Origin of the sequence: Sphingomonas sp., assembly GCF_048595155.1 — a bacterium.
In the GTDB taxonomy this organism is placed as follows: domain Bacteria; phylum Pseudomonadota; class Alphaproteobacteria; order Sphingomonadales; family Sphingomonadaceae; genus Sphingomonas_I.
Genome location: NZ_JBMDXN010000093.1, coordinates 1 through 49,084, shown reverse-complemented (window position 1 = coordinate 49,084; position 49,084 = coordinate 1). Strand labels below are relative to the sequence as shown.

Genomic DNA, 49,084 nt, shown 5'->3' with positions numbered 1-49,084 from the left:
TTTGGGTAGCTTGGGTGGACGCGGGGGCCGCGGTTGCACAGCGGGGGGCCGCGTCGCTCGACGTGGTGGGGGGCGCGGCGGGCCGCGCCGGCACCAAGGCGGCGGGCGTCGTCATCGACGATACTGCCGTCACGCCGCGCTACGTCACCGGCCTGTCGCCCGATCGCGAACTGCCCATCATCGGCAAGATCGCGCTCGGTTCCTTGCGCAACAAGCTCTTGTTCCTGCTTCCCGCTGCGCTTGCGCTCAGCGCTTTGGCACCCTGGGCGATCACGCCTTTGCTGATGATCGGTGGCGCCTACCTATGTTTTGAAGGCACCGAAAAGGTGATCGAAGCCATTACCGGCGCGCATCATGCCGACGAGGTCGCGCAGATTACAGATCCCAAGGCGCTGGAGGATCGCCAGGTCAGCGGCGCCATCCGTACCGATTTCATCCTCTCGGCAGAAATCATGGCGATCGCGCTGGCCGAGCTGCCAAACCTGTCCCTGCCGGTTCAGGCGGTGGTGCTCGCCTTGGTCGGTATCGCCATCACGGTCGGGGTCTATGGCGTCGTCGCGCTGATCGTGAAGATGGACGATGTCGGGCTTCATCTTGCCAAGCGGCAGGCCGCGGCGGCGCGCAGCGTCGGCCGCGCCATGGTCGCCGCCATGCCGGTGCTGCTCCGCGCGCTCGCGACGATCGGTACCGCGGCGATGATCTGGGTCGGCGGCGGCATCCTGGTGCATGGCCTGGAGGTGCTCGGCTGGGGCACGATCGCCCATTGGCTGCATGATGCGGCGGAACGCGTGCACCATGCATTGCCCACCGGCGGCGGCATCCTCGCCTGGGCGACGGGCGCGTTCGGCTCGGCCGTGGTCGGGCTGGTCGTTGGCGGCGTCATCGCCGGCATCGTTCACCTCATTCCGCGCAAGACCGAGCATCAGCATTAGGCGCCACGGCCCGCGCGCGCCTAAAAGGTCCGGATCACCGCCAGGAAGGCCGCGCCATAGGTCTCCAGCTTGCGCGCGCCGACGCCACTCACTTCACCCAGGGCGCGCAGGCTGGCCGGTTTCACTTCCGCCATCTCCCGCAACGTCGCATCATGGAAGATCACGTAGGGTGGTACGCCCTGCGCCTTGGCGAGTTCGCGCCGCACGTTGCGCAAAGCATCGAACAGCGGATCGGCCGGTCCGCTGTCCCGATCGCGGCGGCGGCCGGCGGCACGTTTGGGTGGCAGCACGATCGCTACCTTTTCCTCCCCTTTCAGGATCGGCTTTGCGGCCGGGCCGAACGACAGGCCGCCAAAATCATCCGCGCGCAAGGCATCGCGCGCCAGCAGGGCGCGGGCGACCGGCTTGATCATGCGCACCTCGTCTTCGTTGGCGATCCCGAACACGGACAGGCGATGATGGCCCTGGCCCAATATCTTGTCGGTCTCCTTGCCGGCCAGAACGTCGGTCAGGTGGGTCACGCCAAAGCGCATTTCGGTCCGGAAGGCGGCCGACAGGAATTTGCGCGCAATCTCGGTCGCGTCCACCGCCGACGGCGGGTTGAGGCAATTGTCGCAATTGCCGCAGGTCTCGGGCGGGTGCTCGCCGAAATGGCGTAGCAGGATGGCGCGGCGGCAACCGGTTGCCTCCACCAGCCCGGCCAGCGCGTTCAGCCGCTGGCGCTCGCCGCCGCGTCGGGCATCCTCCACCTCGGTCTCGATCCGGCGGCGGGCGCGGGCAAAATCCTCCGCGCCCCAGAAAAGGTGGGCGATCGCGGGATCGCCGTCGCGCCCGGCACGGCCCGTTTCCTGATAATAAGCCTCGATCGATTTGGGGATGCCGGCATGCGCCACGAAGCGCACGTCGGGTTTGTCGATGCCCATGCCGAAGGCGATGGTCGCGACCATCACCATGTCTTCCGACGAGACGAAGGCGCGCGCATTGGCCTGGCGTTGGGCGGCCTCCAGCCCGGCATGATAGGCGCGGGTCGGCCGCCCGGTGGACGCCAGCGCCGCCGCCAGCTTTTCGGTTTCCGCCCGGCTTTGCGCATAGATGATGCCCGGCCCCGGCGTTTCCGCCACAAGCGCCGCCAATTGCCGCGACAGGCCGTCGCGCGGGCTGATCGCATAACGGATATTGGGCCGATCGAAGCCCGCCAGGATCAGCCCGTCCTCCGGAATACCGAGCTGGGCCAGGATGTCGGCGCGGGTATGCTTGTCGGCCGTCGCCGTCAGCGCCAGCCGCGGCACATCGGCATGCGCGTCGAGCAGGCTGCGCAGCTGGCGGTAATCGGGCCGGAAATCATGCCCCCATTCGGAGACGCAATGCGCCTCGTCGATCGCGATCAGCGCCACCTGGCTGCGATCGAGCAGACGCCGAAAGCCATCGGTATTGGCCCGTTCCGGCGCGGCATAGAGCAGGTCGAGCTCGCCATCGCGCAGCCGCCGCATCGTCTCGTCGCGGTCGCTGTCGGCCGACGTCAGCGCCGCTGCGCGGATGCCCGCCGCCTCGGCCGCACGGACCTGATCGTGCATCAGCGCGATCAGCGGCGAAATGACGATGCCCGTGCCCGCACGGCACAGGCTCGGGATCTGATAGGTCAGCGATTTGCCCGCGCCGGTCGGCATCACCGCCAGCGTATTCTGCCCGGCCATCACCCGGTCGATCACCTCGGCCTGACGGCCGCGGAAATCATGGTAACCGAACGTATCGTGCAGAGCCTGGCGGGGAGTCATGATCGCGTCCCGCTTGTACGGGCGACGGCCATATGTCTACGCTATTGACGCCAATCCGGCTTAGCTTCCGGACTTGCGCACCCAGGCGCGCACGCCGCCGATCCACGTTTCCAGCACCTTGGTCTCGCGCAAGGCACGGCTGTCGACCTGGAAGGGGTCGCGATCCAGCAGGATGAAGTCGGCGAAATGGCCGGCTTCCAGGCTGCCGATCCGGTCTTCCGCCTTGGCGGCATAGGCGCCACCGGTGGTGAAGGCTGCCAGCGCCTGCGTCAGGCTGATCTTCTGTTCGGGCAGGAAACCGCCGGGCGGATCGCCTGCCGCATCCTCGCGCGTCACAGCATCGGCCATGCCCGGGAAGGGGTTCGGGTCCTCCACCGGATAATCCGATCCGAAGGCGAGCGGCACATGATTGTCCAGCATCGTCTTCCAGGCATAGGCACCCTTCAGCCGATCCGGGCCCAGCCGTTTGACCGCCATCAAATGGTCGGATGTCGCATGGCTCGGCTGCATAGATGCCACCACCTTATATTTGGCGAAGCGCGGCATATCGGCCGGATCGATAATCTGGGCATGTTCGATCCGCCAGCGGCGGTCGCCCTCATAGGTTGCCGACAATTCCTCGATCGAATCCAGTACCTGCGCATTGGCGGCATCGCCTATGGCGTGGACCGCCACCTGGAAGCCGTCCATCGCCGCCCGGCTCATTAGATTCTTGATCTTCGCGTCGTCCAGGAACTGCAGCCCGCGCGTGCTGGGCATGTCGCTGTAAGGCTGCTTCAGCCATGCACCCCGCGATCCCAGCGCGCCATCGGCATAGAGTTTGACGCCGATCATCCGCAGGCGGCCGCCGTAAAGCCAGCCGGTCGGCTGCGATCCTGCAACGGTCAGCAGCGTATCGATGCCCATCGCATAACTGGTAATGCGCATGCGCAGCCGGTCGGTGTCGCCCAGCCGCCGCATCGATTCCCAATCGTCCACCGTCGTGCCCATATCGCTGGTCGCGGTAATGCCGTCGGCAATCAGGATCTCCTGCGCCTTGGCGATCGCGGCGTCGCGTTCCCGCGGCAAAGGCGCCGGCGCGGCTTTTTCGATCAGATTGCGCGCCGCGTCGACGAACAGGCCGGTCGGGTTGCCCTTCGCGTCGCGCTCGATCCGGCCCCCGGCGGGATCGGGCGTGCGCGCGGTGATGCCCGCCGCCGCCATTGCCGCGCTATTAGCCAGGATGGCGTGCCCGTCGACCCGCTCCAGCAGGGTCGGGCGGCTCTTGGTGAAGGGATCCAGGTCGGCGGCCGTAGGGAAGCGGCCGAGCTGCCATTTCTCTTGATTCCAGCCGCCGCCGCGAATCCACGCCGGCGTCTCATGCTCGGCGGCATAGCGTTCCAGTTGGCGCTGGGCATCGGCCAGGCTGGTGGTGCTCGTCAGATCGAGGCCAAGTGCCTGGAAGCCAAGGCCGGAAATATGGCCATGGGCATCATTCAGGCCAGGGAGCAATGTGCGATGCTGGCCGTCGAGACGGAAGTCGGGCCGTTCGGGGCGCGCGTCGCCGTCGTGCAGCAGCTTCACGACCCGGCCGTCGCGGCCGATCAGCAGCCCGGTGAAGCGCTCCAGATTGCCCTGGGCATCGATCGTATAACCGTTGACGTTATCGACCAGCCCCTGCGGCGTGACGGGAATTTCCGGCGCGGGCAGCCGCTTGCGCGCGGTTGCGGGCACGATAGCGAGCAGTGCGATCGCGGCAATGGCCAGGCGCCGCTTCATCGGCCCAGCCTCCGCACGATCGACGATGTATCCTGACGCCCGCCACCCATCTGCTGAACCTCTGCGTAAAATTGATCGACCAGCGCCGCCACGGGCAGCGTGGCACCATTGATGCGCGCTTCCTCTAGCGCCAGGCCCAGATCCTTGCGCATCCAATTTACCGCGAAGCCGAAATCGAACTGATCCTGGGCCATGGTCGCCCAGCGATTCTGCATCTGCCAGCTTCCGGCCGCGCCGGCGGAGATCGCCTCGAACACCTTGTCCGTGTCCAACCCGGCGGCCTGCGCGAAGCGCAGTGATTCGGCCACGCCCTGGATGACGCCGGCAATCGCAATCTGGTTGCACATCTTGGCGGTCTGGCCGGCGCCGGGCTCGCCGACATGGACGATACGTGCGGCATAGGCCTGCATCAGCGGCTGCGCGCGGCCAAATGCTTCATGGGTCGCGCCGCACATGATGGACAGCGTGCCGTTCTCGGCACCGGCCTGGCCGCCAGACACCGGCGCATCCACCACCAGCAGCCCGCGCTCCTGCCCTTCGGCGGCCAGCCGTCGCGCAATTCGCGCGGATACCGTTGTGTGGTCGACGAACAGCGCGCCCGGCCGCATGGTGGCAAAGGCCCCGTCTGGGCCCAACAGAACTTCTTCCAGATCAGCGTCGGCGCCAACGCAGGTGAAGACGGCGTCCGCGCCCTCTGCGGCCAAGGCCGGGGTCGCGCCGCTCTTGCCGGCGTGACGCTGCAGCCACTCGGCCATCTTGTCGCCGCTGCGATTATAGACAGTCACGTCATGTCCGGCGGCGGCGAGATGCCCCGCCATCGGGCCGCCCATCACGCCCAACCCGATGAAGCTCACTTTCGCCATGTTGTCTCCCGTCCTCGGGGCGTCCTAAGACCCCGTCTCGGGACACGCCAGCGCCGGGGTTCAAAAAGCGGTGGGATAGGCTTAGGGCGGGCCAATCATGGCCACCCTCACGAAATCCGCCGCAGCCGACGATGTGCTGCCCGTCTCCCTCGATGACGTCCGCGCCGCCCATGGCCGCATCGCGGGCTCGATCGTGCGGACGCCAACGCTGATCAGCCGTACGCTTGGCCAGCTGACCGGGGCCACCGTCTACCTCAAGTTCGAAAATCTGCAGTTCACCGCCGCCTACAAGGAACGCGGGGCGCTCAATAAATTGTGCCAGCTGGATGCAGGCGCACAGGCGCGCGGCGTGATCGCCGCCTCGGCTGGCAATCACGCCCAGGGTTTGGCCTATCATGGCGCGCGCCTGGGTATCCCCGTGACGATCGTCATGCCGCGTACGACGCCCAACGTGAAGGTCAGCCAGACGGAAGGCCATGGCGCCAGCGTGATCCTGCATGGTGAGAATGTCGACGAATCACTGGCGCATGCCCGCCAGCTGGCGTCCGAACGCGGCCTTACCATCGTCCATCCCTTCAACGACGAACAGGTGATCGCCGGCCAGGGCACCGTCGCGATCGAGATGTTCGAGGATGCGCCCGACATCGATACGCTGATCGTGCCGATTGGCGGTGGCGGCCTGATCTCCGGCTGTGCCACGGTCGCGAAGGCCCGCGAGGGCGTCGAGGTGATCGGCGTCGAAGCCGAACTTTATCCGTCCATGTACAACCGGATCAAGGGCGCCAGCCTGCCTTGCCACGGCGATACCTTGGCGGAAGGCATCGCGGTCAAGGAGCCGGGATCCATCACCGCGGGCATCATTGCGGAGCGCGTGGACGACATTCTGCTCGTGCCCGAACGGGACCTGGAACGGGCGGTGTCGATGCTGCTCCAGATCGAAAAGACGGTGGTGGAAGGGGCCGGCGCGGCCGGCTTGGCCGCATTGCTGGGCAATCCCGGCCGATTCGCCGGCAAGACGGTCGGCATCATCCTGTGCGGCGGCAACATCGATCCCCGCCTGCTCGCCAATGTCTTGTTGCGCGATCTGGCCCGGTCCGGCCGCCTCGCCCGGCTGCGGATCAAGCTGCAGGATCGCCCGGGCGCCCTCTATCATGTCGCGCGCATCTTCGACCAGGAACAGGTCAACATCATCGAAGTCTATCATCAGCGCGTTTTCTCGACGCTGCCGGCCAAGGGCCTGATCACGGACATCGAATGCGAAACCCGCGATGCGGTGCATCTGGCACGCCTGATGAGCGCGCTGGAGCATGAAGGCTATGAGGCGAGCCCGGTCGAGCTGGCCTGATAACGGCCGCGCCTTCGCGGGTTCAAGCCGCTCGCGCGCATTTCCGGTGGGGAATCGGGCTTTCCATCCGATCCTAGGAACGGCATACTCGCACCGGGGGCCACCAGGGCGAGGCGCGTGTAAGCGGTGAGTGCGCAATTTAAATTTCCGAGGTTCTTCGTAACCTCGCCCGCGCCATGTCCCTATTTGCCGGGGCGGACGGAGCGCAAGGTCTTTACCGAGCTTGCCGGCACCCATGCGGCCGAGCTGAACGAAGCGCTTGGCCGGATCGGCTTTCGCCGCAGCCAGGGCGTTGCGTATCGCCCCAGCTGCACCGATTGCCAGGCCTGCGTGTCGGTGCGGGTGGTCGCGGGGGAGTTCAAGCCTAATGCTACCCAGCGCAAGCAATTGCGCCGGCATGCCGATCTGGTCGTCAACGCCTGCGAACCCTGGACGACGGAGGAGCAATTCTCCCTGCTGCGCCGCTATCTGTCGGCCCGCCATCCCGGTGGCGGCATGGCAGAGATGGACGAGCTCGATTTCGCCGACATGGTCGAACAGACGCCGGTAACGACCTTCATGGTCGAATATCGCGAACCGTCGACCAATGGCCGCCCCGGAACGCTCGTGGGCGCCTGCCTGACCGATCAGCAGTCCGACGGCCTTTCGATGGTCTATAGTTTCTTCGATCCCGCGCTGGAATCCCGGCCGGGGCTTGGTACCTTCATCATCCTCGATCACATCCAGCGTGCCCGCGCCGCGCGCTTGCCCTTCGTCTATCTCGGCTATTGGGTGAAAGGCTCGGCACGGATGCAATATAAAGTCCGTTTCCAGCCTATCGAACGGCTCGGCCCCAATGGATGGCGCCGGTTCGATGCCGCGGATCTCGAGCCGGGGCTGCCACCCGCCACCGGCGGCATGAAATTCCCGAAGATCTGATCGGCCGCCTGCCGCACAGCGCAGGCTAGGTTTTCGAGTGGGGCACCGGACAAGCTGAAGCGTCGCCGAGCAGCCCTGCGACTCAATCGATTACGAAGGGTCGGTCGCTCGGGCCAGATCTGAAGAGATTTCAGGTGCGGGAACCTTAAACCGGTGCCGTCTGGCTCGTGTGAAAGCATGTTTTCTCTTCAATCATGATCAGGTTCACCAGGTCGCGCATAGCTTGCCGATCGCGCTGGCGCTGGCAGATGCGGCGCCGCACGTCGAAGTTATCCTGGCGACGACCAATGCCCGCATTCAGGCGGAAGTGACCCGCCTGGCCGGCGCGCGCATCGGACGCACCATCACGCTCCGGCCGCTGACGCTGCAACGGCGGCGTTCGCAATGTGTGGCGGCGTTGGCGGAGCCGTTCGCGCCCGCGTCCAAGCTGCTGGTCTATGGCGATAATCTGGATTTCTTTCGCTCGATCGATGTGCTGGTCGTCGCCGAAAAGACCTCGCTGATCCTGAAAACCCGCTACGGCCTTGATCGGCTCAAGATTATCCACACCCGTCACGGCGCGGGGGATCGGGCGATCGGCTTCGATCCGGCCAGCGCCCTGTTCGATCATGTGCTCGTGTCCGGGGACAAGATCCGGCGCCGGCTGATCGCGGATGCCGGTGTCGATCCAAGCCGGATCAGCGTGGTCGGATATCCCAAGTTCGACCTGCCGATGGAGACGCGGACGCATGCGCTACTGAACGACGGCCGTCCCGTCGTGCTCTACAACCCGCATGTCTCGCCCCATCTCTCTTCCTGGTTCCGCATGGGGCGCCAGGTGCTCGACTGGTTTGTCGAGCATGACGAATATCAGCTGATCTTCGCGCCGCACGTGATGCTGTTCGAACGCGCCTTCGCGCTGACGATCGACAAGCTGCGTATCGATCGCCCCGGGCGGATCGAGGCCCGCTATCTGCGCGCGCCCAATATCCATATCGATCTCGGCAGCCGCGCGTCGAGCAACATGACCTATACCAGGCGGGCCGACATCTATCTGGGCGACGTATCCAGCCAGGTCTACGAATTCCTGTTCGAGCCTCGGCCCTGCGTCTTCCTCAATGCGCGTCGCGTGCAATGGGCGAACGATCCCAATTACATGCATTGGCGGGCTGGCCCGGTGATCGACACGCCCCATCAGTTGGATGAGGCACTCAAGCTGGCCCGGCGCGATGCCAACGGGCGCTATGCCGCCGCGCAGCGCAACCTGTTCGACGCCAGCTTCGATCTGACCGACATTCCGTCGTCGGTACGGGCTGCCCAAGCCGTCGCCTCCGTCATGGGCCTGCAACTCCCCGCATCTCCAGCCGCTGAAGAGCGTCGTGCCGCGCAGGGCTGAGCGCGCGGGGCAGGGGTTGGTCGGTCGGATTTACGCTAATCTGATGCGGCTCCTCGGCGGCAAGGCGGCCGCGGCCTTGCTTGGCCTCGGCTATATGGTCGTGGCGACACGTACGCTCGGCCCGACCGATTATGGCGTGCTGGTCCTCGTCCACACCTTCGCCATGACGATCGGTGGTATCGTCGAATTCCCGGGTTGGCATGCGATCGTGCGCTACGGCGCCCAGGCGTTGGCGCAGGATGATCATCCCCGGCTGGTCCGCCTGCTGCGGTTCGCGGCGCTGGTCGAGGGCGCGGGCGGCGTGGCCTCGATCGTGGTGGCGGCAGTGCTCGCACCGATCCTCGGACCGCATCTCGGCTGGTCATCCACCGCGATCGCGCTCGCGCTACCTTATAGTTTCGCGGTCCTCGCGACGATCCGCGCCACACCGGCGGGATATCTGCAATTGCTCGGCCGCTTCGGCTGGCTCGGGTTGCACAATCTGGTCGCGCCGTCGGTGCGTCTGGTGGGTGCCCTGCTGGCCGCCTGGGCCGGATGGGGACTCACCGGTTTCCTGCTGGTCTGGTTGATCGCCGCACTGGCAGAATGGGCCGCCATGTGGCTGCTGGGGCTCGTCGCCATGCGGCAGACGCTGCGGGAGACGCGCTTGCTCGGCAGCATGCAAGGCACCCTGCGGGAAAATCCCGGCATCTGGCGCTTCATGGTCGCCGCCAATGCAGACGTGACGCTGACCGAGCTTGCGGCCCGGATCCCGCCTCTGTTCGTCGGCTGGACGCTCGGGCCGGCGGCGGCGGGGCTATACGCCGTCGCGCAACGCGCTGCCGTCTTGATCCAGCAACCGGCGCAGATGATGGGCCAGGCAGCCTATGCCGAACTGGCGCGTCTGGTCGCCCATCATGGTGGCGGCGCCGCATTGCGGGCGGCGCTGTTGCGGTGTGCCGGCGTGGCGCTGGCGGCGGCTAGCCCGATCGTGCTGATCCTGGCTTTTGCGGGCGAGCATGTCGTCGTCCTGCTTGGCGGCCGGTCCTTCGCCGGTGCCGCCGGCTTGATGCTGTTGCTTGCGATCGGACGCGCGCTCTGGCTGATGGCGCCGGCCGCGAGCGCCGCGCTCACCGCGCTCGGCCGGCCTTCGCTCTCCGTTGGGATCAACATCCTAGTCGGGCTGGGGCTGCTGCCTTTGTTGCCGCTGATGATGGAGCAATATGGCCTGGCCGGTGCCGGCTGGCATGCGATCCTGCAAGGGCTGGCGGCGTCGGTGCTGCTGCTTCTGCTCGTCTTGTACCAAACCCGCGCGCCGCGCGCTGATGAGGCGATGGCCTGATGCGGATCGCTTATGTCATCAATTCGCTCGAAGGCGGCGGCGCGTCGGCGCCCATCCCCGCCGTGGTCCGGGTGCTTCAGAACCAGGGTTGCCAGGTCGAGGTGCTGGCGTTGACCCCGCGCGACCTGCGCGGCCTGCCCCCGCTGCGCGATGCCGGCGTTGCGGTGACTGTGCGCGACGGCGGCCGGCGCGACCACGCCGCTGCGTTGCGCTGGCTCGACCACCAGATGTTGCGCATGCAGCCTGACCTGCTCTGGACCTCGCTGACGCGCGCCACGCTGATCGGCCAGATCGTCGGCCAATTGCACGATATCGATGTCGTCAGCTGGCAGCATGCCGCCTATCTGAAGCCGGCCAATCTCCTCCTGCTCAAGGCGCGGCAGCGTCGTTCGCTTTTGTGGCTGGCGGATTCCAACAATGTCGCGGCGCTGACGCATCGCCGGCTTGGGGTTGCGCATGAGCGTATCGCGACCTGGCCCCTGTTTGAGGCTGACGATAACGCGCCTTACGCCGCGCCGTGGCAAGCCGGCGAACCGATCCGCATCGGATCGCTTGGTCGACTGCACCATGTGAAGGGCTATGACGTCCTGATCGCTGCCTTGGCGCGGCTGCGCAATGCCGGCTGGGTGCCGCCCGCACGGGTTGAAGTCTCGATCGCCGGCGATGGCGAACTGCATGGGCGGCTGACCGCGATGGCCGCGCGCGAGCGGTTGGACAATCTGCGCTTCGTGGGTTTCTGCGAGCCGCGCTCCTTCCTCGCAAACCAGCATCTCTATCTGCAGCCGTCGCGCTCCGAAGGCCTGTGCATCGCCGCGCATGAGGCAATGCAGGCCGGGCTGCCCGTCGTCGCTTCTGCCGTAGGAGAGCTCCCTTACAGCATCTGCGACGGGCTGACCGGCCGCATCGTGCCACCTGGTAACGCGCAAGCGCTCGCCTCGGCGCTGGCGGACCTGCTCGCCCGCCCGGATCAGCTGGCACCGATGGGCCGTACGGCGCGCTGTAATGCGCTGAAGACGTTCGGCGGCGGTGCGTTCGGGCGGTCGGGGGTGCGCGCGCTCGATCGGATCAAGGCGTTGCGCGCCGCGCGATCGCGCGGCGCAGGTCGATCAACCAGCCCCGCCCCGAACGGTCGACCCGCTTGACGTCGATCAGGCTGATCGGGCCACAGCCCGCCAGCGTGTGGAAGCCTTCGTCATAACCGATCCCGCGCGGGACGGGCATGGCCGGTCCAACCAGGCTTTCCACGCCGTCTGGGTCGAGCCGCGGAAAGCGCAGGATGCGAATGCCGCCGCCGTAGGTACGCCGGCAATCCTGCACGGGGAGCGCCAACGCCCCATCGAGCAGGAAGGGCGTTCCGCCCGGCCGCCCCCCGCCGATATCCCGGCGGATCGGGTTGGCGGGGTGGGGGTGCCACGGCCCGTCCAGCCGATCCGCCCACGCGCAATGCAACGCTCCCATTCGCGCGGCGCGATCCGGCCCACCCGTGTAGAAGAGCCACCAGCGGCCCTCATGACGGACAGGGGTCGCGTCGATCGGAACCACGTCGAGCTCGATGACGACGTGGGGCTGCCATCCTCGTGGGAAATCGTGCGCGCGATACAGTGTCAGCCGGCCCGATTTATGCGCTTCCGGCAGCATCCAGATCGCTCCTTCATGCTCGAACACATAAGGGTAGGACAGATGCCAGGGCGCGCGCAGCACCGTTTCCCGAGCGATCGGGCGCAGATCGGCATTCAGCGCGATATGATCGATCACGCCGTGCCGGGTGCGATAATCATAGGCTTCCGCGAACAGATGCAGCGCCCCGTCGCGCCATAGGCCGAAGGGATCGGCCAGAAAGCGGAAAGACGGCTCTTCCGGCAGCCAACTGATCGCCGCGGGATCGACGCTGCCGCGTGCCGCGATCGCCTCGATCGGTGCAAGCGCGATGCCGACGCGCCAGATGTCGCAGCGGCGCGGCATCAGACGAGGCGCTTAGAAATGGACATCCATGCCGATCCGGATCGTGCGCGGCCGCGGCGGAATGCTCTGGCGGCCGGCGGTAACACCGAACGGATTGCCGAGTGCGAACATGGTGCCGCGGCTGTTTAGCAGATTGTCCGCATCGAGCGACAAACCCCAGCGGCCGTCGCTCACGCGGACGGAGCTGCCGGCGAGAACATAATTGCCCTGCAGCAGATCCAGCTGCGGCCCGACGCCTAGGCGGCTATGGCCGACATAGGAGGCGCGTACGTCCGCGTCCAACCGCCAGGGACCGCGCAAGGCATGGCTGAAGGCGGCGCGGCCGCTGGCGCCGATGTGGGCGACGTTGGGCAGCTCATATTTCCGTTCCGCAGTCCCGACCGTATCGGCGGGATGGGTCAGGCGGCTGTCATTGGCGAACAACGCGGCGCTGAGCTTGAAGGCTGGAATCGGCCGCCAGCCCACCGTCGCCTCCGCGCCCCAGATCCGCCCCGAGCCGATATTCTGGGTGAACGGCAGCCCCGCCATATTGACCAGATCGGCCTGGATATTGTCCCATTGCGCATGGCTGAACGTGATCGCGGCATCGAAATGATGTCCTTCGTCCGGCCGCCACTTGGCGCCAATTTCGGATGACGCCAGATTGTCGCCATGGAAGCGCTGGATGACCGGGCCGGCGGATGAGGGGGTGACGGACAAGCCACCGGGCCGAAACCCCTCCTGATAGCGAGCATAGAGCAGCCAGTCGCTGCCCGGCCGCCATGACAGGGACAGGGAGGGCAGGAAGGTACGCTCATTCCGGCGCGGCTCGCCAACCTTCGCGCGACGGCCGAGCGCATGGCCGGTCAGATGATCATATTCGATCCGCCCGCCTACGGTGGCGATCAGATGCGGGGTCAGCCCGATACCCCATTCTCCAAAAGCCGAAAGTTCGGTGACGCTATTGTCGACCCCCAGGATGCGGGTCGGCGCTTCCGGACGGCCGAATGCGCGGGTCAACCTTTCGTCATCCTGCAGAAAGCTTCCCCCGATCACCCAGCCTCTGCCGTCGGCATCCTGGTGCGACAGCCGGGTCTCGTTGGAGAAGAGCCCGATCCGGTTATGCTGATCAAAAATACGGGGCGAGGCGGCGTTTACCGGCGTGAAATCGTAACGCGACCCCGTATTCTGGCGGAGTGCGGCGGTTGCGGAAACCAGCGACGTGCCACCCCAATCCCGGCGTATGGTGAAGCTTCCCAGCAAATAATCGTTGTCGAAGGGCTGCGCGACGCGGCTGGATCGGGTCAATGGCGGTAGCGCGATATCTGCATATTGGCCGTCGCGTGTCGAAATATCCTGCACGACAGCGCCGAATTCGACCCGCCAATCGCCCAATTCTGCCCGTATGACGGCGCGTCCACCGCCCTTCAATGTGCGGTTTACGTTGCTCAAACCGCGGCCCCAATCGTCGATATAGCCGCCTTCGACCGCCCGAAACGCCACCACTCGGGCCGAAATATTCTGCCCCAACGGCAGGTTCAGCACCCCCGCCACGTCATATCCAGGGGCGCCGCTTCGGGTGAAAGATCGTCCGACGCTCAGGCTTCCCTCGCTGACGCCCATTGCGACGGGCTGCGGCACGATCCGCATCACCCCCGCCAGCGATCCCGCGCCGTAGAGCGTGCCCTGCGGCCCCTCGATAACCTCCACGGATTGGACGTCGTACAGGCTAAGATCGGGATCAGGCGCATTATAGTTCAGCCGCACATCGCCCAGATATTGTCCGACCAGCGCCTGGGAGGGGCCGTTGAAACTGGAATCGGCGATGCCGCGGATGAACAATTTGTTGCGGCCCGATCCCAGGTGGGTCGAGCTCATCGACGGGACCCGCTCCATCAATGCGTCTGATCCGCGCCCCTGTTGGGCGACATCCAGATCGACGCCGGAGATGATCGACACGGTGCCCGCATAGCGCGACAGGCGTGTGCCGGTCTTGGCCGCGGTCACCACCACTTCGCCCTCGTTCAAGGGTGGCGCTGCGCGCGGCATTGTTGGGGCGGCTGTGGGTTGCGCAGCGGCGCTGACGATTCGCCAGGTCAGATCGTCGATCCGCTCGGCGCGCGCGGGCTGGTCCCGTAGCAGGTGGCGTAAGGCAGTCGCGACCGCCATGCGGCCGCGCACCGCGGGCGCCGGCAGGCGCGCCACCGTCTGATCGGTCGAGCCGATCGTGGCGCCGGTCTGTTCGGCCAATCGAATCAGCGCATTGCCGAGTGTGCCGGGCGGCAGATCAACCGGAAAGCGCGCGGGCGACGCGGCCTCTGCGGGGGCCGCCGCCAGCGTCACCATCATTACCGCCAGAAGGTCAGCGCTCCGCACGCGCCTTCAAATAATAGCCTTGCGACTGTTTGGCGATGTCCACATCCAGCACCTGACCGAGCCGGTTGAGGAACTGGCCCCGATTATGGGCAGGCACGACGATCACGCCGGTGAAGGGGCGCTCCGCCAGCGTGGGGGCGACCGCGACATGCTCGCCCGTCAACCGACCGAGGTCATCGGCCACACGCTGGAGCCTGGCACCATGATAGACCAGACGGCCCGAGCGCCAGGTGCCGACCAATGCCGGATCGACATCGGATACCTCGACCAGATCGCTACGATCATTCTTGCGCAGCATCCGGCCGGCGCCAAGGCGCACGGCAGCACCCTGGGGATCGTACAAGACCGCACCCTGGGCGACCGCGACTTCGCTACCCTGCGCGGTACGCAGCACGTCGAAGCGCGTGCCGAGATCGACCAGCCGCTGTCCGCCCACATCGACGGTGAAGGGCCGGTTTTCGTCATGCACCACGCTGAACATCGCCTGTCCGCGCTCCAGCCGGGCGGTGCGATCGTCCTTCGCGCTGAAGACCAGCCGCGAATCTCCGTTGAGCGCGACCTGCGTACCGTCGGGCAAGGCAACCATGCGTTGTTCGCCCGGCCGAGTCTGAGCAACCATCAGCTCCGGGCCCGCGCTCGGCAAGACCAGGGCGAAGACCGCGGCAGCGGCCGCGGCAATTCCGATCCCGCCGCCGGTCCACCACGCCACGCGACGCGTTTTCGGCGCCGCCGTCGCTGCAGAAAACGGCATCGGCGTCGGTGCAGCGGGAAGGCTCAGCTCGCCTGCCAGATCATGCGCGGCATAAGCAGATTCGTAGGCAAGATTGTGCGCGGGGTCGGACTCCAGCCAGTCGGTCAGACCATCCCAATCGGAGAAGCGCGGATCGCGCGCCCGTGCCATCCACAAGGCGGCTTCGTCCCGGATACGTGCGTCGATCATGGCGCGCGTCCTGCCAGAGGTGCCACGTCATCCTCTTCGTCCACCAGGGTGGCGACGACGCGGTAGGCGCGCTGGAGATGCTTCTCGACCGCGCTGATGCTGATCCCTTCCTCCTGGGCGATGCGGCCTTGCGGAACGCCCTCGATCCTGAAGCGGCGGAAGATCGCCTGCGATCGCTCGCCCAGCGTCGCCAGTGCGCGTTCGACCCGGCGCAGCCGCTGGCGTGCCACGAGCGTGCGTTCCGCCGATGGGGTATCGTCGGCGCCGCTGGCATCGTAGCCGGTCTCGCCCCAGGCATGCTCGCGGTTCGCGCGGCGCATGGCGGCACGCACCCGATCATGCATCAAATTGTCGGCCATGCGGAAGAGATAGGCACGCGCGTCGGAAATAGGCCCTTCGGCCTCCATCCGATCGATCTTGAGCCACAAATCCTGCATCACGTCTTCGGCATCATCCCCCGCGCCGCGCGCCCGCAAAAAACGAAGCAACGGGCCGCGGTTGGCGAGAAACACCGCGCTAAGACCGCTTGCGACCATGTCCGGCTCCATGCGCCTGTCCACACGCCATTGATACCCGCCGGTGGGCAGGGCCACAATGTTGGACAAAGAAGGATCGGCATGGCCCATGATGTAGAGCAGACGTCGCCCCGTCGACGAATCCGCACGTCAAATCCTTGCAATTGAATCCAAGCCCGGGGTGATGCGGGTCTGCAACAGGGGCGGCGTCTCCCGGACGATGTTTGACCCCTCTTCAAGCGGCGTTCCCATGCCGAAACTGCGATCCCCGGCACCGTGCGCCCCATCGGCCGTCGCAGAGCATATCCTGATCGTAATGCAAGATTTCGCCGGCGGCGGTACCGAGCGTGTCGCGGTCAGGCTCGCCAATCAGTGGGCGAAGGCGGGGCGCGGCGTCCGCATCTTCTGCGGCAGCGAAGAGGGGCCGACGCGCGCCATGGTCGATCCGTCGATCACGGTCGAACAGGCCGATCCCCCGCTGCCGCGCGGCCCCTTGTCGCGCATTTGGCTGGGTTTCGCCCTCGCCCGCGTAGCCGCCCGTGTGCAGGCAGATGTCATCTGGGCACCGGGCAACTTCCATATCCTCGCTTTGGCGGCTTTCGCGCTGCGGAACGGATCGGCCGCGGCGACCTTCTGCAAGATCAGCAATCCGCTGGTACGCCGGGATCGACGGGGGCCGGCCGCGTGGCTGCGCCGGCTGACGCTGAAGTTGCTGACGGCGCGGATCGACACGCTCGTGGCGATGAGCCCAGCCCTGCAGAAAGAGGCGGAGACATTGTTCGCGCGCGAACGCGTCGCGTCGCAGTGGGAGCCGATCTTCGATTCGAGCGTGATGAGGAAGGACGCGATCGAACGCGAGCCTGGTCTCGTCATCGCGGCCGGCCGTCTTGAACCGCAGAAGAATTTTGAGCTGGCGATCACCGCGATGGCGCGGCTGCCGGCCGCATCCGGCATCCGCATGATCATCCTGGGCGAAGGCAGCGAACGCCCCCGATTGACCCAGCTGATCGCCGATCTTGGCCTGCAGAAGCGCGTTCTGCTGGCAGGACATGTACGCGACATCCGCCCCTGGTTGCGCCGGGCCGCGTGCTTCCTGATGACGTCGCGTTACGAAGGTTATCCGGCCGCGCTGGTCGAAGCGGTGGTGTCGGGTGCGCCGGTGCTGGTGACGCCCTGTTCACCGGCCCTGGCCGAGATCGTGCCGGCCGATGGGCAGACGCAGATCGTACAGGCCGATGCCGATGCGATTGCCAAGGCGCTGCTGGAGCTGATCGATCGCCCCTACATGCCGCCCGACGCCAGCCCGCTGATGAGCCGGCATGACGAACATTATTGCGCGACATCCTATCTCGCGCTGCTCGACCGGCGATTGGCGCAGAAACGCGGCAGACCGGTCTAGGCGGCGCTGCGCCGCCGCTGTGCGGCCGTCACGCGCGCAGGGCGTCACGCTGGGTGAAGCCCGTATAGCGGGCGAGAAGGTCCGCAAAATGATCGTCGAGCGAGCGCGCTGAGCCGGCCGCGGACGTTGCCGCGGCGCGGAGGGCCGCCGGATCGCGATCGGCCAACCGAACGATCGCCGAAGCAGCCGCATCGGCATCGCCGGCCCGATAGGTTTCGGCGCGATCGGGATGCGCCTGATCGGCGGCACCGCCCTCATCCGGCACGATCAGCGGCAGGCCCGATGCGGCCGCCTCCGCCGCGACGAGGCCAAAGGTCTCCGCCTCGCAGCCGTGGATCAGCGCATCGGCGCTGGCCAGCATCCGCGCCATCTCTGCGCGTGATGAGGTGGGCGGCAGCATGCGGATATGCGGGTTGCCGCCAATGTGGCGTAGCAGCTTGGCGTGATCGCGCCCTTCGCCCATCAAGACCAAACCGACGCCGCGCTGCACGCCGGCCTTGCCGACTGCCTGGATGATCGTCGGCCATCTTTTTTCCGGTGCCTGGCGTCCGACGCCGAGCAGGAGCAGCGCATCCGGACCTAGCGCGCAGGAGGCGAGCAGCTCTTCGCGCAGGCCGGGGTCGCGCAACGTCGGCGAGAAGACGCCTGGATCCACCCCAAGCGGGATGGTGGCCGCCTGGGGCAGGCCGCCATGGCGTAAGCGCGCAGTCAACCCGCTATTGGCGGAAACGACGATGTCATAGCGGCGGGCGGCGCGACGCAGATGGGCCCAGAACCACTCGAAACCGCGGTCGATCGTATCGCGCTCCGCAACATTGCCGAACCATCGATAGGCGTAGGCGGCCAGGGGATCGGCGTGCATCACCAGCGCGCGTGGGGCTTCACCCTGCCATTCGGCGACGATGGATGCCGTGCGCCACGGCGACGATGCTTCGACCACGTCGGGTGCGAAATCGTCGAGCGCGGCATGGACGGCAGCCGTGCTGTCGAAATAGCGATAGCGCCGATCCAGGATCAGTGGCGGCGCGGCGATATGCTGCAGCCGCGTGCAGCGGCCGCGCCGTTCGATGCCGTTGCGCTCGCTGGGAATGATGACGGTCAGTTCGATGCCGGCCTGTTCGGCATAAGCGAGCTTGCGTTCGACATAGGTGCGCACGCCGCCCCCGCGCGCGGTGTAGAAGGCGGAAACGTCAGCGATGCGCATGGTCACTTCTCGGGGCGCATGGACAGGCCATGCAGATAGTTGAGGACGATCGTGATGTCGGTATGACCGGCACCAGCGGTAACGGTGGCAGCCGTGGCGCGCGGCCGGGACCACCCCAGGCGCGGGTTGCCGGCGAAGCCGATACCATCGCCGGCAAAATCAAAACGATGATTGGAGTTGCGATCGTGCAGTAGCACGATCGCGTAACGACCCGGTTCGGGCGCGCGAATGCACAAGTTGACGGGACCCGCCGGCGGCGTCGGAAGATCGACCCGCGCGAAGCTTTTGCCGGCCTTGATCAGGATCGTGTCGTCAGCCAGGAAGTCACTGTCGTTCGGCGGATAGAGTTCCAGCCGCAGGCGTCCGGCCCGATCTTTCAGACCCTGCACGTCGACCCTGATCTGCGTTTCGCCCGCATCCGCATGGCAGGTGCCGGCCGCGACGCCGAGCGGCGGCGCGCTCGCTGCGGCCGCCAGCAGCAACAAAGGCATCATGAAGCGTCGCTCGCCCCGACCAGATCGCCCAGCAATATACTGAGACCGACGATCAGATGGGTCGCGACCAGCAGTGAGGCGAGCAGCGCCATCAGTGTGCCGATCGACGTTTCCGCACCCACCATCCACATCGCCGCGCCGGCGAAGACAATGTCCTTGTTGGGGACCAGCGGCAAACGGGTGACCACAAGGTGCAGTGCGGCAAGGGCGATCCACGTCGTGACCGGAACGGTCGGCAGGGCGGCCGTCCAGATGATGCCGAGCAACAGCGTGGTAAACGATACGCGGGCCAAATGGACGGCGCCGATGAAGCGCAGCTGGACGGGCGGCAGCGAGAAGATCTTGCGACGCAGCACCAGCAGCAAGGCGCACGCGGCAAGCAGCAGCAGGAAGGATTCGCTACTGCCCGACGGCAGCGCGGTCGGCTGCCAATGCCGCGAGATCGGCCAGGCGAGCGCGACCATCGTCAAGGTCGCGATGTTGCCGGCCATGGCCGACATGATGCTGACGTCCTTGATCGCGCCGAACGGGCTCGCGGCCACAAAACCCTTGCGCCGGGCATAAAGATAGAAGGACAGCTCGCCCGAATAGCCGAGCAGCATCTCGTTGCTGACGAGTTTGCGCAGGAGGGCGGCAAAGGCCGATCCCGGGATCTGCCAGAGCCGTCGGTAGATGATCCATTCCGACGTCGGCAGCGCCAGATAATAAGCCCCGAAGGCAAGCCAGAAAATGATCGAGGTCGGCAGCGCGCCGCGCAGACGGGCGAGACCCTGTTCCCGCAGGACCATGCCAAGCGACGTGAGCAGGGCCAGCGACAGAAGAATGGCCAGTAGGCGCTGCCAGGGCAGGCGGGCCGGCTCCGGACGCGCTAGCGTGCCAAGCGACGGGGTGAGTGCAGAAGGAGAGGACGCCAAAATCTTGTCCTTTAAATGCGCGCGATCAGAGCCGCGCCGATGCGCCTACAGCCGCAAGGGCGGCATAAGGGGTCGGGCGATGCGAATGCCGGAAGCGACGGGCGGTACGGCGGATACTGTCCATGATCCGCGGCTGCGTCGTGTCATCGGGATGAACCCCGATCCGCACGGTCGGCGCGCGGGTGAGCAGGCTCCTGGCAGCCGCGGCTACCGCGAGCGAACTGCGCATGCGGGCCGGCGTGCGGCTTGCCCAGGTGATCACCGGCCCGCGCGCAAGAACCTTGCCGGTCGGCGGTACCCACACGCGGAAATGATCTTCGGCAAAGGCGAACCGGGCCTGCGCCAAAGCGGCATGGGCACCGTCGCCGTAAAGCCAGGCCGGAGCGATGAAGCCCGGAACCGCCGACCCGATAATGTCTTCCAGCAGCGCCCGTCCCTCGCGAAGCCGGCGCAATGCATCGATCCCGTCGAGCGAGAGGAACTCGCCTTCGCGTGCCGTCATTGCGCGGCCCTTGAACCGAGCCAGCCATCCGCGCGCCTCGATTTCGTCGCGATGGCTCCAGCCGTGCAGGATGATCTCGTCACCGGCCGCATGGCGCGCGCGCAGCCAGGTTTTGAAGCCGGCATCCTGCGCGATCGGGGTGCTGTTCCAATGGTGCGGCACCACCAGCAGGGCAAGCGATGGCGCTTGCGCATGTTCGCACAGATGCGCGTGCAGCGTCTCCACCTGACCGACAGTAGCCGGCGTGACGTCGTGGATCGACAGGAGCAAGCGACGCGTGGTCATCAGCGCGACGCCAGGCGGGTCAGCCCCGCGGTCGGCTTGGCGCTCACCGCATAGTCGGCCATGTAGCCGACGTGATCGGATAGCATCGCGCCATGGGCATCATGCCCGAAGGTCGCATTCAGCCCGGCGACACGCAGCCCGACCCCGGTGCCGGGCGAGAAGAATTGCCAGTCCCGTTCGCGGCGGAAGCTGAACTGAATATCGGGCGCGTTCGATTTGGTGCAGCTTTGCTGCGCCAGGCATTCGTTCATCGCCACCGACATGCCGGCTTGCGGACGCCAATGGGCGGCGCTCTGGACCAGATAGGCGCGGCGGTTGGCGCCCTGCCCGGCATTGAAGTCCCCGGCGACGATCAGCGGCCAGCTCGCCGGCGCGGCCGATGCGATGAAGTGGCCGAGCGCATCGACCTGACGGCGATAGGCGTAGAAGGAGCGATCGAACGACACGCCGGCGGCGGCGCGAGAATTCATGTGGGTAGCGACGACGACCACCGGCTGCGGCAGGCCGGGCACGGCGATCTCCACCGCCAGTGCGCCCTTGTTGGCCAGGCAATCGAGCCCGGCGCAGGCGTAGGAGGGATACGCCATGCGTCGCACCGCCAGGATCGGATAATCCGAAGCAATCCGCAGCCCGCTATCGACCCATTTGCCGACGGTTTCGCCCGCCATCATACGGGCGCCGGACATGAACTGGCGATCGGCCGCGGTGGTTGGCGGCGCGCCGGCGTCGTCGCGGGCGGGGCCGTTGGCGATATAGCGATAGCCGCCTTCGGTCGCGATCGCCTTGGCCGAATCCGTGAAGGCTTCCTGCAGCACCAGGATGTGCGGTTGGACCCCGCGCTGCCGCAATGCGTGCAGTTTTTGGCCGATGGCCTGTTCCGCATCGGTCCGGTCCGTCCGGACCGGCCAGGGCAGACCTTCGACATTGTAGGTCATCACCGACAATTGGGGTGGCGTGACGGCAGCAGGCGCGGCGGCACGGGCTGCCATCGCAGCGCCCATCATCCCTAAAAACCCGGCAATTCGCTTCATGATCTTGTCCCACTTGCATGGGTCAGACGGCACCGACTCTATGCCCCCGCATCACTGCGACAGCATGACAAAGAAAAGCGCGATGGGCGGAGAGGCTGCGTGGGCCGAGCGGAAGCTGCGGCATGGAACCAAAGTCGATGGTCGGGGGGACGAGAGAGGATCAGGCCGCCTGGAAGCTGAAGCAGGGTTGGAGGCTGTCGCGCAGCCAATCGTCGAAGCGTCGGTTGCCAATGTGAGCGCATGGACCCGGCAGTAGCGAGCGCTCCTCAAGCCGCGCCCCGCAATAGCGGGCGTTAAGGTCGCGCACGACCCGGCGATCATCTTCGTGGGCGGTGGCGATCTCGATCGCTATCTGGTCGAGGCGGAGTTGTTCCGGCCCAGCCAACTCGACGATGTCATAGGTTGGCATGGCGCTCGCCTGATCGGCCAGGAAATCGGCAATGTCGTCTCCTGCGACCGGCTGTACCAGGGCCGGCGCAATCGGGATCGCGCGTGCGCTGCCGGCGCGCACAAGGTCGCGCACCAGTTCGAAGAACTGGGTTGCGCGCAGAATGGTGAAGGGCAGTGTGGAGCCGCGGACCAAATCCTCCTGGAGCCGCTTGGCCCGGAAATAATCCGGTCCGGTCAGGCGATCGACGCCGACTACGGAGAGGGCGATATGGTGACGCACCCCTCCGGCGCGCGCGGCCTGTAGCAGGTTGCATCCGGCCGTCCGGAAGTAGCGCATGGCGGCAGCCCCGTCGGTCGAGCCGGAATCGGAAACGTCGATCACGGTGTCGACGCCCTCCAAGGCGCGGGCCAGGCTGTCATAGGTCGTGCAGTCGATGCCAAGGCTGCGCGATATCGGCACGACCCTGTGGCTCTGCCGTCGCAGCTGGGCGATAAGCTTCCTGCCGATGCGGCCGCTGGCGCCGATCACGGCGATCGTCCCGGCCGCCGAGGCCTGATCTTCACGGCGGCGCTTGGGGAGGCAATATCTGGTCATAAACCGCGCCTCGTGCCGCTGCGAGGTGCTGGCGCCGTCACCGACCTGCCGGCGATGCGGCGTTTGCGATCCAGTCTTCCAGCCTGATCGACCCCAGTCGGGCGCCCGGCCCGGGAACGAGCGAAGCATCGTCTACCGGCACCCCAGCATAGGGGGCAGACGCGTCGACAATCACCGGCCTCGTATCGCCATCGGCGGCCAGCAGGCGGCGCACCGGTGTATCGAGTGTAAACATCTCTGGACCGGCGATTTCGATCATGGCCGAGGAGGGCGGCGCGAGTGCGATGTCGACCAGCGCGGCCGCGACATCGTCGGCGGCCATTGGCTGGAAGCGAACGGCCGGCAGCCGGACCGTTCCCCCTACCGTGGAAAAATCGGCGATCTGCCGCAGGAATTCGAAGAACTGGGTAGCGCGTACAAGTGAATAGGGGGTCTGTGCCGTCTGAATCAGCTGTTCCTGCACCAGCTTCGCGCGGAAATAGCCGCTCTGTAGCAGCCTATCGGTACCGACGACCGAAAGCGTGATGTGGTGACGCACCCCCGCCACTATTTCGGCCCTGGCAAGATTGTGCCCAGCCGTCGCGTAGAAGTTACGGGCAACCTCGTCGTCGAAGGAGGGTGGATTGGAGACGTCGATGACAACCTGCGCACCCGCGATCGCAGCGTCCAGTCCTTCACCGGTGAATGCATCGATGCCGGCGCTTGGCGCGGCGGCGAGAGCGATATGCCCTGCGCGCGTGAACCGATCGACGAGTTTGGAGCCGATCAGTCCGGTCCCTCCGATGACGACGATCTTCATTCTTGCCTCCATTACCGAACCTCGATTCCAGCAAGGATCGCGCATCGCGCCATGTCGCGGCTACCAGACCATGGGCGGCGTCGGGCGCACCGATCGGCCAGGCCGTCTATGCTTCGGTATAGGTGCGCCCAGGTCCGGCAAAGCTGGTCCGCAAACGCGTGACCTTCAAACCTTACCGGGCCGGCATGAGGATCGGCGCGCCGCTTTTCTTCAGTAGCACCACCAGAAACTTGGCAGGCCGCGTCTTGCTGGCGTTCCGGCCGATGGTGTGAACGTCGTGCGGGCCTTCATAGAAGGTTTCGCCCGGCTTCAGCGTGACGGCGCGGCCGCCGCGCACGCCCATCACGATCGCGCCCTCCAGCACATAGACCAGGGCATGTGCGTCATGCCGATGGATAGGATCTACCGCGCCGGGCGGGAAGGTGACGGTAATCATCGTCGCTTCGTGCCCGGGATAATCGGCCAACGCCTTGCTCATCAGCGTGGCAACGCTTGCATGCGGGGCCGGCGCGGCAGCGGTGGACATTGCGGCGGCGATCAGCAGCAGCAGCTTGGAAAATCTGGTTGGCATGACGGCACGATCCTCGTCCTGTGGCGCAACGCCCAACGGCGTAAGCCAAGCTCTTCGCGGTTGATGCGAAGCGGACATGGGATCGCGCGATCAGGCCAACATCGCCATCATGCGGAGGGATGCCCTCAACTGGCGGAAGGATGGAGCGATGCTGGCCCTTGGTGCAGCCGCGCGACCTTCAGGGGAACGCGCGGCCATAGCCCCGGGGGTCAATCCTCCGGCGCGACAACCACCTGCAGCCCGTCCATTGCGGGCCGGAAGGGGACTTGGCAGGACAGGCGGGAATTGGGCTGGCGGTGATCGGAACTGTCGAGCAGCGCATCCTCCTCCGCGCTGATCGGTGGCATCTGATCCAACAGTGCTGGGTCGATATAGACATGGCAGGTCGCGCAGGAACAGGCCCCCCCGCACAATGCGAAGGGTTCGTCGAAGCCCGCTTCGCGGACGATCTCCATCAGGCTGAGGCCTTCCTGCGCTGCGACGGTGGCCTGCTCTCCGGCACGACTGGTAACGATCAATTGCGACATGCAGCTATCCTGATGATGTCGGCTATGCGGAGTGCGCGCCGACGCAAGCGGGTAAAAAATGCGCGCGAACGACGCCCGCGGCTCGGTAATCGGGGGCAAAACCGCCTGCTATTCGTCGTCTGACGTATCGCCTTACGTCGGCGCGATTGGCGATCGCGACCGACCATCGCTACCATCGGCGGCGGACGACGGGCGACGTCGGCAGGGACAGGGCGGATCGCGTGCGGCTTTTGCGTTTGTTTGACACTGTAGCGATCGGCGGCAACCGTCGGCCGACCCGCATCGCCTGGTCATAATGTTGCGGCACGAAAGCCAGGCGAAGGCGGCGCTGCAGCGGGGCGACTTGCCGGCCGCGATCGTGGCGGCAAAGGCTGTTGTTGCTGCAGATCCCGAACAGCCGACAGGCTATTTCCTGTTGGGCATGATCGCGGCCGAGGCGGGACATATCGGCAAGGCTATCCCGTTAATCGAGGAAGCCGTGGCGCGGGGGCCGCAGGCCGAGCATCTGGCCCAACTCGCCAAATTGCGGATCATGACGCGCCGTGATGGTCTGGCGGGTGAGGCGGCGCGTGCGGCCTTGGCCCTCTCGCCGGACGACGCGCTGACGCTGGATACGATCGGATGCGTGCTGGCGCGGCTGGGCGATCACCAAGCGTCGATCGCGCCCTTCACAAGCGCGGTTGCCGCGCAGCCGGGAAATCTGGAATTCCGCTATAATCTTGCCGCCGCGCTGGGCTTCGTCGGCCAGGTCGATCAAGCGCGCATGCATTATGAGGCCATTCTGGCCGACAATCCCGGCCATGCGCGGGCTCATTATGCGCTGGCGATCCTGTCGCGGCAGACCGCGCAAACGCACCATGTTCCCCGCCTAGAGCAGGCACTGAGCAGGGCAGCGCGCCCTGAAGATGCGCTGCGTATCCGTTACGCTTTGGCGAAGGAGATGGAAGATATTGGCGATGGCGGTGGCGCTTTTGCCCACCTGTCCGCTGCCAATGCCGCGCATAAGGCCAGGATCGGCTATGATTTCGCGCAGGACGCGGCGCTGTTCGACGCGATCGAGACGCTGTTCTCGGGCCACCCGACGAGGCGCGCGCGAGGCGCGGGCAATGACGATCCGGCGCCGATCTTCGTGCTCGGCATGCCGCGCACGGGCACCACGCTGGTGGATCGCATCCTGTCGTCGCATCCGGACGTGGAAGCGGCGGGGGAGCTGCAGGCAATGCCGCTGGCGGTGAAGCAACTTGCCGGCACCGCCTCCCGTGTCGTCATCGATGCGGAAACGATCGCGGCGAGCGGCGCGATCGATCCGACGGCGCTTGGCGATGCCTATCTGGCACGCGCCGAACATCACCGCACGAACAAGAGGCCGCGCTTTACCGACAAATTGCCTGCCAATTTCCTCTATGTCGGCCATATCGCGCAGGCGCTGCCCCATGCCCGGATCGTCTGCCTGAGGCGCCATCCGATGGACGTGATCTGGAGCAATTATAAGAACCTGTTCGCCAGCCAATCGGCTTATTACGCTTACTCCTACGACATCATGGATATCGCGCGCTATTTCGCACGGTTCGACCGGCTGATGGCGTTGTGGGACCGGCTATGGCCGGGGCGGGTGTTGCAACTCTCCTACGAGGCGCTGGTCGCGGATCAGGAAGGGCAGACGCGCCGGTTGCTGGAGCATTGCCGCCTGAGTTGGGACGAGGCTTGCTTGTCCTTCCACGAAAACAAGGCTGCAGTCGCAACCCCCAGCGCGGCACAGGTACGGCGACCGCTCAACGCCGACGCCGTGGGCAAGTGGCGTACCTATGAAACGGGCTTGGCACCGGCGCGGGCCTGGCTGGAAGCGCACGGCATCCCTATCGATTGACGGCCAGCGGGGCTTGGATCGGCGCCAAACGAAAAGGGCGCCCTCCACCTCCGGAGAGCGCCCTTATGCGTCTCACATGCGATCAGAACTTGATGCGACCTTCGATGCCGACGGTGCGCGGGTTCAGCACGGCCTGACCATAATAGCGGACGGCGACGCCATCGTTGACGCCGATCCGGGAGCGATCGTTGCTCACGGACACCACGGCATATTTGTCGAAGATGTTCGTCGCGAACAGGCTGACGCTATATTTGTCCGTCTCATAGGCGAGCGATGCGCGGTGCGTCACATAGCTGGGAATCTTGTCGCCATAGGCGCGGTCCCATCCGAGGCGGGAGACGACATTGCCGCGATAGGTCGCGATCCAGTTGGCGATGATGTTGCCGGCCGCGAACGGCGTCGTATAGGTCGCGCCCAGCGCCCCCGAATTCTTGGCCGAACCCGGCAGACGATCCCCGTCAAGCGCGCTCAGCTGCGTGAATTTGGGCCGTGCATCATAATCGTTGGGCGTGGTGCGGATCGTGATGATGCCGGGCACGTCCTGCGTCAGCTTGGCATCGGTGTAGGAATAGCTGCCCTGGATCGCCAGCTTCGGCACCGGCCGGAACTGGAACGAGGTTTCGAACCCCTGCGACTTGGCCGTGCCGCCATTCACGGTGATACCGGTCGCGCCATAGAAGGTGGAAGAGGCGACCTGGATGCCATCCCACTTGATGTGGAAGACATCGAAGTTGAATGAGAGTTTCCGGTCGAACAACTGCGTGCGGATGCCGACCTCGATATTCTTGGTCTTGTCAGGCCCGTACTGGATTTCGTTCGGCAGGGCGCAGGCGTTCTGCTGATCCGTCGGCACCGGCACCGGGCAGGGCGCGACCCGGTTCGGGCCGCCGATGCGATAACCCTTGCTGTAGGTCGCGTAGGCCATCAGGTCCGGCGTGAAATTGTAGGAGCTGTTGAGCTTCCATACCCAGCCATCCTTCTTGGCCCTGCCGCCGGACGGGCTCAGATCATAGGGGCTGAGCGGATCACCCAGCAGCGGCAGCGTGAGCGCGCCCTGAATGTTCGACGTATATTTGAAATAACGCGCGCCGCCCGTCACCTGCCACTTGGATGTGACGTGGAAGGTACCTTCGCCGAAGATCGCCTTCTCGGTGACCTTGGACCTGGTATAACTCACATATTCCAGATCGTCGGGATTGTCGGGCACACCGTAGAAGTTCGACAATCCAGGAACGTGCTCGGCATAATCGCGGTGGTTCTTCTGATTGTTATAGAAGCCGCCGATCACCCAATTGAAAGGGCCGCCATGGCGCGACACCAGCCGGACTTCCTGGTTGAACTGCTTGCGGCGATCGTTGGTTTCGTTCCAGCTGGTGAAGGCCGGAAACGCCTCATAATCATAATCCAGGTCGAGCAGTAGGTCGGTATTGTCGGCGCGCGAGCGGTTGCGAACCTTGGTATAGGCGGTCGTCGATACGAGATCGGCGATGTCGGCGATGTTCGCGTTGATCTCCAGGCTGAAAAGATTGGCGTGACGATTGGACGGCTCGGTGTAGCGCGCGGCATTTTCATATTTGCCGGTACCAAGCACGCCCGCGCTGTTGGATTGCGAGCCTTCGGTCTTCGTCTGCTGATACGCGTAGGTGAAGATCGCCTTCAGATCCTCGCTCGTCTGCACCAGCAGCTGGTTGCGGGTGGTGAAGGTCTTCTCGAAATTGAGATCCTTGCGCTTCTTCAGATTGGCATCGTAGCCCGCCTGCGACACGCTGGTCGGGCCGTCCGGCTGCGGCAGGGAGACGCCCGGCGTCTGCACCAGCAGCGGATAATCGATGAAGCCCGGATCGTAATAATAGCCGGTCGCGCTGCGGAAGGCGATGTGATCCCTGACGATCGGGATATTGATCACGCCGTCGCCCTGATAGCCCGCCTTGCTGCCGTGGCTCTTGCCATAGAAGCGGCCGTGCACCTCGCCCTCGACATTGGTCACGTTGGGCCGGTTGGGAATGTAGCGGATCGCGCCGGCAAGCGTGCCAAGGCCATAGAGCGTGCCCTGCGGCCCCAGCAGCGTTTCGACGCGGGCGATGTCTAGGAACTTGAAGTCGTAATAGAGCGGCACTTCGCCCAGATAGACGCCTAGAGCGTTGTCATAGTTGCTGCCCTCTCCGCTCACATCGGACGCATTGAGGCCGCGCAGCACGATCGACCCGGTCGAGCGCGGGCCGGTATCGGAAATCGTCAGGCCGGGGGTGAAGGCGGCGAGATCGCGGATATCATCGACATGCTGGCGCTGGAGCTGCTCCGCGCCGATCGCCGAAATGTTGATCGGCGCATTCTGCAGCGTCACACTCCGGCGGTTGCCTGTCACCACGATTTCGTTGGCGCTATCGGCATCCGCGCCATCCGCCGGCGCCGGTTGTACCGCCGTGGTGGCCGCTGTTTGCGCCGAAGCCCCGGTTGCCATTCCACCTGCGAGAAAGGTCGCGCCAAGCAATGCCGCGCGAAAAGTCGATCCTGCCACCGTCGCCCCCAAAAAACGCTCCAAAACCTTGCCGTTCGGATCCCATCCCCGCTGCGCCATACCTTGTCCGGCATGTGCGAAAGCTACCGTTTGGTTAAAGCGGGCGCGCCACCATGGGGCGTTTGACGTACCGTTCGGGGCGGTGATGAAACCGTATCCTGTGGCGCGATCGGGCACGGCGGCGTGCGGATGCTTCGCCGCAGAGACGTTGCCGAAATGCCGCAGTTTCAACGCCGTGTCGGTGCCGAACGCGGTCAGGCACGGGCGATCCCGCGCGCGGCCCGCGACTCTGAAACTGCGTGCAACTTTGCTGTGTGCGACGACCCGCTCAGTTCGTGCGCGGTGCGTTCAGGCTCCACCAGGTCAGGCTGTGCAGGTCGTGCGCGGTCGTCCAGACGCCGCTACCCGCATAGCGTAGCGCGCCGCTACCGGATGCCTTCCCCAGCCGGGCGACGATCGCCATCGACTTAGGGTCGATCATGGCGAAGGTCTGATCGGCGGTGGTGCGCAGCCAGACCGCGCCGCCGCCCGTATCGATATCGCCATACATCAGATCGGCGCCGACTTTGACGCGGCCGGACACTTTGCCCGCGGCCGGATCGATCCGCGCGAGCGTGCCGTCACCCTGCTCTTGCACCCACACCGCGCCTTCACCGGCGGCGAGGAAGCCGGGCTGCTTGCCGAGCTTGACCCGCTTGACCACCTGATTGGTTGCCGGGTCGATCTGCTGCAGCGACTGATGGACGCTACTCACGGCCCATAGCGCGCCCAAGCCGAAGGCGAGATAATAAGTGCTGGGATCGACCGCGATCGTCGCGGTCACCTGGTTCGTGGCAGGATCCACCCGCGCGATCTTGCCGGCATCTTCGCTGGCGACCCAGATCGAGCCGGCGCCGGCGACGACGTTAAGCTCACCTTTGGGATTGGCGATGCCGGTCGGAACGGCGGTGATCAGCTTGGCGGTCTTGAGGTCGATCCGGTTGAGCGTACCCTCGCGGCAATCGGCGACCCACAGGGCGCCCGAGGCGATGGCCATGGCGCCGCAGGGGCGCGTCATCGCTGTTTCGGCGAGCTTGCCCGCACGCGACCAGCGTTCCACGCGGCCGCGATTGGTGGCCCATACGCTGTCGCCGTCCACGACCATGAAGTCGGCGAAGCCCGGCACCGCGATCGTCTGTTCTTCCTGTGGCGGCGTGAGCGACGCCGCGGGGGCGGCAGCCAGGACAAGGGCAAGCAGCGGCAACCATTTCATCAATTTCATCCTGCGACCGGGGTGGAGCGGCCCTGTCGGGCCTTGATTTTTTCCATCAGCGGGCGGGCGGGGAAGATGAATTGTTCCCAGATCGACAAACGCCGACGCGCATCCTGACCGACGATTTCGGATTCCCCTTCCCGGAAGGTGCCGAAGACGCGATCGAGCAGGATCAGCGAATTACCGTAATTGCAGCGCGTCTCGTCATAGACGACCGAATGATGCAGGCTGTGATGCCGTATGGTGGTGAAGAAGAAGGCGTACCAGCGCGGCGGATCCGCCCGCACATTGGCGTGCGCGAAGGTGGAGATGACAGTCAACACGCTGAGGCCGCAGAATTCCGCTGCGATGGGTAGATCGAACAGTGCGACCACGCTCAGGCTGATCAGGAACAGCTCCAGCGGATTGCCGACATAGCCCTTCATCGCATTCAGCTGCGTGATGTGATGATGCGGCGCGTGCGTCCACCACAAGGGTGAGTTGTGCATCGCGCGATGCATCCAATATTGGCCGAATTCGATCAGGAACACGACCAGCGCCACCTGGGCGAGGAAAGGCATCTGCATCGCCCAGGGCGTCGTGATGCCGAGCGCATGTTTTGCGGCGGTTAGCGGCTCTTCCGCGAATTTGGTCGAGGCCCACGCGATCGCGGTGCTGCCGAGCACGACATAGAAGAGATCGGTGGCAAATTCCTTGCGGTTCAGACGCCACCCCGAATGACGTTCGTTGAGCCATTCCAGCGACTGCACGAAGGCGGTGATCAGCGACGTGACGATGACCAGTGTCCAGGCGCTACCGGTTATTTTAGCGGGGGCAAAGGCCCAGAAAAGGATGACCGTGGCCACCGTCGCAGGAGGCAACAGGTTGAAGAGGGTTTTGCGCATGCCAATCCGCCCCGATCGAATATCTGCGGGGGAGATGTCGGCTAGCGGCCAGGAGGAGCGCGATAACCCGTGGAGGCTAGTTGTCCCGCCAGCTGCGACGTCTCCCTCGCCCCGACATCATAGAAGGGCGCGGCCGATCTGCAGGTGGCTGAATAACGTACTGCGGATTGCGCATGCTGCAATCCAAGCATCAGAAGTGAAGCGATCGTCCCGGCCGGTTTTCGTGCCAACCGGGACGATCGTAATACTCAGCGCCGTTTAGCGCAGCGAAGCGAGCTGCGTCTGCACCGGGCGCGCCGCTTCTGCGGTGCGCGATTCGATGCGCGTGCGGACCTGTTCGGCCACGTCGGCGCGGCATGCGCGGGCGCGTGCTTCAAGGTCGGCATGGATGGTGGCGAGGCTGTCGCCGCAAACCGTACGCGCGGCCTGATCGACCCGCACCGCCAGGCGCCGCTGGCCGTTTGCGGTGGAGAGATCGAGGCCATTCAGCGAAAGAACCGCCTGATCCTTGCCAAAGGGATTGTCGTTGACGCCGGCAAACGCGGCGGAACCAAGCGAGACGGCGGCAAGCGCCGCGAGACCGATCTTCATTGCCTTCTCCTGCAAAAACCATAGCCCGCTTGTGCGTGCGGATGCACCGGAATCTAGGATTGCAAGGCGAAGGCGACAAGCAGGCGCGACAAATAATACTCTCGCCTGAAAGACGAGTGCAAGATCCGCAACTGCGCGATGATCGCTTAAGTCATGATGAAGTGTTGGCGGTCGGTCTCGTTCGGCTGATCCTTTTGCTGATTATTACCAATCAATTGGGATGTACGACCAGGGAGGCGAGCTCCAGGTTCTGGCTCAGCAACCCTACCGGCAGGCGGACGGCTTCGGCGCGCGCCGTCGCGGGGGACTCGATCACCGCCACCGAAAGCGTGCGCGCGAACGGTGCCGACCAGTCGCGGACGGTGTCGATCGGCAGTCGCACCTGCCAAGTGTGGCGACCCTGCGCTTCGACCGGATGATCGTTGATGCGGATGGCTGCGTTCGGCGAGGCGCGATGTCCGCGGACCAGCAGACAATCCTGCGATCCGCAATTAACGACACGTACCTTCGCCACCGGCGCGGCGGCAATCGGTGCGGATGCAGCCGTGGCTGCCGCGATACCAATAGCTGCGATGATCCGACGTCCCATGGTGCCAAGCTGGCCAAAGCATGCCCCGCCAACCATGGGGCGTTTGACGTAGCGGCCGATCGTGTGCCGGGAATAGCGGTCCTCGCGGTACAATTCCTTATTGCGAAAGCGTGGCGACGGCGATCGCGGTCGCGGAAGCGCGATTTTCAACGCCCATCTTCTCGAAAATCTGTTCGAGATGCTTGTTTACGGTCCGTGGGCTGATCTGCAGGATTTCGCTGATCTCGCGATTTTGTTTGCCGCGGCTGATCCACACCAGCACTTCGGCCTCGCGCGAGGTCAAGGCGTGGCGTTCCGCCAGGATGCGTTCGGCATCTCCCTCGCGCTTCTCCGTCAGCCGGAAGAGCCATTCCTTCGAACTGGTCTGGCGCAGGAAGGTGCATTCGATGAGGCTGTCGCCAATCTGAAGCGAGGCTTGGGCCCCTGCCGGAACGTCGGGTCCTTGCAGGCGCCGGATCGTGGCGGCCAGCGTATCGGGCAACCGCACGTCGCGCGGTGTCCATCCGGGAAAGAGCCGCTCGATCGTGGCGGTTGCAAGCGGGGTCAGCCAGCTGGTCGCGCCGCCTTCCTCGATCGCGAACGATGGTCTGCCGGCGGTGTCTAGCGCGAGCTGGCTGCCCTGCGAGATCCGCGCATTGGCAAGGTGGACTGACACGCGCGCCAGCAATTCGTCGACCACGATCGGCTTGTGGACATAATCGACCGCGCCTGCCTCAAGGCCGCGCACGACATGTTCGGTTTCGGTGAGGCCGGTCATGAAAATCACCGGCAGATGGCGAAAGCGTCCGTCGGCCTTGATCCGCGCGGTCGTCTTGAAGCCGTCCAGGCCCGGCATCACCGCGTCCATCAACACCAGGTCGGGCGTCACATGTTCCAGCAGCTCCAGCGCCGCCAATCCATCGACCGCGATCAGCACGGTCATGCCGGCATGTTCCAACGTGGCGTTGAGGAAACGCAGCGATTCCGGCGTGTCGTCGACGACGAGGATCGTCGCGCGCGCGTTGTTGGCGGGCGGGTTAGTCGACATTATCGAGTGTCCGAGCCAGCGCGCGCAGATCGAAGTCATTCAGATGCCGCCGCAGCGTCGCCACCGCCGCGCTGCTCTCCGGAATCTCGGCTTCCAGATCGGTCAGAACCATCTCGATCCCCCGTACATGACCGACTTTGACATAATGTTTGAGGCTCTCGAGATGGGGGCGGGCGCTATCCGGCAGGGCGATGGCGTGATTGTCCTCTCCCGCCAACGCCGGCTGATCGGTCGAGACGATCCAGGTGAGGTCTAGTTGACGCCCGATCGTATCGAGCAGGGCGCCGAGATCGACCGGCTTGGAGATGAACGCGTCATGGCTGCTGCGCCCGTCTCCGCCGGCGCGGAACTCGTGCGCGTTCGCAGAGACCATGACGATGCGCAGTCGCTGCCCCAGCCGCGCCCGCAATTGTTCGGCGATGTCCCAGCCATTGCATCCCGGCATCTGGATATCGAGCAAGACCAGATCGGGCTTGCATTGCTCGGCCAGCGCGAGGCCCTCGGCACCGCCGCCTGCCGTGAAGATCGTGAAATCGAGCGGGCGGAGCAGATGCTGCACCACCGTCAGTTGCGAAGGATTGTCGTCGATCACCAGGATGGTCTTGCGATCGCCGCGATAGCCGACGATGCGGCCATCGGCCGCCGCCCCGCCCGGCACGGTCATCGGCTCCGGCAGCATGAGTTGCAGCTGAAAGCGGCTGCCCTTGCCGGGCTCGCTGCGGACAGTGACTTCGCCACCCAGAATACGTGCCAGGACGCGGGTGATCGCAAGGCCCAGGCCGATACCGGGTTCCAATGCGGTCTCGGGCGAACTGCCCCGTTCGAACGGTTCGAAGATCCGCTCCTGATCTTCCGGCGCGATCCCGACGCCGGTGTCGCACACTTCGATGAAGGCGATCTGACTGCGATAGCGCACGCGCAGGGTGGCGCCACCCTGCTGGGTATATTTAATCGCGTTGGACAGCAGGTTGATCAGGATCTGTCGCAGGCGCTTCTCGTCGGTCCGGACAAAGGCAGGCAGTCTGCCTTCAACCCGATAGTCCAACGACAGTCCTTTGGCGGCGGCCTGCATGCGGAACATGTCGACGACATGATCGAGCAGGCCGGGCAGGCGGACAATATCCTGCCGGAACTTGAGCACGCCGCTTTCGATCCGCGATATATCGAGCAGCCCTTCCACCAGGTTGGTGAGATGTTCCGCCGATCGGCGGATGACGCCCGCCGCCTCGGCCGGAGGGATCGCCCCATCCCGCTCCAGCAACTGGGCATAGCCATAGATGGCGTTGAGCGGCGAACGGATTTCGTGGCTGACCGCGACCAGATACCGTGTCTTGGCCGCATTGGCCGCTTCGGCCACATCCTTGGCCTGCTGCAATTCCGTTTCCGTGCGCCTGCGCGCCTCGACTTCCTCTTCCAGCAACAGCGTCTGGCGCGCGCAATCCTGCTCCGCATTTTGCCGTGCGCTCCGGCTGCGTCGCACGAGCAGCACGCAGGTCATGGCCGCGGCCAGCACCACCACCAAACATATTGCCCAGGGTGTGCCCGCTATCATCTCGCGATCGCGATCAGTCTGGCCTGCCGGCAGGCCGGCATGCGCGTCTTGTGAGCGAATCCGCGGGCCGCGATGCGATCCCGCAACGTTCCTGATTATGGATCGATCGAACGCCCCCGCGCCGTTCCTTCAGCCGCCGAAATGGCGCCGAAACGATGCCTGAATGACGCATTGCAGCATCACAAAATGGGGTGACAGGTGCCATCGGCTCGGTATAAGACTTATTACTAGATTGATCAAACGTAATATCGGCCCTCTGGGCGGATGACGGAATTCCGGGCCTTTTTACACACGCGACACGGGGATGAGCATGGCAAGGTGGATGTCGAAGACGCGTCTGGCGATCGCAACCGCGGCATTGCTCCTTACCGCCTCTTGTAGTGGTGGAGGCGGCGCACAACAAGATGCGCCAAAGCGGACTGAATTTTCGATCGGCTGGTCCATCTATGCAGGCTGGATGCCGTGGCCCTATGCGCAGCAGGCCGGCATCGTGAAGAAGTGGGCCGATAAATACGGCATCAAGATCAATGTCGTGCAGGTCAACGACTATGTCGAATCGGTGAATCAGTACAACGCCGGCAAGTTTGACGGCGTCACGCTTACCAACATGGACGCCCTGACGATCCCGGCGGCGGGCGGCAAGGATACCAGCGCCATCATCCTTGGCGATTATTCGGACGGCAATGATGGCATCGTCCTCAAGAATGCGAAAAGCCTGGCCGATATCAAGGGGCGGACCGTCTATCTGGTCGAGTTGTCCGTCTCCCATTATCTGCTGGCGCGCGGCCTTTCGACGGTCGGATTGCAGCTGTCGGACGTGAAGACGGTGAACACGTCCGATGCCGACATTGTCGGCGCTTTCGCCAACCCCTCGGCGACGGCAGCCGTCACCTGGAATCCGCAGCTGTCGGAGCTTGCCAAGGTTCCGAACGCGAAGATCATGTTCGATTCGCATCAGATCCCGGCTGAAATCCTCGATCTGCTGGCGGTCGATACGGCAACGCTGAAGGCCAACCCCAATCTGGGCAAGGCGCTGGCGGGCATCTGGTACGAAACCATCACGCTGATGCAGCGCCAGGATGCGACGGGCGCGGCCGCACGCGCCGCCATGGCCAAGATGGCCGGCGCCACGCCGCAGGCGTTCGATGCGCAGCTCAAGACGACGCATCTCTATGGCACCCCGCAGGAAGCGGTGAGCGCGCTCAAATCGCCGGCGCTGGCCGCGACGATGGGCAAGGTGCGCGATTTCAGCTTCTCCAAGGGGCTGTTCGGGGCCGGTGCGAAATCCGCCGATGCGATCGGCATCGGCCTGCCCGGCGGCAAGACGCTGGGCGACACCAAGAACGTGAAGCTGCGCTTTGATCCGAGCTTCATGGAGCAGGCGGCGGCCGGCAAGCTCTGAGGAGGGCGCGATGCGCTGGGTGAATATCAAACCAAGCCGTCGCACAACGATCCTGTTGGGGGCGGCGCCGTTGCTGTTGGCGCTGGTCGCGTATCTGTTCGCGGCGGCCGCCCGGCATGCGGCCAACCCCAATGACAAGGTGTTGCCAACGCCCGGTGCCATGATCTCGGCCATGCATGGCCTGCTGATGGATGCCGATCCGCTCAGTGGCCGGCTGATCTTCTGGGCGGATACGCTGGCCAGCCTGGAACGGCTCGGCATCGCGCTTGGCATCTGCACGCTGTCCGCCCTGCTGGTCGGAATGGTGCTGGGTGTGCTGCCGGCCGCACGCGCGACATTCGGCGGGCTCGTCACGACCGTCGCGGTGATCCCACCGATCGCCTTGCTGCCCGTGCTGTTCATCGTCTTCGGCTTGGGGGAGACCGCCAAGGTTGCCCTGATCGTCATCGGCGTAGCGCCGTTCCTGATCCGCGATCTGGCCGATCACGTTGCGGCGATTCCGCAAGAACAATTGATCAAGGCCCAGACGCTGGGCGCGAGCAGCTGGCAATTGGCGCTGCGCGTCGCCGTTCCGCAGGCACTGCCGCGTCTGATCTCCGGCTTGCGTCTCTCACTCGGACCCGCCTGGGTATATCTGATCTCGGCCGAGGCGATCGCCTCCGACAGCGGTCTGGGTTACCGCATCTTCCTTGTCCGTCGCTATCTGTCGATGGACATCATCATCCCCTACGTCGCCTGGATATCGCTGTTGGCGATCGCGATGGATCTTGCGCTGCGGCAGATCAGCCAGCGCGGTTTCGTCTGGGCGCATCAGGCCAATCGATGAGCGATCTTCTTTCCTTCGAAAATGTCTGGCTGGAATATGGCGACAAGATCGTGCTCGAGCGCGTCGATCTTGGCATTGCCGAACGCAGCTTCGTGTCCATCGTCGGTCCGTCCGGTGCGGGCAAGAGCAGCTTCCTGCGTCTGGTGCTCGGTCAGGAAGCGCCCACGCGCGGCCGCATCCTGCTCGACGGCAAGCGGCTGCGCCCCGAATGCGGGCCGGATCGCGGCGTCGTTTTCCAGCGCTATTCGGTCTTTCCCCATCTGACGGCGCTGCGCAACGTGATGTTCGGCCGCGAATGCGTGGGCGCGCCGTTCACCGCCCGCTTGTTCGGGGCCGCCCGCCGCGAAGCCGCCGAAGAGGCAGAGGCGATGCTGGTGGAAGTGGGGCTGGGGGATGCTCTGCACATGTACCCCGCCCAGCTTTCCGGCGGCATGCAGCAGCGGCTGGCGATCGCCCAGGCGCTGATGGCGCGGCCTCGTGTGCTGCTGCTCGACGAGCCTTTTGGCGCGCTCGATCCCGGCATCCGGCAGGACATGCACCGGCTGATCCTGCGTTTGTGGGAGGAGCATGCGCTTACCGTCCTGATGGTGACGCACGACATTACCGAAGCCTTCCGCCTGGGGACGCGCGTGCTGGCTTTCGACAAGCGCCGAATCGATCCGCACGCGCCCCATCGCTTCGGAGCGACGGCGGTCTACGACCTGCCATTGACCCGCAAACAGAAGCTGGAACCACCATCGGAGTTATTACGATTGACAGAATCAGTAATAACGGAGACAGGTCAGACATTGTGAAGGATCAGTCCCCCTCCACCCTCGCCCGGCTCAGCATGAGCCTCCCCGCCGAACTCTCCCGCCAGCTGGATGTGATGGTGGAAGAACGCGGCCTGCCCTCCCGCTCGCAGCTGATCGCGGAGCTGATCCGCGACGAACTGGCGGAACATGGCGCGGCGCTCCGCCCGGAAGACATGCTCGCTGGCACCATCACGCTGGTCTATCGCGGCGACATGGGCCGCGTGCGGCACCAGCTTGCCCAGACGCAGGGCGAATATCTGAAAGAAGTCATCTCCTCCCAGCACGTCTTCTTAGAGGATGATCAGTCGCTGGAAGTGATGCTCGTGCAGGGGCCCGCTCGGCGCCTGCGCAATCTGTGCGACGCGCTGCGCAAGGTGCGCGGCGTGCAGCAATTGCGGCTCTTCACCACCACCGCGCTGTTGCCCCCGCTGCACGAGCAGGATCAGGCATGGCGCCAGGAAGGACATCAGGCGGCATGAGTACACGTCTCGCCGATCCCGGCAGCGCCCAGGCGCATGCCCGCGCAATGGAGGGCACCGTCGTCGAAGCGATGCCAGTCCTGCCGCCACGCGCCGACGATCTGCCGGCGGGCATCGCGGTCGACGATCTGCTCTGGGAAGAAACGATCGCGGCCGGCGGCTATGCCTCCCGCGTGCTGGCGCGCGGATCGCGGCTGCGGCTGATCGATCTGAAGGGCGATGCCTGCGCGTCGCTGCTGCTGTTCAACGCCGCCATGCCGACCGAACGGCTCAACATCGCTGACACGGTCAAGGTTCAGTGGGACGCGTATCCTTCGACCGGCAGCCTGCTGCTGTCCGACATGGGCCGCGTTCTTGCCAGCATCGAACAGGATGATGCCGGCACACATGATGCCTTTTGCGGCGCCTCCACGGAACGCTCCAACCGCAGCCGCTATGGCGATGGGGAGAATTCGGGCGCTCACCCCAATGCCCGCGATCGGTTGATGCTCGGCGTCGCCAAGCATGGCCTGGGGCCGCGCGACGTTCACCCCTGCATCAACCTCTTCAAGGGCGTCCGGATCGCGGAGGATGGCGCGATCGCTGCGCAGCTCGGCCCGTTCGAACCAAAGCGCGCGCTGGTGCTGCGCGCCGAGATGGACCTGATCGTCGTGATCGCCAATTGTCCGCACGTGCTTGATCGGCGCGACTGGAGCGTCACTCCGCTTCGCGCCACCGCGTGGCGCGGCCCGGTCACACCGCCAGACGATCCGATCCGCTCGGCCACGCCGGAGCGGCTTCGCGCCTTTCTCAACACCGAAGATCTGTATCGCCGCTGATGAGCCATGATCCCCATCTCGATGGCCTGAACGGCCAGATCGTCCACGACGAAGTCGTGCCCGCCCGCGCCCCCTGGTCGCATCCGATCCGTGCCGGACAATCGCTCCGCATCATCGATCTGGAAGGCAATCAGGCAGTCGATTTCCTTCTCTACGCGGCGGCGAACGACGCCGAACGCTACAGTGCACAGGATACGGTCGCGGCGCAGGAGAATATCTTTCTGCGCACCGGCAGCGTGCTGCTGTCGAACGAAGGCCGGCCGATGATGACGATCACGGCCACATCGGTCGATTATCACGACACGATCGGCGGTGCCTGTTCGTGCGAATCGAACAGCCTGCGCTACGGGCATCACACCAAGGCGCAACATAGCTGCGTCGACAATTTCCTCGTGGCCAATCTGCGCCACGGTCGCGGCAAGCGCGACATGGTGTCGAACGTCAATTTCTTCATGAACGTACCGGTTACTGCGGACGGTGCGCTGGGCATCGTCGACGGAATTTCGGCGCCCGGTCTGACCGTCGATTTGCGCGCGGAGATGGATGTGATCGTGGTCGTGTCCAACTGCCCGCAGATCAACAATCCCTGCAACGGCTTCAACCCGACCCCCGTTCGCATGGTCGTGACGGCGTGAGCTTCCGGACGGTTCTGATCGCCAACCGTGGCGCGATCGCCTGCCGGATCATCCGCACATTGCGGCGGATGGGAATCAAATCGGTCTCGGTATTCTCCGACGCGGACGAGGCATCCCGCCACGTGGCCGAGGCGGATATCGCGGTCCGCATCGGACCCGGCCCCGCGACCGAGAGCTATCTGGATGTGGAACGGATCCTGGCGGCGGCGCGCGAAACCGGCGCCGATGCGATCCATCCCGGTTATGGCTTCCTGTCCGAAAATGCCGCCTTCGCCGAAGCCTGCGAAGCGGCCGGCATCGCTTTCATCGGCCCGACGCCGGAAAATATGCGCGCGTTCGGGCTCAAGCATAGCGCGCGTGCGCTGGCGGAGGCGCAGAAGGTTGCGCTGGCACCCGGCACCGGGCTGCTCGCCGATCCCGAAGCAGCGGTCGAGGCGGCGGGGAAAATTGGCTACCCGGTCATGCTCAAGGCGACGGCCGGCGGCGGCGGCATTGGCATGCGCGTCTGCGCCGATGCCGGCGCCGTTCGCGATGGCTATGCCGCGGTCGCCCGGCTGGGCGCCGGTAATTTCGGCGATGCGGGCCTGTTCCTGGAGCGGTTCGTGCCGCGCGCACGCCATGTCGAGGTGCAGATCTTCGGCGACGGAACGGGACGCGTGATCGCGCTCGGCGAGCGGGACTGTTCGCTTCAACGCCGCAACCAGAAGGTGATTGAAGAGGCGCCGGCGCCCTACCTGCCGGAGTCCATCCGTTCTGCTTTGATCGAAGCGGCGGTGCGGCTGGGCAGCGCCGCCAAATATCGGTCAGCCGGCACGGTCGAATTTCTGTACGATCCGGCCCGCCAGGACTGGTTCTTCCTGGAAGTGAATACGCGTCTCCAGGTCGAACATGGCGTGACCGAGGAAGTGACCGGGATCGACCTTGTCGAGTGGATGGTGCGCGGCGCCGCCGGCGATTACGGCTTCCTGGACGCGCCGGCGCCGCAGCAGAAGGGTTGGTCGATCCAGGCGCGTATCTATGCCGAGGATCCGGCCGTAGATTTCCGCCCTTCGTCAGGCAGCCTGACCGAAGTGACCTTTCCCGGAGATGCGCGCGTCGAGACATGGGTCGAGCGGGGCTCGGCCGTCTCCTCCTTCTACGATCCGATGCTCGCCAAGCTGATCGTCCGGGCGCCCGATCGCGATGCGGCCGTAGCCGCGATGCAAGCGGCGCTGGATCATACCCAACTGGCTGGCATCGAAACCAATGTGCGCTGGCTGCGTGAGGTTGCGCGCAGTGGCGATTTCGTCACCGGGGATGTCTCGACCACTTCGCTCGAGCGGGTGGACTATCATCCCGACAGCATCGTCGTGCGTTCGGCCGGCACCGCCACCAGCGTGCAGGATTATCCGGGCCGCGTCGGCTTCTGGGACATCGGCGTTCCGCCGTCCGGGCCGATGGATGCCCGTGCCTTCCGCTTGGGGAATGTGCTGCTCGGCAACGATTCCCGCGCCGCCGGGCTGGAGGTTACCGCCACCGGGCCGACATTGCAGTTCAACAGTGCCACCCGCATCTGCATCACCGGCGCCGATTTCGGCGCGACGCTCGATGGCGCGCCGGTACCGCGCAACAAGCCGATTGCGATTGCGAAGGGCCAAGTGCTCGCGCTCGGCCGCGTCAGCGGCGGCGGCATGCGGGGCTATATCCTGTTCGCCGGCGGGCTGGACGTGCCTACCTATCTGGGCAGCGGCAGCACCTTCGATCTTGGTGAATTTGGCGGCCATGGCGGACGCCGGTTGCGGGTCGGCGATACGCTCCATCTCGCGCCGCATGCGCCCGCCGTCATTCCCGGCCCGCGCATGGTTGATCAGCCGGAGCTCGGCCCGGACTGGACGATCCGCGTTCTTTACGGGCCGCACGGCGCGCCCGAATTCTTCACGCCCGACGATATCGACACGATCCTCTCGGCCGACTGGCGGGTTCATTATAACAGCAACCGCACCGGCGTGCGGCTGACCGGGCCCAAGCCGCATTGGGCGCGCAAGGATGGGGGCGAGGCGGGCCTGCACCCGTCCAATATCCACGACAATCCCTATGCGATCGGCGCGTTGGACTTCACCGGCGACATGCCGATCATCCTGGGGCCGGACGGCCCGTCGCTAGGCGGCTTCGTCTGCCCGTTCGTGGTGATCGCCGCCGATCTGTGGAAGATCGGGCAGCTCGCGCCTGGTGACAGCATCCGCTTCGAAGAGGTCGATCTCGCCGGCGCTGACGCCGCCAGTGCCGCGGAAGAGGCGTGGATCGAAGGCCGCCAGAGTAGCCCGCTGGCAGACCGGCCGGCCACCGGTAGTGCCGCTATCCTCGCCGAATTGCCGCCGCAGGGCCGTCGTCCGCGCGTCATCTATCGCCGCCAGGGCGATCGCAATCTGCTGGTCGAATATGGTCCGATCACGCTCGATTTGGAGCTGCGGCTGCGCGTCCATGCGGCGACGACGGCGCTGGCCGAATTGGGCCTTGCCGGTATCCTCGACATCGTGCCCGGCATCCGCTCCTTCCAGGTGCATATCGATGGTTTCCGCCTGAAAGAGCCCGCGCTGCTGGAACGGCTGATCGCGATCGAGGAAGAGCTTGGCGGGCTGGATGATTTCACCATTCCGTCGCGCATTGTCCACTTGCCGCTGAGCTGGGACGATCCCGCAATCCACGAGACGATCCAGCGCTATATGGCGGTGGTGCGCGACGATGCGCCCTGGTGCCCGGACAATATCGAGTTCATCCGTCGCGCCAACGGCCTCGGCAGCGCCGACGATGTCTATCGGACGATCTTCGACGCGAGCTATCTCGTTTACGGCCTGGGGGACGTCTATCTCGGCGCCCCGGTCGCGACCCCGATCGATCCGCGTCACCGGCTCGTCACTACCAAATATAATCCCGCCCGTACCTGGACCCCGCCGAACGTCGTCGGAATCGGCGGCGCCTATATGTGCATCTATGGCATGGAGGGGCCGGGCGGATACCAGCTGTTCGGCCGGACGATCCAGGTGTGGAACACCTATCGCCAGACCGGCGCCTTCTCGGATGGCAAGCCGTGGCTGCTGCGCTTCTTCGATCAGATCCGCTTCTTCCCGGTCAGCCATGACGAATTGACGGAGTGGCGGCGCGATTTCCCGCTCGGCCGGCGCGTGATCGAGATTGAGGAAACCGAATTCCGGCTGGCCGACTACCGCGCCTTCCTGGCACGGAATGCAGAGTCGATCACCGCGTTCGAAACGCGGCGCAACGCGGCGTTCGCCGCCGAGCGGGCGGATTGGGAACGGCGGGGCGAATTCGATCGTGTCGCCAGCCTGGTCGAGGGGGCGGATGAACAGCCGGCCGACGCCATCGCCCTGCCGGAGGGTGCGGAGATGGTCGAGGCGCCTTTCGGCGGCAGCGTCTGGAAGCTGCTGAAGGCGCCCGGCGACAGCGTTGCCGCGGGCGAGACGATCGCGGTGCTGGAAGCCATGAAGATGGAGTTCCCGGTCGTCAGCGCTGCGGCGGGCACCGTCGTCGGCCTCTACGTTGCGGAGCGCCAGACGGTCACGCCTGGATCGCCGGTTCTGGCGCTGATGCCGGCATGATCCCGCTCGATCGCCTTTCCGTGACCGGCATCGCGGCCGATGTGCAAGCGGGCCGTCGAAGCGCTGCCGAAATCATCGAAGAGGTGCTGGCGCGCCTTGTCGCCTATGACGCGATCCAGCCCGCCGTGTGGATTTCGCGCTTCGATCCCGACGATCTGCGCGCGGCGGCGGCTGCGGTCGATGCGCGGATCGGCGCGGGCGAGGCGCTGCCGCTCGCCGGCGTGCCCTTTGCGGTGAAGGACAATATCGATCTGGCCGGCCTGGATACGACCGCCGCATGCCCCGCATTTGCGTATCGCCCGCACAGCTCGGCAACGGTAGTGGAACGGTTGATCGCCGCCGGCGCGGTGCCCATCGGCAAGGTAAATCTCGATCAGTTCGCGACCGGCCTGAATGGCACGCGCAGCCCTTATGGCATCCCGCGCAACGCCTATAATCGCGCCTGGGTGAGCGGCGGATCCAGCTCCGGCTCGGCCGTCGCGGTCGCGGCCGGCCTGGTGGCGTTCGCGCTCGGTACCGATACGGCGGGCTCGGGGCGCGTGCCCGCGGCCTTCCAGCATCTGATCGGCTTCAAGCCCACCCGTGGCCGCTGGAGCAGCAAGGGCCTGGTGCCGGCCTGCCGTACGCTCGATTGCATCACGGTCTTTACCAGCACGGCGGGTGAGGCGGCGCAGGTCGACGCGGTCGTTGCGGGCTTCGATCCGGCCGATCCCCTGTCCCAGGCGCTGGAAGATGCGCCGCGCGCCGCGCGCCGTATCGGCATTCCCCGTCCCGACCAGCGGCCCTGGTTCGGTGATATCGAATCCGGCTTTCTCTACGATCAGGCGCTGGCCAAGCTTGATGCGGAATGGATCGAGATCGACATGGCGCCCCTCAACGAGGCGGCACGCCTGCTCTATGACGGTCCGTGGGTGGCGGAGCGGACGGCCGCGCTCAAGGGCTTGCTGCAGGACGATCCCGATGCGATTCATCCGGTCGTGCGGGAGATCGTGGAGAAGGGCTTCACCTTCTCCGCCGTCGAGGCGTTCGAGGGCGCCTATCGCTTGGCGGAACTGGCACGGGCGGCGGAGGAGATCTGGGCTCAGGTCGATATGCTGCTGCTGCCGACCGCGCCCAAATCCTATCGCGTCCAAGAGATGCTGGCCGCCCCGATCGCGTTGAACGCAAGTCTCGGCGCCTACACCAATTTCGTGAACCTGCTGGATATGGCGGCCATTGCGGTGCCGGCAGGCCGCTATCCGAGCGGCGTCGGCTTCGGCGTGACCCTGATGGGGCCGGCGGGCACGGATCGCGCGTTGATTGCAGCCGCGGAGACGCTTTTCCCGGCGCCGGCGGAGCCGCCTGCGCTTGATCTGGAGGGACGAATGGAAACGGTGAAGCTGGCGGTCGTGGGCGCCCATCTGAAGGACATGCCGCTGCATTGGCAGCTCACTTCGCGCGATGCCACGTTCGTGGGCGAGGCGAAGACTGCGCCGGCCTATCGCCTTTATTCGATCGCCGACAGTGTCCCGCCCAAGCCTGCTTTGGTCCATAGCGGCGAAGGTGCGGCGATCGCGCTGGAAATCTATGAGCTGGATATGGCCGCCTTCGGCAGTTTCGTGGCAGAGGTGCCGCCCCCGCTCGCGATCGGCACTGTGACGCTGGACGATGGCAGCCAGGTCAAGGGCTTCATCGCCGAACCGCGCGCGACGATCGGCGCGGAAGACATCACCCATCTCGGCGGATGGCGCGCCTACATCGCCCAGAAATAACGGGCGCTAGGGTTCGATCGGAAAACGCTCGTCGAGGCGACGGATCGGCCAGCGGCTCAGTTCACGGGGGAAAGCAGGACCCGTCTCCAGCCGCTTCAGGCAGGAGACGCGGTCGGCGCGCTTGTCGGGTGGCACGTGCGCCAGCCAATCGCGGATCGCTGCGATCTCCGCCGTCGGCCTGGTGCCGCGATCCCATGCACGGCAGGCGCAGGCGAACAGGATGTCGACGTCGTTGACGAAGAAGCCGTAGGCGTTGAAGCGTTCGACGCGCTTGCTTGCCATCAGCTCGAAACCTTCCTCATCGATCCGCGCAGCCAGCGGCTTCGCATAGAAGCGTTCAAGCGCGGCGGCATGCGGCCAATAGCCCAGGATCGCATCCAGCCGCTTCTCCAGCAGCGCCGCCGATTGATCGCGCCGCCAGCGCCAGCCGGTACCGCTCAGCTGGGTGTCCGCCTTCAGCAGATCACCCGGCACGAAACCGATCATGCTTTCGCGGAAATGCATGCCGGCATCGTCAAATGCGGGCGTGCTTCCCTGCCAGCGTTCGATCAGGCCGGATCGTACACCGAACCAGGGGTAGAGGACGTTAAGATCCGCATCATGATCGATGATAAGGTGGAAGCGCGCGGCATCGGCATCCGCGGGCGGGTCACCGGCCTCGAAGGCGAAGCTGCGTTTCGAGCCGCTTGTTGCGTCGGCAATGCAGCGAAACGGTCCGCGCGCGGCGACCATGGCCGGCAGGGATGCGAGCGTGTCGGCGGACCGCGCGATGCGCTGCTTGTCCTTGTCGAATTCGGCCGCGATCTTCGCCGCATCGGCGCGATGATCGAGCAAGAAGCGCAACATCGAGCGCCGATCCATGTCGGCGGGTGCGAAACGATCATAATCGCGCGCGATGCCGGTCCAGCTTGGCAGGGGGATCGCCGCGTCCAGCCCGCGCCAGCCCAGTTCTTGGCGCCGGCCGGCGATCGTGCGGATCGCAACGGCCTCCGGCAGGGCCTGAAAGGCGTGAAAATCCTCCGGCAGCGTGTCGTCGATCAACGTCGTGTCGTCGATGCCGTTGATCAGGAGCGCCAGCCAGTCGCGCACGAGCTGGCGATCCCCTGCCTGGTCCGCCAGCGCGATCATGTCTGCCGCGATGGCAAGCAGCGGTCGCGCAGAGGATTGCGCGTCGGGATCATAGCCGATCGCCTCAAGCTCCGGCCCGAGGCGCCCGGATGTGTCGGACGTGTCGAATTGCGCCTGAAGGCGATACAGATCGTGCGCCAGCCCTCGCTTGGCATCGACGGCAAGATCGGCGCCGAGCAGCAGCCGGACGCTGCTTTCGACAAGATCTTCGACATGATGTTCGGACATGGGTGAGGCCGCCGATCAGGCCGGCGGGCTCCAGGCGACGAATTCCTGGCGCTGCTGGCCGAGCCCTTCGACGCCCAGCTCCACGACGTCACCTGCTTTCAGATACCAGGGCTCCGGCTTCTGGCCCATGCCGACGCCGGGCGGTGTCCCGGTGGTGATGATGTCGCCGGGCTCCAGCGTCATGATCTGCGAGCAATAGGCGATGATCTGCGCGATCGAGAAGATCATCGTGCGGGTGTTGCCGTCCTGGACTCGCTTGCCGTTGACCGACAACCACATGGCGAGGTTGTGGGGATCGGTGACCTCATCGGCGGTAACCAGCCAGGGTCCGACCGGCCCGAAGGTCGGAAAGCCCTTGCCCTTGTCCCAGGTCGGGCCGCGTTCCAGCTGCCAATGCCGCTCGGACACGTCATTCACCACGCAATAGCCGGCGACATGGGAAAGCGCTTGCGCTTCGCTCACATAGGTTGCGCGCGTGCCGATCACGACACCAAGCTCCACCTCCCAGTCGGTCTTCTGCGAGTCGCGGGGAATAGTCACCGGATCGTTCGCGCCCTGCAGGCACGTGATCCATTTGTTGAAGATGACGGGCTCGGCCGGCACCGGCAGGTTCGATTCCGCCGCATGATCGGCGAAGTTCAGGCCGATCGCGACGAACTTGCCAACGCCATGCACGGGAACGCCGTAACGAACATCGTCCGAGACCTGCGGCAGCGAGGCGGGATCGATCGCCGCCAAAGCGCGCAGCCGATCGGGCGCGAGTGCCGCGCCATCGATATCGGCCAGATGGGCGGAAAGATCGCGGATCTTCCCCTCGCTATCGAGCAGGCCCGGCTTTTCCTGGCCCCGCGGTCCGTAGCGCAGAAGTTTCATCGCGTTCCTCGCTGGTTGTTGCGTGGCCTGCGCTATAGGCAGGTTTCGTGGCCGATCGTAAGCGCGTAAGCCCGGCATGGGCGCGCTGGGCTGCCGGCTGGCCGCATCCACTCTGCGCGGATGCGCGCGCGAGGATGACGATGCACGATTTTGGGTTGAGTGAATGATGCAAGCCGCGATCCAGATCGATCCGCGCGACAATGTCGCCGCCGCCTTGCGCGACATCGCGCCGGGCGAGGTCATCCTGGGGGTCACCGCGGCGGAGGCGATTCCGCGCGGCCATAAGCTCGCGCTTCGCGGCGTGGCGGCAGGGCAGCCGGTTCGCAAGTTCGGCTTCCCGATCGGCCATGCGACGCAGGCGATCGCGCCGGGTGCGCGCGTGCATAGCCATAATCTCGCCACGGCGCTGGAGGGGAGCGGCCGCTACGCCTATCATCCCGCTTTCGACCCCGAGACCCGAACCTCCTCCGCGACGTTCGAAGGCTATCGCCGCGCCGACGGTCGGATCGGTACGCGCAATGAGATCTGGGTTCTGCCGACCGTCGGCTGCGTCGGCCGTACCGCCACGCGCATCGCCAGTCTGGCGGGTGAGGCTGCGCGCGGGCGGATCGATGGCGTCCATGCCTTCGCCCACCCCTTCGGCTGCTCGCAATTGGGCGACGATCTGGCGGGCACGCGCGCCATCCTCGCCGCGCTGGCCGCGCATCCCAATGCCGGCGGGGTGCTGATCGTCGGGCTCGGCTGCGAATCCAACCAGCTCGATCGCCTGATCGAGACGATCGATCCGGCCATCAGGGGTAAGATCCGCACGCTCACCGCGCAGCTGGCCGGGGACGAAGTCGCCGAAGGTGTGGCGCTGGTCGAGGAGATGATCCCCGCTGTCGCTGCGGTCCAACGCACGACGGTGCCGCTGTCCGAATTGGTGCTGGGCGTGAAATGCGGCGGCTCCGACGGCTTTTCCGGCCTCACCGCCAATCCGCTGGTCGGGCGGATGAGCGATGCCGTCACCAGCGCCGGCGGATCCGTGATCCTCACCGAAATTCCGGAAATCTTCGGGGCCGAGCAGATGCTGATGGCGCGCGCCCAAGACGAGCGGACGTTTGCCGACATCGTCGCGCTGGTGAACGGCTTCAAAGCCTATTTCACCGCGCATGGCGAACCGGTTTCGGAAAATCCGTCGCCGGGCAACATTGCCGGCGGCATCACGACGCTCGAGGAAAAATCGCTCGGCGCGGTGCAGAAGGCGGGGCGCGCCATCGTCACCGATGTCCGCCGCTATGGCGAGCGGGTCCGCGCGACCGGCCTGACCTTGCTGGAAGGGCCAGGCAACGACGCGGTTTCGTCGACCGCGCTCGCCGCCGCAGGCGCGACCGCCATCCTGTTCACCACCGGGCGGGGGACGCCGCTCGGCTTTCCGGTTCCCACCATCAAGATCGCGTCCAACAGCGATCTTGCCGCCCGCAAACCCGGCTGGATCGATTTCGATGCGGGCCAAGTGCTGGAC

42 protein-coding genes are annotated in these 49,084 nt (G+C 65.4%); 17 read left to right on the top strand and 25 right to left on the bottom strand.

Annotated features, from left to right (window positions below; genetic code table 11):
• Positions 1-932 (top strand): DUF808 domain-containing protein (locus tag ACOJSI_RS14525; protein WP_420139012.1); only part of this gene is annotated, 932 nt, incomplete at its 5' end.
• Between the two features lie 20 nt (positions 933-952).
• On the opposite strand, the gene recQ is transcribed toward ACOJSI_RS14525, so the two are convergent.
• From recQ to ACOJSI_RS14510, 3 genes are read right to left on the bottom strand one after another with little or no spacing between them, the layout of a single operon-like run.
• Entirely contained in the window at positions 953-2,707 is a 1,755-nt protein-coding gene (gene recQ / locus ACOJSI_RS14520) for a DNA helicase RecQ (RefSeq protein ID WP_420139011.1), read from the bottom strand.
• Between the two features lie 60 nt (positions 2,708-2,767).
• Positions 2,768-4,465, bottom strand: coding sequence for an amidohydrolase (locus ACOJSI_RS14515; protein WP_420139010.1), 1,698 nt, complete (start codon positions 4,463-4,465; stop codon positions 2,768-2,770).
• Positions 4,462-5,328 (bottom strand): NAD(P)-dependent oxidoreductase, encoded by an 867-nt coding sequence (locus ACOJSI_RS14510; protein WP_420139009.1) that lies wholly within the window; start codon positions 5,326-5,328, stop codon positions 4,462-4,464. The genes ACOJSI_RS14515 and ACOJSI_RS14510 overlap by 4 nt, the downstream gene beginning before the upstream one ends.
• Before the next feature lie 97 nt (positions 5,329-5,425).
• Here ACOJSI_RS14510 and ACOJSI_RS14505 point away from each other — a divergent pair, with 97 nt between their 5' ends.
• The 5 genes from ACOJSI_RS14505 (at position 5,426) to ACOJSI_RS14485 (ending at position 11,429) form a co-directional block, all read left to right on the top strand.
• A complete protein-coding gene (locus ACOJSI_RS14505) occupies positions 5,426-6,673 on the top strand; it encodes a threonine ammonia-lyase (protein ID WP_420139008.1) in 1,248 nt (415 codons plus the stop codon).
• Between the two features lie 126 nt (positions 6,674-6,799).
• On the top strand, positions 6,800-7,591 hold the full coding sequence (locus tag ACOJSI_RS14500; RefSeq protein WP_420139007.1) for an arginyltransferase: 792 nt from the start codon (positions 6,800-6,802) through the stop codon (positions 7,589-7,591).
• A 169-nt stretch (positions 7,592-7,760) separates the two neighbouring features.
• Positions 7,761-8,966: a hypothetical protein gene (locus tag ACOJSI_RS14495; RefSeq protein WP_420139006.1), complete on the top strand. Its 1,206-nt coding sequence runs from the start codon at positions 7,761-7,763 to the stop codon at positions 8,964-8,966.
• Between the two features lie 43 nt (positions 8,967-9,009).
• Positions 9,010-10,287 (top strand): lipopolysaccharide biosynthesis protein, encoded by a 1,278-nt coding sequence (locus ACOJSI_RS14490; protein WP_420139005.1) that lies wholly within the window; start codon positions 9,010-9,012, stop codon positions 10,285-10,287.
• Positions 10,287-11,429 carry a glycosyltransferase family 4 protein gene (locus ACOJSI_RS14485; RefSeq protein WP_420139004.1) on the top strand — a complete coding sequence of 381 codons (1,143 nt, stop codon included), beginning with the start codon at positions 10,287-10,289 and terminating at the stop codon, positions 11,427-11,429. The genes ACOJSI_RS14490 and ACOJSI_RS14485 overlap by 1 nt, the downstream gene beginning before the upstream one ends.
• Here the strand turns inward: ACOJSI_RS14485 and ACOJSI_RS14480 are convergent.
• Genes ACOJSI_RS14480 through ACOJSI_RS14465 form a run of 4 tightly spaced genes read right to left on the bottom strand, consistent with a single transcriptional unit; the run spans position 11,353 to position 16,080 of the window.
• Positions 11,353-12,249 (bottom strand): glucosamine inositolphosphorylceramide transferase family protein, encoded by an 897-nt coding sequence (locus ACOJSI_RS14480; protein WP_420139003.1) that lies wholly within the window; start codon positions 12,247-12,249, stop codon positions 11,353-11,355. The genes ACOJSI_RS14485 and ACOJSI_RS14480 overlap by 77 nt on opposite strands.
• Before the next feature lie 12 nt (positions 12,250-12,261).
• Entirely contained in the window at positions 12,262-14,604 is a 2,343-nt protein-coding gene (locus ACOJSI_RS14475) for a TonB-dependent receptor (RefSeq protein WP_420139002.1), read from the bottom strand.
• Entirely contained in the window at positions 14,591-15,544 is a 954-nt protein-coding gene (locus ACOJSI_RS14470; RefSeq protein ID WP_420139001.1) for a FecR family protein, read from the bottom strand. Before ACOJSI_RS14470 ends, ACOJSI_RS14475 begins: the two co-directional genes overlap by 14 nt.
• Positions 15,541-16,080 (bottom strand): RNA polymerase sigma factor, encoded by a 540-nt coding sequence (locus tag ACOJSI_RS14465; RefSeq protein ID WP_420139000.1) that lies wholly within the window; start codon positions 16,078-16,080, stop codon positions 15,541-15,543. The genes ACOJSI_RS14470 and ACOJSI_RS14465 overlap by 4 nt, the downstream gene beginning before the upstream one ends.
• Positions 16,081-16,375: 295 nt before the next feature.
• Here ACOJSI_RS14465 and ACOJSI_RS14460 point away from each other — a divergent pair, with 295 nt between their 5' ends.
• Entirely contained in the window at positions 16,376-17,458 is a 1,083-nt protein-coding gene (locus ACOJSI_RS14460; RefSeq protein ID WP_420138999.1) for a glycosyltransferase, read from the top strand.
• 28 nt (positions 17,459-17,486) lie between these two features.
• On the opposite strand, the gene ACOJSI_RS14455 is transcribed toward ACOJSI_RS14460, so the two are convergent.
• The 9 genes from ACOJSI_RS14455 to ACOJSI_RS14415 form a co-directional block, all read right to left on the bottom strand.
• The gene (locus ACOJSI_RS14455) at positions 17,487-18,662 is read right to left on the bottom strand and encodes a glycosyltransferase (RefSeq protein ID WP_420138998.1); all 1,176 of its coding nucleotides are present in this window, start codon (positions 18,660-18,662) and stop codon (positions 17,487-17,489) included.
• A gap of 2 nt (positions 18,663-18,664) precedes the next feature.
• Positions 18,665-19,156: a DUF2141 domain-containing protein gene (locus tag ACOJSI_RS14450; protein WP_420138997.1), complete on the bottom strand. Its 492-nt coding sequence runs from the start codon at positions 19,154-19,156 to the stop codon at positions 18,665-18,667.
• Complete coding sequence (locus tag ACOJSI_RS14445; RefSeq protein ID WP_420138996.1) at positions 19,153-20,070, bottom strand: hypothetical protein; 918 nt, start codon at positions 20,068-20,070, stop codon at positions 19,153-19,155. Before ACOJSI_RS14445 ends, ACOJSI_RS14450 begins: the two co-directional genes overlap by 4 nt.
• A gap of 25 nt (positions 20,071-20,095) precedes the next feature.
• On the bottom strand, positions 20,096-20,857 hold the full coding sequence (locus ACOJSI_RS14440) for a DUF2334 domain-containing protein (RefSeq protein ID WP_420138995.1): 762 nt from the start codon (positions 20,855-20,857) through the stop codon (positions 20,096-20,098).
• Positions 20,857-21,888 carry an endonuclease/exonuclease/phosphatase family protein gene (locus ACOJSI_RS14435; RefSeq protein ID WP_420138994.1) on the bottom strand — a complete coding sequence of 344 codons (1,032 nt, stop codon included), beginning with the start codon at positions 21,886-21,888 and terminating at the stop codon, positions 20,857-20,859. Before ACOJSI_RS14435 ends, ACOJSI_RS14440 begins: the two co-directional genes overlap by 1 nt.
• A 160-nt stretch (positions 21,889-22,048) precedes the next feature.
• Positions 22,049-22,873, bottom strand: coding sequence for an SDR family oxidoreductase (locus tag ACOJSI_RS14430; protein ID WP_420138993.1), 825 nt, complete (start codon positions 22,871-22,873; stop codon positions 22,049-22,051).
• Positions 22,874-22,910: 37 nt separating this feature from the next.
• A complete protein-coding gene (locus ACOJSI_RS14425) occupies positions 22,911-23,672 on the bottom strand; it encodes an SDR family oxidoreductase (RefSeq protein ID WP_420138992.1) in 762 nt (253 codons plus the stop codon).
• Positions 23,673-23,844: 172 nt separating this feature from the next.
• A complete protein-coding gene (locus ACOJSI_RS14420) occupies positions 23,845-24,243 on the bottom strand; it encodes a cupin domain-containing protein (protein ID WP_420138991.1) in 399 nt (132 codons plus the stop codon).
• A gap of 209 nt (positions 24,244-24,452) precedes the next feature.
• Entirely contained in the window at positions 24,453-24,770 is a 318-nt protein-coding gene (locus ACOJSI_RS14415) for a 2Fe-2S iron-sulfur cluster-binding protein (protein WP_420138990.1), read from the bottom strand.
• A gap of 295 nt (positions 24,771-25,065) precedes the next feature.
• Between ACOJSI_RS14415 and ACOJSI_RS14410 the strand changes: the two genes are divergently transcribed.
• A complete protein-coding gene (locus ACOJSI_RS14410) occupies positions 25,066-26,637 on the top strand; it encodes a tetratricopeptide repeat-containing sulfotransferase family protein (protein WP_420138989.1) in 1,572 nt (523 codons plus the stop codon).
• 82 nt (positions 26,638-26,719) lie between these two features.
• Here the strand turns inward: ACOJSI_RS14410 and ACOJSI_RS14405 are convergent, their stop codons facing one another.
• The 7 genes from ACOJSI_RS14405 to ACOJSI_RS14375 form a co-directional block, all read right to left on the bottom strand.
• Positions 26,720-29,098, bottom strand: coding sequence for a TonB-dependent receptor (locus tag ACOJSI_RS14405; protein WP_420139014.1), 2,379 nt, complete (start codon positions 29,096-29,098; stop codon positions 26,720-26,722).
• Positions 29,099-29,483: 385 nt separating this feature from the next.
• A complete protein-coding gene (locus ACOJSI_RS14400; RefSeq protein ID WP_420138988.1) occupies positions 29,484-30,407 on the bottom strand; it encodes a YncE family protein in 924 nt (307 codons plus the stop codon).
• 5 nt (positions 30,408-30,412) lie between these two features.
• Positions 30,413-31,291, bottom strand: a complete 879-nt coding sequence (locus tag ACOJSI_RS14395) for a sterol desaturase family protein (protein ID WP_420138987.1) — start codon at positions 31,289-31,291, stop codon at positions 30,413-30,415.
• 258 nt (positions 31,292-31,549) lie between these two features.
• A complete protein-coding gene (locus ACOJSI_RS14390) occupies positions 31,550-31,882 on the bottom strand; it encodes a UrcA family protein (RefSeq protein ID WP_420138986.1) in 333 nt (110 codons plus the stop codon).
• A 211-nt stretch (positions 31,883-32,093) separates the two neighbouring features.
• Positions 32,094-32,471, bottom strand: a complete 378-nt coding sequence (locus ACOJSI_RS14385; protein WP_420138985.1) for a hypothetical protein — start codon at positions 32,469-32,471, stop codon at positions 32,094-32,096.
• A 97-nt stretch (positions 32,472-32,568) separates the two neighbouring features.
• Positions 32,569-33,498, bottom strand: coding sequence for a response regulator (locus ACOJSI_RS14380; RefSeq protein WP_420138984.1), 930 nt, complete (start codon positions 33,496-33,498; stop codon positions 32,569-32,571).
• Entirely contained in the window at positions 33,488-34,996 is a 1,509-nt protein-coding gene (locus tag ACOJSI_RS14375; RefSeq protein ID WP_420138983.1) for a hybrid sensor histidine kinase/response regulator, read from the bottom strand. The genes ACOJSI_RS14380 and ACOJSI_RS14375 overlap by 11 nt, the downstream gene beginning before the upstream one ends.
• A 364-nt stretch (positions 34,997-35,360) precedes the next feature.
• Here ACOJSI_RS14375 and ACOJSI_RS14370 point away from each other — a divergent pair, with 364 nt between their 5' ends.
• Genes ACOJSI_RS14370 through atzF form a run of 8 tightly spaced genes read left to right on the top strand, consistent with a single transcriptional unit; the run spans position 35,361 to position 45,351 of the window.
• Positions 35,361-36,452 (top strand): putative urea ABC transporter substrate-binding protein, encoded by a 1,092-nt coding sequence (locus ACOJSI_RS14370; protein WP_420138982.1) that lies wholly within the window; start codon positions 35,361-35,363, stop codon positions 36,450-36,452.
• Positions 36,453-36,462: 10 nt separating this feature from the next.
• The gene (locus ACOJSI_RS14365) at positions 36,463-37,278 is read left to right on the top strand and encodes an ABC transporter permease (RefSeq protein ID WP_420138981.1); all 816 of its coding nucleotides are present in this window, start codon (positions 36,463-36,465) and stop codon (positions 37,276-37,278) included.
• Entirely contained in the window at positions 37,275-38,072 is a 798-nt protein-coding gene (locus tag ACOJSI_RS14360; protein WP_420138980.1) for an ATP-binding cassette domain-containing protein, read from the top strand. Before ACOJSI_RS14365 ends, ACOJSI_RS14360 begins: the two co-directional genes overlap by 4 nt.
• 35 nt (positions 38,073-38,107) lie before the next feature.
• On the top strand, positions 38,108-38,551 hold the full coding sequence (locus ACOJSI_RS14355) for a CopG family ribbon-helix-helix protein (RefSeq protein WP_420139013.1): 444 nt from the start codon (positions 38,108-38,110) through the stop codon (positions 38,549-38,551).
• A complete protein-coding gene (locus tag ACOJSI_RS14350) occupies positions 38,548-39,369 on the top strand; it encodes an urea amidolyase associated protein UAAP1 (protein ID WP_420138979.1) in 822 nt (273 codons plus the stop codon). Before ACOJSI_RS14355 ends, ACOJSI_RS14350 begins: the two co-directional genes overlap by 4 nt.
• On the top strand, positions 39,369-40,004 hold the full coding sequence (locus ACOJSI_RS14345; protein ID WP_420138978.1) for an urea amidolyase associated protein UAAP2: 636 nt from the start codon (positions 39,369-39,371) through the stop codon (positions 40,002-40,004). The genes ACOJSI_RS14350 and ACOJSI_RS14345 overlap by 1 nt, the downstream gene beginning before the upstream one ends.
• On the top strand, positions 40,001-43,600 hold the full coding sequence (gene uca, locus ACOJSI_RS14340) for an urea carboxylase (protein ID WP_420138977.1): 3,600 nt from the start codon (positions 40,001-40,003) through the stop codon (positions 43,598-43,600). Before ACOJSI_RS14345 ends, uca begins: the two co-directional genes overlap by 4 nt.
• Positions 43,597-45,351 (top strand): allophanate hydrolase, encoded by a 1,755-nt coding sequence (gene atzF, locus ACOJSI_RS14335; protein WP_420138976.1) that lies wholly within the window; start codon positions 43,597-43,599, stop codon positions 45,349-45,351. Before uca ends, atzF begins: the two co-directional genes overlap by 4 nt.
• 6 nt (positions 45,352-45,357) lie before the next feature.
• Here the strand turns inward: atzF and ACOJSI_RS14330 are convergent, their stop codons facing one another.
• The gene (locus tag ACOJSI_RS14330) at positions 45,358-46,707 is read right to left on the bottom strand and encodes a hypothetical protein (protein WP_420138975.1); all 1,350 of its coding nucleotides are present in this window, start codon (positions 46,705-46,707) and stop codon (positions 45,358-45,360) included.
• 15 nt (positions 46,708-46,722) lie between these two features.
• Complete coding sequence (locus tag ACOJSI_RS14325; protein WP_420138974.1) at positions 46,723-47,580, bottom strand: fumarylacetoacetate hydrolase family protein; 858 nt, start codon at positions 47,578-47,580, stop codon at positions 46,723-46,725.
• Between the two features lie 163 nt (positions 47,581-47,743).
• Here ACOJSI_RS14325 and ACOJSI_RS14320 point away from each other — a divergent pair.
• A partial coding sequence (locus tag ACOJSI_RS14320; protein ID WP_420138973.1) for a UxaA family hydrolase occupies positions 47,744-49,084 on the top strand: 1,341 nt, incomplete at its 3' end.

Coding starts and splice junctions, on each gene's coding strand:
- ACOJSI_RS14510 (WP_420139009.1), bottom strand. CDS start 5,328: ATGGCGAAAGTGAGCTTCATCGGGTTGGGCGTGATGGGCGGCCCGATG.
- ACOJSI_RS14430 (WP_420138993.1), bottom strand. CDS start 22,873: ATGACCAGATATTGCCTCCCCAAGCGCCGCCGTGAAGATCAGGCCTCG.
- ACOJSI_RS14415 (WP_420138990.1), bottom strand. CDS start 24,770: ATGTCGCAATTGATCGTTACCAGTCGTGCCGGAGAGCAGGCCACCGTC.
- ACOJSI_RS14515 (WP_420139010.1), bottom strand. CDS start 4,465: ATGAAGCGGCGCCTGGCCATTGCCGCGATCGCACTGCTCGCTATCGTG.
- ACOJSI_RS14450 (WP_420138997.1), bottom strand. CDS start 19,156: ATGATGCCTTTGTTGCTGCTGGCGGCCGCAGCGAGCGCGCCGCCGCTC.
- ACOJSI_RS14355 (WP_420139013.1), top strand. CDS start 38,108: ATGAGCCTCCCCGCCGAACTCTCCCGCCAGCTGGATGTGATGGTGGAA.
- ACOJSI_RS14325 (WP_420138974.1), bottom strand. CDS start 47,580: ATGAAACTTCTGCGCTACGGACCGCGGGGCCAGGAAAAGCCGGGCCTG.
- ACOJSI_RS14380 (WP_420138984.1), bottom strand. CDS start 33,498: ATGTCGACTAACCCGCCCGCCAACAACGCGCGCGCGACGATCCTCGTC.
- ACOJSI_RS14485 (WP_420139004.1), top strand. CDS start 10,287: ATGCGGATCGCTTATGTCATCAATTCGCTCGAAGGCGGCGGCGCGTCG.
- atzF (WP_420138976.1), top strand. CDS start 43,597: ATGATCCCGCTCGATCGCCTTTCCGTGACCGGCATCGCGGCCGATGTG.
- ACOJSI_RS14465 (WP_420139000.1), bottom strand. CDS start 16,080: ATGGTCGCAAGCGGTCTTAGCGCGGTGTTTCTCGCCAACCGCGGCCCG.
- ACOJSI_RS14360 (WP_420138980.1), top strand. CDS start 37,275: ATGAGCGATCTTCTTTCCTTCGAAAATGTCTGGCTGGAATATGGCGAC.
- ACOJSI_RS14370 (WP_420138982.1), top strand. CDS start 35,361: ATGGCAAGGTGGATGTCGAAGACGCGTCTGGCGATCGCAACCGCGGCA.
- ACOJSI_RS14385 (WP_420138985.1), bottom strand. CDS start 32,471: ATGGGACGTCGGATCATCGCAGCTATTGGTATCGCGGCAGCCACGGCT.
- ACOJSI_RS14470 (WP_420139001.1), bottom strand. CDS start 15,544: ATGATCGACGCACGTATCCGGGACGAAGCCGCCTTGTGGATGGCACGG.
- ACOJSI_RS14405 (WP_420139014.1), bottom strand. CDS start 29,098: ATGGCAACCGGGGCTTCGGCGCAAACAGCGGCCACCACGGCGGTACAA.
- ACOJSI_RS14425 (WP_420138992.1), bottom strand. CDS start 23,672: ATGAAGATCGTCGTCATCGGAGGGACCGGACTGATCGGCTCCAAACTC.
- ACOJSI_RS14440 (WP_420138995.1), bottom strand. CDS start 20,857: ATGACCACGCGTCGCTTGCTCCTGTCGATCCACGACGTCACGCCGGCT.
- ACOJSI_RS14365 (WP_420138981.1), top strand. CDS start 36,463: ATGCGCTGGGTGAATATCAAACCAAGCCGTCGCACAACGATCCTGTTG.
- ACOJSI_RS14455 (WP_420138998.1), bottom strand. CDS start 18,662: ATGCGCATCGCTGACGTTTCCGCCTTCTACACCGCGCGCGGGGGCGGC.
- ACOJSI_RS14390 (WP_420138986.1), bottom strand. CDS start 31,882: ATGAAGATCGGTCTCGCGGCGCTTGCCGCCGTCTCGCTTGGTTCCGCC.
- ACOJSI_RS14435 (WP_420138994.1), bottom strand. CDS start 21,888: ATGAAGCGAATTGCCGGGTTTTTAGGGATGATGGGCGCTGCGATGGCA.
- ACOJSI_RS14330 (WP_420138975.1), bottom strand. CDS start 46,707: ATGTCCGAACATCATGTCGAAGATCTTGTCGAAAGCAGCGTCCGGCTG.
- ACOJSI_RS14490 (WP_420139005.1), top strand. CDS start 9,010: ATGCGGCTCCTCGGCGGCAAGGCGGCCGCGGCCTTGCTTGGCCTCGGC.
- ACOJSI_RS14400 (WP_420138988.1), bottom strand. CDS start 30,407: ATGAAATGGTTGCCGCTGCTTGCCCTTGTCCTGGCTGCCGCCCCCGCG.
- ACOJSI_RS14420 (WP_420138991.1), bottom strand. CDS start 24,243: ATGCCAACCAGATTTTCCAAGCTGCTGCTGCTGATCGCCGCCGCAATG.
- ACOJSI_RS14505 (WP_420139008.1), top strand. CDS start 5,426: ATGGCCACCCTCACGAAATCCGCCGCAGCCGACGATGTGCTGCCCGTC.
- ACOJSI_RS14375 (WP_420138983.1), bottom strand. CDS start 34,996: ATGACCTGCGTGCTGCTCGTGCGACGCAGCCGGAGCGCACGGCAAAAT.
- ACOJSI_RS14350 (WP_420138979.1), top strand. CDS start 38,548: ATGAGTACACGTCTCGCCGATCCCGGCAGCGCCCAGGCGCATGCCCGC.
- ACOJSI_RS14460 (WP_420138999.1), top strand. CDS start 16,376: ATGCAAGATTTCGCCGGCGGCGGTACCGAGCGTGTCGCGGTCAGGCTC.
- ACOJSI_RS14480 (WP_420139003.1), bottom strand. CDS start 12,249: ATGCCGCGCCGCTGCGACATCTGGCGCGTCGGCATCGCGCTTGCACCG.
- ACOJSI_RS14395 (WP_420138987.1), bottom strand. CDS start 31,291: ATGCGCAAAACCCTCTTCAACCTGTTGCCTCCTGCGACGGTGGCCACG.
- recQ (WP_420139011.1), bottom strand. CDS start 2,707: ATGACTCCCCGCCAGGCTCTGCACGATACGTTCGGTTACCATGATTTC.
- ACOJSI_RS14345 (WP_420138978.1), top strand. CDS start 39,369: ATGAGCCATGATCCCCATCTCGATGGCCTGAACGGCCAGATCGTCCAC.
- ACOJSI_RS14410 (WP_420138989.1), top strand. CDS start 25,066: ATGTTGCGGCACGAAAGCCAGGCGAAGGCGGCGCTGCAGCGGGGCGAC.